Source organism: Acinetobacter equi (assembly GCF_001307195.1).
Lineage (GTDB): Bacteria > Pseudomonadota > Gammaproteobacteria > Pseudomonadales > Moraxellaceae > Acinetobacter > Acinetobacter equi.
Map to the genome: position 1 here is coordinate 115,344 of NZ_CP012808.1, position 57,671 is coordinate 173,014.

Below are 57,671 nucleotides of genomic sequence, written 5' to 3' on the forward strand. Positions count from 1 at the left end.
GACCCCTTACCCTTTTACTGCAGCAACAATTTTTTCTGCAGCATCAGCCAAGCCATTTGCAGAAATCAGTTTTAATCCAGATTCATCTAGTAATTTTGCACCTAATTCAGCATTGTTACCTTCTAAGCGAACAACGACTGGAACAGTCACATTTACTTCTTGAACCGCTGCAATAATTGCCTCAGCAATCATGTCACAACGCACAATACCACCAAAGATATTAATCAATACCCCTTGAACAGAATGATCTGCAAGAATAATTTTAAATGCTTCAATCACGCGGTCTTTCGTTGCACCACCACCAACGTCAAGGAAGTTTGCAGGTTGACCACCATATAATTTAATGATGTCCATCGTTGCCATTGCAAGACCAGCACCATTCACCATACAACCAATGTTACCTTCAAGTGCAACATAGTTAAGATCAAATTCAGAAGCTTTTAGCTCACGCTCATTTTCTTGAGATTTATCGCGTAATGCAGCAACCTCAGGTAAACGATAAAGTGCATTCGAGTCGATACCTACTTTGGCATCAACACATAAAATATCTCCATTCTCACGTACAGAAAGTGGATTAATTTCGAATAATGCAAAATCATTTTCTACAAATGCTTGATAAGCAGCAGTCATGATTTTTACAAATTTACCAATTTGCGTATCTTTTAGTTTTAAAGCAAAAGCTACTTCGCGTGCTTGAAATGGCTGTAAACCTACTAATGGATCTACTTCTACTTTAATAATTTTTTCAGGTGTTTCTTCTGCAACTTTTTCAATTTCCACACCACCTTCAGTCGAAGCCATAAAAGTAATTCGACGACTTGAACGATCTACAACAGCACCTAAATATAGCTCACGCTCAACAGGATATACATCTTCTGCAACTAAAATACTATTAACTGGTTGACCATCTGCATCTGTTTGATAAGTCACCAAACGTGTACCAAGAATACTATTTGCATAATCAGCAGCTTCCTGTGCTGATTTCACAACTTTTACACCGCCCGCTTTACCGCGACCACCTGCGTGAACTTGCGCCTTCATGACTGCAAACTTACCACCAAGCTGTTCAAAAGCTTTCACTGCTTCATCAGCAGTTGATGCTACGATACCCTCTTGTACTGGCATTCCGTATTTTTTTAATAAAGCTTTCGCTTGATACTCATGTAGATTCATTTATATACCTTCTACTACTTTTCAAGTTATTATTTCAGACAAAACTTAAACAACCGTCTCTATAAGCTTTGTATTTATTTAATTTATCATTTTATTATTAGATGACTTTTTAAATATTGTAAATCATCTAAATGAAAAAGAGCGGCCTAGACCGCTCTTTAAATTATTTACGTTTACGTTGAATCGCGTGAATTGCACGACCATCGACAGCAAGTGCTGCTTCATGCACAACTTCAGAGAAAGTTGGATGACCGAAAGTCATTAATTGAAGATCTTCAACCGAAGATACAAATTCAAGTGCAATCATACCTTGGTGTACGATATCAGACGCAGCAGGCCCAATTACATGCATACCTAGTAAGCGGTCAGTTTTTGCATCAGCAACAAACTTAACAAAACCTGCATTTTCACCAGCAGCCATTGCACGACCATTTGCAGCAAAACCAAATTGACCAGTCTTAACTTCGTGGCCTTTTTCTTTCGCTTGCTCTTCTGTTAAACCTACCCACGCAGCTTCTGGGTGTGTATAGATTACAGAAATGATTGTGTCATAGTTTACTTGTGCAGCATGACCGTGAATACGTTCAACAGCCATTACGCCTTCTTCCATTGCTTTATGTGCAAGCATTGGACCACGTACTAAGTCACCAATTGCATATACACCTTCAACAGAAGTTGCACACCAATCGTTTACTTCAACTAAACCACGTTCAGTTAATTTAATGCCTGAATCTTCAGCCAATAAACCTTCTGCATAAGCACGACGACCAACACAAACAATTAACTTATCAAAAGTTTGTTCTTTGTCTTCGCCACCTTGAGTGTACTTAACTGTAACTTCACGGCCTTTAACTTCAGTACCAGCAACTTTAGCGCCAACACGGATGTCTAAACCTTGTTTAGTTAATAGTTTTTGGTAGTCTTTTGCCAAAGCTTTATCAGCCATTGGTAAGAATGCATCCATTGCTTCAAATACAACAACTTCAGCACCAAGACGACGCCATACTGAACCAAGTTCTAAACCAATAACACCAGCACCAATAACACCTAAACGCTTAGGAACTTCTTGGAATTCTAATGCACCAGTTGAATCAACAATGATGTCTTGATCAACAGGAGCGACTGGAATATTTACAGGTACAGAACCAGATGCAAGAATTACATATTTAGGTTCTAAAATTTGAGTTTCACCTTCGTGAGAAACGAACTCAACTTTTTTACCAGCAAGTAATTTACCAGTACCTTTTAACCATTCAATGCCATTACCCTTTAAAAGACCATCGATACCCATAGTTAATTGGTTTACGATTTTATCTTTACGATCAAGTAATTTAGCAAGATCAAACTTCACTTCACCTGTTGTAATACCGTGATCAGCTAAGTGATGAACAGTATCTTCATAACGATGAGAAGAATCTAATAATGCTTTAGAAGGAATACAACCCACGTTTAAGCATGTACCACCTAAAGATGGCTTGCCTTTGTGAATACGTTTTTCAATACAAGCAACTTTAAAACCAAGTTGAGCTGCACGAATCGCAGCTTCATAACCACCAGGTCCGCCGCCAATAACAACAAGATCAAACTGTTGAGACATTCAGTATCTCCGAAAACGGGCTTAAAGGATCGCTTTAAGCCCGTATTTATTTTGAAATATTAAAGATCAAGGATAAGTCTAGCTGGCTCTTCTAACAATTCTTTAATTGTTACAAGGAAGCCTACAGCTTCTTTACCATCAATTAAACGATGGTCATAAGAAAGTGCTAAGTACATCATTGGTAAAATTTCAACTTGACCATTCACAGCCATAGGACGATCTTGGATTTTATGCATACCCAAGATTGCCGTTTGTGGCGTATTTAAGATTGGAGTTGAAAGTAATGAACCGAAAGTACCACCGTTAGTAATTGTGAAAGTACCACCAGTCATATCTTCAATAGCAAGTTTACCTTCACGCGCTTTACCAGCGTATGCACGGATGCCATTTTCAACTTCAGCATAGTTCATACGATCTGTGTCACGTAATACAGGTACTACAAGACCACGATCAGAAGATACAGCTACACCGATGTCATAGAAACCGTGATAAACGATATCATCGCCATCAATAGAAGCATTAACCGCTGGGTAGCGTTTAAGCGCTTCAGTTGCAGCTTTAACGAAGAATGACATAAAGCCAAGACGCGCACCATGACGTTTTTCAAACGCATCTTTATATTGGTTACGCATTTCCATGATTGGTTTCATGTTTACTTCGTTGAACGTAGTTAACATTGCTGTTTCTTGAGTAGCAGCAAGTAAACGTTCAGCAACACGCTTACGTAAACGAGTCATTGGAACACGTTTTTCAATACGTTCACCAACAGCAACACTTAAAGGTGCAACAGCTGGTTTAGTTTGATGGTTTGCAACATCTTCTTTAGTGATGCGACCACCACGTCCAGTACCAGCAACGTCAGATGCTGCAATACCAGATTCAGTTAATGCTTTGCGAACTGCAGGAGCTTGATCAGTAACAGCTTGAGCACGTTCAACAACTGGTGCAGCACCAGCTTGAGTTTGTGCAGCAGCTTGTTCTACTTTAGCTTCTGATTGAACTGCTTGAGTTTGAGCAGCGCCTGAAACAGCACCTTCTTCAAATTGAGCAATCACTTCAGCAGAAAGTACTGTATCACCTTCATTTTTGATGATAGATGCAATCGTACCATCAGCAGGAGCTACAACTTCCAAAACAACTTTGTCAGTTTCAATATCACAAATCACTTCATCACGTGAAACTGCTTCACCTGGTTGTTTGTGCCAAGTTGCAATTGTTCCGTCAGCAACTGACTCTGGGAACACCGGTGCTTTAATTTCGGTTGCCATTCTTAAGACTCTCCTGTTATTCAGCTACGATCGCTAAAGCATCATTTACGAGCTGAGCTTGTTGTTTTGCATGCAAATATGGTGAACCACATGCAGGTGCAGCTGACGCGTCACGACCTGCATAGCTAATACGTAATTGTTTATTCGCATTTTCAACTGTGTTGTAAAGTTGTGGTGCGATAAACAACCAAGCACCTTGGTTCTTAGGTTCTTCTTGAGCCCAAACGAGTTCTTTAACGTTTGGATAAGAAGCAAGAACTTCAACAAGGCGTTGTTCTGGGTATGGATACAATTGTTCAACACGAACGATTGCAGTGTTTTTCAAATCTTTTTCACGACGTTTTTCAAGTAAGTCGTAATAAACCTTACCACCACAAAGAACTAAACGAGTTACATCTGCAGGGTTAATGTTGTCAACTTCATTGATCACAGTTTGGAATGTACCAGTTGCAAGCTCATCTAATGTAGAAGTTGCAAGTTTGTGACGAAGTAAAGACTTCGGTGAAGTAACAATCAATGGCTTACGAATTGGGCGAATTGCTTGACGACGTAAAGCGTGATAAATCTGAGCTGGAGTAGTCGGTGTGATTACTTGCATGTTTTCTTCAGCACACAACTGTAAATAGCGCTCTAAACGTGCAGATGAGTGTTCAGGACCTTGACCTTCAAAGCCGTGTGGAAGAAGCATAGTTAAACCACAAACACGTTCCCACTTCGTTTCACCTGAAGCGATGAATTGGTCAATTACAACTTGCGCACAGTTAGAGAAGTCACCGAACTGAGCTTCCCAAATAATTAAACCGTGTGGAATTGTTGTTGCATAACCATATTCAAATGCAAGTACAGCCATTTCAGAAAGAAGTGAGTCATACAATGCAAAACGTGGTTGATTTTCTTTTACATGACAAAGTGGGATGTATGTTTCACCATCTACTTGGTTATGAAGTTTTGCATGACGATGTGAGAATGTACCACGACCAACATCTTCACCTGTAATACGTACAAGGTAACCTTCATCAAGTAATGTTGCATACGCTAAAGTTTCTGCAGCACCCCAGTTTAAAGGCATTTCACCTGTTTGCATTTTCAAGCGATCATCAATCACTTTAGATACTTGACGTTGCATTACGAAACCTTCAGGAAGTTTACGCATGCCTTCGCCTAATTCTTTTAAGCGTTCGATTGGGAAAGTGGTATCCCAGACATCTGTATATTCGTGACCAAGGTACGGAGTCCAGTCAACAAACATTTTTGTATTTGGTTCAAGTACAAGTGCATTCGCAACATGTTTACCCGCTTCTAAATCAGAGCGGTAATCTTCAACCATCGCATCTGCTGCTGCACGATCAAGAACACCTTCTTGAACCAATTTATCAGCATACAAAGTACGAGTTGTAGTTTTCTTGTTGATGACTTGGTACATCAATGGTTGAGTTGCAGCTGGCTCATCCGCTTCGTTATGACCACGACGACGATAACAGAACAAGTCAATTACAACGTCTTTACGGAATGTATGACGGAAGTCATGTGCCAATTGAGTAATGAAAATTACGGCTTCTGGATCATCGCCATTCACATGGAATACAGGCGCCTGAACCATTTTCGCGATATCTGTACAGTATTCTGTAGAACGCGCATCACGTGGATCAGAAGTTGTGAAACCAACTTGGTTGTTCACAACAATATGAACTGTACCACCTACTGTATAACCACGAGTTTGTGACATTTGGAAGGTTTCTTGGTTAACACCTTGACCAGCAAATGCAGCATCACCGTGAACAATAATTGGCAATACATCATCACCACCAATGTCTTTACGACGTACTTGGCGAGCACGTACAGAACCTTCAACCACAGGTCCAACGATTTCTAAGTGAGATGGGTTAAACGCCAATGCCAAGTGAACTTCACCACCTGCAGTCATTACGTTTGAAGAGAAACCTTGGTGATATTTAACGTCACCAGAGCCTTTTTTATGAAGTGATTTGCCTTCAAATTCACCAAATAAATCGGCTGGGTTTTTACCCATAATGTTTACAAGAAGGTTTAAACGGCCACGGTGAGGCATACCGATTACAACTTCTTTACAACCTACAGAACCTGCACGTTGAATGATTTCATTTACCATTGGGATAAATGATTCACCACCTTCAATACCGAAACGCTTAGCACCAACAAATTTATTACCAAGGTATTTTTCTAGGCCTTCAGCCGCAGTTAAACGCTCTAAGAAATGTTTCTTTTGATCTGCAGTGAACGTAAATTTACCACGAGCACCTTCTAGGCGTTGTTGAATCCAACGTTTTTCTTTGGTATCAACAATGTGCATGTATTCAGCACCAATTGATGAACAATAGATTGACTCCATTGCATCAACCATTTCACCTAAAGTTGCTTCAGTTTTACCAATCGCAAGATTACCAGCATTAAATACTGTATCTAAATCCGATTTAGTTAAACCATGTGCTGCAAGATCTAAATCTGGCACATCTTCACGCTTAGCCAAACCAAGTGGATCTAATTTTGCTTTTTGATGACCACGATTACGGTAAGCGGCGATTAGCTGTAATACACCAATTTGACGATGTTCATGCTCAGAACTTACTGCACTTTGAACTACAGATTGAACACGACTTGAATTACGTCCTAGTAATAGGAATTGCTCACGTACATTGCTGTGAGGTTGGTCCCCTTTAGGAAATTTATCAAAGTACTCGCGCCAATCATCCCCAACCGTCTCAGGAGCCGTCAAATACTGTTCATAAAGCTCTTCAATATACGCTGCACTATCAGCGGAAAGTTCAGTGTCAAGACGCAACGCGTCAGTAACTTCTTGCATTTGTGGACCCATTTCCTATTGCAAAAACATTTTTCAGGATGCTTTTTAAGCAAAACCCATGATTAGTAATGTCAAATTTGTAAGATGACATTATTCCCCATTAGGCATAACCTTGGGGCGTTATCCTTACATTAGGAAAACCCAATGTATAAAATGAATCATAACGCCCTCAGCGGCATCATCATTCATATATACCCGGTAAAACCGAGCAATTTTTTGCAAATCGACTTAAAAAAAATAATTTTTTCAACTTACCTTTTTTAAAGCAACTCATTCCGCTATTTACTCTAATTTGTAGTCATTTTACATACTTTAACCAACCACTATTTTTTAGATATAATAATCTTTCAAAGTTTAACATAAAGCTATCCCATCAACTGATTTTTTTCACACATACTCTCTATAAATTGGTTAAATATAACTTTTACAGCTATATTGCATATATGGAGACTAATTATAGAAATTTCTAGTACCCAAGCTAAATTTAATACAAAATTCTAAACCAATGAATTGAACTAAATACTAAATATGCATCACTATTCTAGTTAAAAATATTTAATTTAAAACTCAAACTAACACACACTAATCCACCATTATTAAAAACCATTACCATTTTAGCTTTTTTTTGCATACGATAAAACATCTCACTTACAACTCATCACACTGAAAATAAAAAAAGCACACCGAAGTGTGCTTTTTAGCAGTACAAAATGCACTTAGCCAGCCATATCTAAAAGCATGCCACGGATGTGACCAATCGCTTTAGTAGGATTCAAACCTTTAGGGCATACAGATACACAGTTCATAATGCCTTTACAACGGAAGAGTGAGAATGGGTCATCAAGACGAGCCAAACGATCTTGAGTCGCTGTATCACGTGAATCAATAATGAAACGGTATGCATTCAACAATGCAGATGGACCTAGGAACTTATCAGGATTCCACCAGAATGATGGGCATGAAGTTGAACAACATGCACAAAGGATACACTCATACAAACCATCTAAATGCTCACGCTCTTCTGGAGACTGTAAACGCTCTTTTGGTGGTGCAGGTTGATTGTTAATCAAGAATGGTTGAATCTTATCATACTGATCGTAGAACTGATTCATATCAACAACCAAGTCCTTAATTACAGGAAGACCTGGCAATGGACGAATTGTGATTTCATTAGGCAAATCATTTAGGTTCCAAAGACACGCTAAACCATTTTTACCATTAATGTTTACACCATCAGAACCACAGATACCTTCACGACAAGAACGACGGAAAGTTAAAGATTCATCTTGAACTTTTAAAGCCAAAAGTGCATCAAGCAACATGCGATGCTTATCAGTCAACTCAAGTTTAAAAGTTTGCATGTACGGTGCTTTATCCTTATCAGGATCATAGCGGTAGATATGAAATGTACGAGTACCTCTACTCATCTTTATTCTCCTGATTAGAATGTACGTGGTTTAGGTGGAATTGCATCAACCGATAATGGACGGTAACGCACTGGTTTGTACTCTAAACGATTGTCCGCAGAGAACCATAATGTGTGTTTCATCCACTCATCATCACGACGACCATATGGATAGTCAGCATGATCAGGCGGTAACTCAAAGTCCACAACTGTATGCGCACCACGACACTCTTTACGAGCAGCAGCTGAGATTAGAGTTGCTTTAGCAACTTCATATAAGTTTTCAACTTCCAAAGCTTCGATACGTGCTGTATTAAATACCTTAGATTTGTCTTTTAAATGAATATTGCGAACACGAGGCTCAATTGCAAGAATTTGTTTTACACCTTCTTCCAAAAGAGCAGATGTACGGAATACACCAGCATGATCTTGAACAATATCACGAATCGCATCAGCAACTTCTTGCGCATTCTCACCAGAAGTCGATTCATCAAGATGACGAATACGTTTCATTGTATTTTCAAGAACTGTTGTAGGAAGCGGTGCATATTCATCACCATGGTGTTTAGTCACATAATCAATAATGTGTTCACCAGCTGCTTTACCAAATACAACTAAATCAAGCAGTGAATTTGTACCTAAACGGTTTGCACCGTGTACAGATACACATGAACATTCACCAATTGCATAGAAACCTTTCACTGGTTTTGTGAAATTACGTTCTTCTACATTTATAGAATAAACATCAGTTTCTTTATTGTAGTTTGCAACAAGTTCTGTTGTTTCACGAGATTCAGGAACAACAACTTGTCCATGAATATTCGTAGGAATACCACCCATTTGGTAATGGATTGTTGGTACGACTGGAATTGGCTCTTTAGTGATATCAACGTTTGCAAACTTCTTACCAATCTCAAATACAGATGGAAGACGTTTCATAATCGTGTCAGCACCTAAGTGAGTCATATCAAGAAGGATATAATCACCTTTAGGACCACAACCACGACCTTCTTTAATTTCTTGGTCCATAGAACGTGATACGAAGTCACGTGGAGCCAAGTCTTTTAAAGTTGGTGCATAGCGTTCCATGAATGGTTCGCCGTCTTTGTTACGAAGGATTGCACCCTCACCACGACAACCTTCAGTTAATAATACGCCTGCGCCCGCAACACCCGTTGGGTGGAATTGCCAGAATTCCATGTCTTGTAATGGAATACCTGCACGAGCTGCCATACCAAGACCATCACCAGTGTTGATATAAGCATTAGTAGATGCACGATAAACACGACCAGCACCACCAGTAGCAAACAATGTTGCTTTACCTTGGAATACTGCAATTTTACCAGTTTCTTGGTCAATTGCCGTCACACCAAGTACATCACCATTTTCGTTACGAATTAGATCAAGTGCGATCCATTCTACGAAAAATTGTGTACCCATTTTCACGTTGCTTTGATAAAGCGTGTGAAGAAGCGCATGACCTGTACGGTCAGCAGCTGCACAAGCACGTGGAACTGCTTTTTCACCGTAATTTGCAGAGTGACCACCGAATGGACGTTGGTAAATAGTACCATCATCATTACGGTCAAAAGGCATACCAAGGTGTTCAAGTTCATAAACAACTTGAGGAGCTTCACGAGTCATGAACTCGATTGCATCTTGGTCACCTAACCAGTCAGAACCCTTAACTGTGTCATAGAAGTGGTAGTGCCAATTATCTTCTTGCATATTACCAAGAGATGCACCAATACCACCTTGTGCCGCAACTGTATGAGAACGTGTTGGAAATACTTTAGTTAACACCGCAACTTTTAAACCTGCTTGAGCAAGCTGGTAAGAAGCGCGCATACCAGAACCACCGCCACCAACGATAACTGCATCGAAAGTTTCATGTGGAATATTTGTGTAATCTTCTTTAGGGGTTATAGCGCCCATGATCTTTTCCTATCAATTTGCCCAAAAAATCTGGATAGCCCAGATTGCGTATGCAAATACAGCAATAATCACTGCTGAAGTCAGTACAAGGCGTAAACCTGTAGCAGATGGACCCATTGAACGGGTAGTCACATAGTCAGTGAATACTTGCCACATACCAATCCATGCATGTGCTACAAGAGATAAGACTGCCAATAAAGACATAATCTTCATTGGAGTTGTCATCATAAAGCCATACCATTGTTCAAAGCTGAATCCGCCATTACAAAGGATCCAACCAAATACAACTACTGTATAAACAGCTAAAACTACGGCACTTACACGTTGGATATACCAATCACGAGAACCTGAACCCGTTAAACCTGTAGCACTTTTCATTAGAGTACGATCCATACAAATGCTGCAATAATACCTATCGCAGACAAGATTAATGAAATAGTAGCTGCAATACGACCACTTTGAAGCTCTTCAGCTACACCCATGTCAGCAAGTAAATGCTTAACACCTGCAATGAAGTGGTAGATCAAGCCTGCTACAAATACCCATACGATGAAGCGCACAATAAAGCTATCAAAAATAGCCTGTACTTGAGCGAAACCTTCTGGAGAAGACAATGACTTATCTAAGATCCATAAAAGTACTGGTACGAGTAAAAATACGATGACACCAGAAAGACGGTGTAGAATTGATGCAATAGCCACAGGGGATTTTAAGTTTACATCTAAAACTTGACCCATGGACAAATTGACAGGTCTGTTGCTTTTCACAGCGGGCATCCTGTAAGTAAAAACTCCATCCGGAGTTTGTTGGAATTAATTCGGAGGAAAGCTGGCATTGTTAGGCAAGCCTATGCCTAAATTCAAAACGACACTGAATTATAAGGCGACAACTATCAAAATACAAACAACATCCCGCCTATTTTTCAATAAAAAAACCTTAAATAAGAATCATTAACATTAAAATCTCAATTCATAATTCATCCATTTGATTTACAAAAATAAACTAGGCTATTGTTTTAAAAACTAAATTTTATTTTAAATTTTTCATTACTTGAATTATAAGGTCTGTTTCTATTAAGACTAAAGCAGAACAAAAAATCTACCATTTCAGTCTATATTCGAATTTTTAATACTTTGCAATACAGTATTTTTTTAATAAATAGTGAGTATTTAATAAAACATCTTACATAAAATAAATACTTCTTAAATAAGTACTTAAATTCATATTAATTGATTAGCAGCACCCAATTAGCACAATTATTATTCACCAGAATATTAAAACAATACCCTTTTCTCTTTATCTGATAAAAACTAATCAATTTAAATGTGTTTTTTTTAGACAAACAAACATTTGAAAAAATGAGACATATTCTACATTTTTTCAATTTATTATTTTTTATTTTCCATCATAATTTTATGTAAGTTACGAGAATTATAATAATTTAGACCAAAATGCTAGGATTTAATATTGATCATTTTTAATTTTTTAAAATTCAAAAATAGTTACAATTCAGCACCAATTTAAAATTTTTTCTGCAACTCTAAGTTAATTTGACATATTATACCCTGCTGATACTGTGATTTTATTAAGATTTTATACTCAATATAATTGATTCGCTTTATTTTAAGCTGTCACTTTTTATCCATAAGTATAATTGACAAAATTTCAGTACTCACTAATCTTATAGCAATTTTTGAAACCTCCGATTGACGGATTAAAAGATAAAAACCCTAGATCGGATTTACATTCACCAGGACAGGAGATCTATTGAATGTCTGAAGCAACTGGCAAAAAAGCCGTTTTACAGCTTGATGGCAAAGAAATTGAATTACCAATTTACAGCGGTACATTGGGCCCAGATGTAATCGACGTTAAGGATGTATTGGCCTCTGGTCACTTTACTTTTGATCCTGGTTTTATGGCGACTGCCTCTTGTGAATCAAAGATCACTTTCATTGATGGCGGTAAAGGGATTCTTTTACACCGTGGTTATCCAATTGACCAATTAGCAACTAAAGCAGATTACTTAGAAACTTGCTACTTGTTGTTAAATGGTGAATTACCAACTCCTGAACAAAAAGCTGACTTCGACTCTAAAGTTCGTAACCACACTATGGTTCATGACCAAGTTAGCCGTTTCTATAATGGTTTCCGTCGTGATGCTCATCCTATGGCAATCATGGTTGGTGTTGTTGGTGCATTATCTGCGTTCTATCACAACAACTTGGATATCGAAAACGTTGATCACCGTGAAATCACAGCGATCCGTTTAATTGCGAAAATTCCTACGCTTGCTGCGTGGAGCTACAAGTATACTGTTGGTCAACCATTCGTTTACCCACGTAATGACTTAAGCTACGCTGAAAACTTCTTGTACATGATGTTTGCTACTCCAGCAGATCGTGATTACAAAGTTGACCCTATTCTTGCTAAAGCAATGGACCGTATTTTTACGCTTCATGCTGACCACGAACAAAACGCATCTACTTCTACAGTACGTTTAGCTGGTTCTACTGGCGCTAACCCGTATGCATGTATCGCTGCTGGTATCTCTGCACTTTGGGGTCCTGCTCACGGTGGTGCAAACGAAGCTGTTCTTAAGATGCTTGATGAAATCGGCACTGTAGAAAACGTTGCTGGCTTCATGGAAAAAGTAAAAACTAAAGAAGTTAAACTTATGGGCTTCGGTCACCGAGTTTACAAAAACTTCGATCCACGTGCAAAAGTAATGAAAGAGACTTGTGACGAAGTGCTTAGCGCGCTTGGTATCAACGATCCACAACTTGCTCTTGCAATGGAACTTGAACGTATTGCACTTTCTGATGAATACTTCATCAAACGTAACTTATACCCTAACGTAGACTTCTACTCAGGTATCATCCTTAAAGCGATTGGTATCCCAACAGAAATGTTTACTGTAATTTTCGCTCTTGCACGTACAGTTGGTTGGATCAGCCACTGGTTAGAAATGCACAGCGGTCCTTACAAGATCGGTCGTCCTCGTCAGCTTTATACTGGCGCGACTCAACGCGATATCAACCGTTAATTCGGTCTGCGTTGTTAGACAACAAAACCACCCTTTTGGGTGGTTTTTTACATTTAAAACAACATACATTATATTAATTTACAAAATAATATACTGACTTTAAAAACTCATACAAAGTATTACCATACCTCATTAGCATACAAATTTATAACTCATATATTTTCTATAAAGCAACAATAAAAACGAAAAAACACAAGGAAGTATATGATGAAAAACTCACATGAGCAGGACAATACTGCATTTTTTGGACATCCAAAACCATTAAAAGATTTATTTTTTACTGAATTTTGGGAACGATTTTCCTACTATGGCATACGCCCTCTTCTCATTTTATATATGTCCGCATTAAGCATTAATGGTGGCTTAGGATTAGACCGACCAACAGCAGCGGCTATTGTTGGATTATTTGCAGGCTCTATATACTTAATTACAATTTTTGGTGGCTGGATTGCAGACAATTGGCTTGGGCAAGCCCGATCCGTTTGGTATGGTTCAATCTTAATGGCTTTAGGGCATTTATCTATTGCTCTTAATGCTTGGTTTGACCAATTCTTTTTTTACTTTGGACTTGTGTTAATTGTTCTAGGCAGTGGTCTCTTTAAAACCTGTATTACTGTTATTGTTGGTACCCTCTATAACGCGCAAGATACACGGCGTGATGCTGGCTTTTCAATTTTTTATATGGGAATAAACTTAGGCGCATTTATTGCCCCATTATTTACAGGTTTATTCATTGAGAATAATGGTTGGCATATTGGCTTTGGTATTGGTGGTATTGGAATGCTGATTGCCCTAATTTTTTTCCGATTCACTTGTACGCCACAATTAGTCAAATTTAATGAAAATCAAGCGACTGAATCTGCATGGAATAAACCTGTTACCCCAAAGAAATCTGCACCTAAAATAGTCTTTGCATTTATCCTATTCTGCACAATAATCATCAGCTTAGTCACACTCAATATCATTACCATTAATCCAATTATATTAAGCAAATATCTAACAGCATCCATTTGTATAGTATTACTAATCTATTTTATTTATTTAATCTTTTTAGCAAACTCAACACCGAATGAAAAAAAGCAAATCATGATGTGTTTTCTTTTAATCATTATTGCTGTTTTCTTTTGGTCTAGTCTTGAGCAACAACCAACCTCATTTAATTTGTTCGCTCAAGATTTTACGCAACGTTACGTAGGTGGATACGAAATACCAACGGTTTGGTTTCAATCTCTTAATCCTATTTTTATGGTTCTTTTCGCCCCAGTTTTGGCATGGTTATGGACTAAATTAGGTAAATCAAATTTAAATCCAAGCTATATTACTAAATTTATAATTTCTATAGCTTTAGCTGGCTGTAGTTTTATTATTATGTATTTTGCCAGTCAAAGAATTATTTTAAATGGTGGTGCACTCGTATCACCTCTATGGCTAGTGTTTAGTTTATTATTCTTAACATTAGGAGAACTTTGTCTAAGCCCAATTGGTCTTTCGGCAATGACAAAATTAGCTCCAACTCAGCTTCGTGGTCAAATTATGGGGCTATGGATGACATCAATCGCTCTTGGAAGCTTAATTGCAGGATTAATTGGTGGGCATGTTTCCGCAGAGTCTTTACAAGAATTACCAATGCTCTTTATACAATGTGCAATAATCTTATTTGCTGGTGCCATTATCTTATTTATATTTAAAAAACCAATTCTGAAATTTTTAACCACCTCAAATAACTAAAATACTCTTTATTAGGGAGCAAAAGCTCCCTATTTTTAAATTCTTGAATTATTTTTTGATTTTTAAATAAGTTAAAACTATTACACTTCCCATGTATAAAAAACACACTATTAAGTAAAAATACAAAATTATTACTGAATATATATTTTATCTACACTTTATTACACTCACAACATATGTCTACATTCCGAAACTCCATATATTAAAAATGAAAATTTAGAAACAAAAACAACAAGGAATGTTTGTTATGGATAATAAATTTAAACAATGTGATAAAGAATTTTTTGGGCATCCCAAACCTTTACAAGGTCTCTTTTATGTAGAACTTTGGGAGCGCTTTTCTTACTACGGTATTCTTCCTTTACTTATTTTATATATGGCAGCAATCACAACCAGTGGAGGAATGGGTTTAGACCGCCCAACATCTTCGGCTATTTTAGGTATATTCTCTGGATCTCTTTATCTTATTACTATTTTTGGCGGTTGGATTGCCGACCGTTGCATAGGACAAGCTCGCTCTATTTGGTATGGTTCTGTCATTATTGCATTAGGACATTTAAGCATTGCATTAGATGCCATTTTTGGGCATTTCTTTTTTTATCTTGGCTTAGTTTTTATTGTTTTAGGTAGTGGCTTATTTAAAACTTGTATATCAACAATTGTAGGTACTTTATACTCACCAAAAGATTCACGTCGTGATGCTGGATTTTCAATTTTTTATATGGGCATCAATATCGGTGGGTTAATTTCACCTTTAGTTACAGGAATATTGGCTGAAAATTACGGCTGGCACATTGGTTTTGGTGCTGGTGGTATTGGCATGTTATTGGCATTACTAATTTTTAGATTTGTTTCTATTCCCCAGCTTAAATATTTTAATGCTTTAAGAGAATCTGAAAATTGATGTGTGCTGAAAAAAACGGAGACTTTAACTTGGTAAACTACACATACTCATCAGGAGTTTACCATGAGCAAAAAACAAAAGATTTATACAGCAGAATTCAAAGCTGAAGCAATCAAAGCTATTGATTCAAACAATGGCAATGTTTCAGAAACAGCACGACTGCTTGGCATTTCAATGCAAACCCTTTCAAATTGGTACAATAAAGCAAAAGCTGGAAAATTAGTAGGCACACAACAATATTCACCTGATCTCGTTGCTCTTCTCGAGGAAAATAAAAAACTGAAGCAGCAACTTAAAACCGCTGAAATGGAAAGAGAATTTCTAAAAAAAGCAGCAGCGTACTTTGCCAAAGAAAGTCAGTAAAGTACGTACATATGAAACAGCAAAAACATGCATACTCAGTCACTATGATGGCTCGGTTACTCCACGTTTCAGTTTCTGGATTTTATGAATGGTTAAAATATGGCTTAAGTAAGCGGGTTATTCAGAGAAATCATCAAACAATATTGGTTAAAATTGCTCACCAAGAAACCAATGAAAGCTATGGTTATATTCGTTTAACCAAGTACTTACAGGCACAAGGAATAGAAATTAGCGAGTATGCAGTTCGTTGTATTAAAAAACTTAATCAGCTGTATTGTAAGCGGCATAGGCGTTTCAAAAAAACAACTCATAGCGACCATCAACGTACGGTTTACAATAATTTGTTAGAGCAAAATTTTACAGTGACTGCTCCAAACATTGCATGGGTAAGTGACATTACATACGTGTGGACAGCTGAAGGATGGCTGTATTTAGCGGCTTTAAAAGATCTTTGCAGCAAACAAGTAGTTGGGTATAGCTTGAGTGAACGGATGACGTCACAGCTCGTTTGCAATGCACTGAGCATGGCGATTCGAAATCATAAACCCTCTCAAGACTTGATTATTCACTCTGACAGGGGCAGCCAATACTGTAGTCATGAATATCGAAAGATACTTGAAAAATATGGATTTCAGGGATCAATGAGTAAACGCGGTGATTGCTTCGATAATGCTCCTATTGAGAGCTTCTGGGGAATATTAAAAAATGAATTGGTTCATCATCGCAATTATAAAACAAGGGAAGAAGCTAAAGCAGATATTACAAAATACATAGAGCTATTTTATAATCAGCAGAGAATTCAGAAAGGATTGGACTTTAAGACACCAAATCAAATGGCAGAAGACTTTTACAGGATGGCTGCCTAGAATTTCCCAAGTAGAAGTGTCCTGTTATTTCAGCACACATCAAATAATTGGAATCGTGCTGTTAACTACAATCCAAATGCATCTAAATATATCTATATATTTTTAATTTGTCTCACCACTATCATTACTTTAATCACTTTTAAAATCATTCCATTTAATCCCGTTATTGTTCTGTCATACCTCGCAATCATGACATTTTCAATTTTAATTTTATATTTTGTTTATTTAATCTTTATTGCAAAAACAACATCACAAGAAAAGAAACAGCTCGTCGTATGCTTTATTCTTATTATTGCCGCTGCTATCTTTTGGTCTGCATCTGACCAAACCTATACATCAATTACATTATTTACAGAAGATTTTACCAATCGTTCCGTATTAGGTTTTATGATTCCAACAGCATGGTTTCAAGCAATTAACCCTATCTTCATTATTATCTTTTCACCAATCTTAGCTTTTATTTGGGTCAAACTTGGGCGTAAAAACCAAGATCTTAGCTATATTTCAAAGTTTGGTTTAGCTCTATTTCTAGGTTCAATTAGTTTTATTATTTTATATTTTGCTAGTCACCAATTGGTTCAAGCAAATGGAATGGCTATTTCCTCTCTTTGGATTATTGCATTTTACTTATTTCTTACTATTGGAGAGTTGTGTTTTAGTCCAATTGGTTTATCGTGTATGACAGTCCTTGCGCCACAAAGGATGCAAGGGCAAATAATGGGATTATGGTTTATCTCTTCTGCTTTAGGTGGCATGATTGCTGGTCTTGTAGGTGGTGAAGTTTCCGCCGAAAACATTAATGAACTTCCTTCTATGTTTAAGCAATGTGCCGTAATACTCATCGTTAGTGCAGCCATATTATTCATTCTAAATAAGCCGTTTTCAAAACTCATTCATTCCTCACCTAAAAAAGTGGATTCTTCTTATGAATAAGCATGATATTTCCAAAAGACTGACATTATTAAGAGAACAAATGTCTTTATTGCAAATTGATGTTTTCATTGCAATGAGTGCAGATCCACATATGTCTGAATATCTACCTGACTTTTGGAAAATTCGGGAATGGCTAACAGGTTTTACAGGCTCAGTTGGTACTGTTGTTGTGACACAGCATTTTGCAGGGCTTTGGGTAGATGGACGTTATTGGGTTCAAGCAGAACATCAGCTTCAGAATACTGGCTTTACCTTACAGAAACTCACCAATGATGAAAGTACAAATCATTGGTCATGGCTAGCAGAACATTTAAATGAAAATGCTCAAATTTCTGTAAATACACAAACCATATCAGTTCAACAATTTGCTATTTTGAAACACATAGCGCAACAGAAAAATTTTCAAATTATTGAAGATATAGACCTTATTGCTAAAATTTGGAACAACCGCCCTGCATTACCGCAACATCCTATTTATGCAATGAAAGATGGGATTAATGCACTTTCTCGCTTAGAAAAGATTGAAAAAATTCGTGAGCATTTAATAGAACGTCAAATCAATGGACATTTTATTTCTGCATTAGATGATATTGCTTGGATTCTAAATTGTCGTGGTGCAGATGTAGAATATAATCCAATCTTTCTTTCACATTTATATATTAATCAACAACAAATCGTTTTATTTATCGACTCTTCAAAAATAGATACGACACTAAAAACACAACTTGAAGCAGATCAAATTCAAATTCTTGAATATCATCAAACTCAAGAATTTCTTTCTCAGCTTCGTGATAAACAAATTCTTATCGATCCTGCAAAAATATCTTATTTTCACCAACAAGCCTTTAGTGCTGAAACAAAAGTTATTGAAGATATTAATCCAAGTACATTATTTAAAGCTCAAAAACATACTTCAGAAATTGAACACATTAAAACTGCCATGCAAAAAGATGGCATTGCTTTATGTCATTTTTTCCACTGGCTTGAATCTGCTTTAAAAAATAATGAATCCATTAATGAATTAACAATTGATGAGAAAATTACAGCATTTCGTGCACAACAAGAAGGATTCATTGGTCTAAGCTTTTCAACAATTGCAGGATTTAATGAAAATGGAGCACTTCCCCATTATCGTGCAACGCCCGAAAGTTATAGCGAAATACACGGTAATGGTCTATTGCTTATAGATTCAGGTAGTCAATATGAAGAAGGTACAACAGACATTACACGCGTTGTCCCGATTGGTATCCTATCTGCTGAACAAAAACGTGACTATACATTAGTTTTAAAATGTCATATTGCTTTGGCTCAAATGGTATTTCCTAAAGGTCTTGCAGCACCTCTATTAGATTCGATTGCACGTCAACATTTATGGAAATATCAATTGGATTATCGCCATGGCACAGGTCATGGCGTCGGTTTTGCACTGAATGTTCATGAAGGACCACAGGTACTGTCTTATTACGCTCCAATTCATGCATATTCAAAATTACGTGAAGGGATGATTACATCAAATGAACCTGGGCTTTACCATGAAGGTAAGTATGGTATTCGTATTGAAAACCTTGTTGTAAATCGTTTAAAAGAAAATTCTCAAACGATTTATGGGGATTTTTTAGAATTCGAAACACTGACTTTATGTCCAATTCATTTGGACTGTATAGAACGTTCACTGCTCACAGAAAATGAGCGCGAATGGTTAAATCAATATCATGAAAATGTTCAAGCAAAACTTTCACCTTTTTTACAGGGTGAGGTTTTAGCATGGTTAAACCATAATACACGTGCTATTTAATTCACTGTTTTAGTAATCAATACAATAAAAATATCATCACTATTTCATTTAATTTTAACTTTTGAAATAGTGATGATCATATTAATTTAATTGCACAACCTTTCTTGTATTAGATTGATAAATCCATTGATGATCAAATAGCTGCTCATCTAAATGATCAAATCTAAAATTTCCAATCGCAACAGCATAAAAACCATGTCCATGTGATTTATTTTGTTGAATTTTTTCAATTAAGTCCGTATTAAAATTCCCCATAATAAAATCAGAAATGACAACAATATCTGCCCGATCAAAGTCTGGCTGTTTTAACATTTCTGTTGCATGTTCTAATGCAGGAATAATATCTGTTCCACCATGAAATGATTGACTTAGAAAATGAATAACATCATCAAAAGAATGATCTTTCTGTAAATCCAATGTGATTATATTTGTTGAAAAATTGATGATATACATTGCTCGTTTAGCTTTAAATGCTTGGATAGACAAATATAAACAAATCGCTTTTGCAATTAATTCAGGCTGTCCATGCATTGACCCACTCGTATCTAAACATACTACCATCGGTCCTTTTTGCCCAACCCGTTTTTTACGTTTTGTCGTGTCTTCAATGACTCTATTTGCATCATTTCCTTGTGTATTAAAACTCATTAAATTTGATTCTAAATACTTTAAATCAAATAAAATTTGTAAATCTGGATCAACCAATAATGCAAGCTCACTTGGTAATGCCAAATGTAATTCTTGAGAGAATTTAATACCTGAAAACTCTTCTTGTGCACAAACCGTTTCCATCTCTACTTCTGGCTGTTGATCTTGCTGGATATTTAACATTTTTCTATGCATTGAAGTCGGTTGTGCAGAACCAATTAAACGACACAAATGCATGAGCTCTTGATCTTTTTCTAAATAATTTGCCCATTCTTCAAAATTATGTAGGTCTTGAGCAGAAAGTTGACCTTTGGAATAATCAATCAAAATTCCTGTTTCCATGCCTAAACTTTCTTTATGTTTCGCCATTCTTTGCAATGTTGCTAAGAAATCCTTTATTTCATCTAAAAAAGCGTCTCGTTGTAAGGCAAGTTGTTCAAACTCCCAATGTGCAATTGCTTCTGTTAATTGCCTCTGCCACTTTTCTTCTATTAACTGTGCTTGTAATTGTATGACTGAGTTTTGCTTCACTTGATGATGCGTACTTTGCCAAAATTCCGTGAAATCAGGAAAGCCTAAACCTTCAGCAAAATCACGATATTGTTGCAGCATTTCACTCAACTGTAGCTGATCTATATTTTCTAGATTCATCTAATATTCTAATTGCTGTTGTACAAGTAAATAAGGATGCTGTTGGTCTAAATTAGATTTTGCTTGAAATGCCCACTCTCTAACTTTCTGATCTAAATGCTTTTCAACTTTACGATCTTCCAACCAATGTTTTAACGTAGACTGACGCAACTCATCATAAAGTTGATCTGTAACACGTGATAAAGCTTGTTGTGATTTTTGACGATCTATTTTTAGTGATGACATAGCTGTTCCAAGCGTTCACAATCTTGAATTTGCAATTGATAACGAGACAATTGCTTTTCTACAGCATTCACTAAATTTTCAGTGTCTTGAATATCTATAAACATAGAATAAAAATGTTGTTTTTTCTGCTCAAAATATTGCTTTAATTGCTGTTCAGCTGTCTTTAATTTCTCTGTCAAAATTTTCAATTATTGTTCTAATTCTTGTTTTTTCTGTATTGAAATTTCACGTCTTTGTGTTCCCTTTGCATACTTAATATAAGGTGTAACCACTTCTTCCAACCCATAATATCCTCCTCTTAAGGTACAAACACGTGCACCATTAAAATTACAGACAATTCCTCTTATTTCTTCACCTGTTGCATCTATAGCAAAGAAATCTGTTTTACTGTCCATTTTATTCAGTTCTAAATAAAGTGTTTTATCTTGGTAATGATGATCTAAATTTGTAGTCGCACGAACATATTCTTTATTTTGAATAAGATAACTTTCATATACGTCATCTGTATAATAAAAACACATCAAAATACGCTGTTCTAATTGTTCTTTTTCAATAATCAACGTATCTAAATCAAACTCATCATTTAAGCCCAATTCTAAAATCACTTCATCAATAATTTTAGCAACAAATGTAATATCTTCTTCTTGATTCCATAAACAATATTTTAGGATAAATAAATCGCTCGCTAGAACTTCCGTGCGATCATTTAAAAAGGCACTCGCTTTTACTAAATAAGCTACACGTTGCCAACGACGGTCTGAAACATAAACCTGATGATCTTCAAAGTTTTCTAATAATCGATGTTTGATTTCATCAAATAGTTTTAATACAAAATTTGTTAATTCAACATCATAAATAGACTCACGCCAGTTTACTAATTCTGCTTTAGTAATTTTTAAGCCATCACTCAATTCAACTTTATGCTGACTTGGTTTCGCTTGTAATAAGGCATGAAAATTTTGCGTTTCATGAATTGGATGTACCACTAATCTAACAATAAAACGATCATATAATGCATCTAGCCCCTGATTGGGTTCAGGTATTTCATTCGATGCACTCATTAATACATTTAATGGAACACTTTGGATTAAATCTCCATTTTTAAATATTTTTTCATTCACTAAGGTTAGTAATGTATTTAAAATGGCTGGACTTGCCTTCCAAATTTCATCCAAAAAAGCAAAATCTGCTCGTGCTAAATAATGTTCTGTTTTTCGTAAATATTGATCTTCTTTTAATGCTTTAATTGATACTGGACCAAAAATTTCTTCTGGTGTACTAAATCGATTCATTAAATATTCAAAATATGAATGTATTTCAAATGCTGCAGCTATTCTGCGTGAAATTAAACTTTTTGCCGTTCCTGGTTGTCCAAATAGAAATGTATTCTGCCCCGCTATACCAGCCAACAAACTGAGTGCAATAATATTTTCACGCTCATACATGTTTTTGCTCATTTCTACAATCAAGGCATTAATACGTGTTTTCATAAATTTAGAACTAGAAACAAAATGAAGTACTAAATTGTAACTTGCTTCTTCGTTATGCATAGAAAAAAATCAACAGTAGAACAAAATTTCTCTTTTTGCTGGAAAGCACTTCGAGTATATTATGCGTAAAAATAATACTGCTTTAAACTTGAATGTGGATTTTCACCTTAAAACTACCTCAACTACTGAGATTAAAAAAATTTCAATACAGAATGTTGACGCAAGGTGAAATTGAAATGTGTAGAACTGTATTTGGTTCATTAATTCAGTATCAAAAAGTAAAAATTGTAAATCAGCCTTATTTACCTTGGCAGCCAAATAATATGTTTATGGCACCTGAAGGTTATATTCATATTCGCGATTTGCATTTTAAGAAAGACTACTCAAAAGAAAATATAATTTATAGAGGAATTTTTATTCATGAAATGACACATATTTTACAATATCAAAAAAATATCAATGTCTTATTACAAGGTGCTCTTTTACAATTTGCTCATTATTTCAGCTTCGGCTTATATAATCCTTATAAGTATATTTTTACGAAAGGTAAACGTTTTTCTAGCTATAACATTGAGCAACAAGGGGACATTGCACGAGATATTTATTTAAAAAAAATTCCCAATATTATTTTATATGACTAATATCACGAACAAAGACAGGTTTTTTGAGGTTTTAAAAATATTGATACAAGATTTGCAACACTTAATAACTAGAAATATTAATTAAATATGCATATAACATGAATTAATATCAATATGCTCTAGCATCTCTTTTAAATTAAGCTAAAATAGTTTGCGCTAACTTTTTTACGCTGACAAATTTCATAATTTTCAGTGAAATAAATAAGGTTCTTTTTTGATATTTGCCATATTGGCATTAATTTTTACGAAAACATACGTACTCCGCATAAATAATGAAAACGAACTGGAGCATGTATGTTTTAACCTATAGGAATAGGATTAAATTTAAATGAAATCTTTTAAAATTGCCCTAGCACAATTCTCTCCACATGTCGGCAATATTGAAATAAATGTTCAACGAATGATTGAACAAACAAATGAAGCAAAAAAGCAACATGCGGATATTATTGTTTTTCCAGAACTTTCAATGATCGGTTATCCTGCGGAAGATTTACTTCTTCGTCCTAGCTTAACAAAACGCAGCGAACTAGCATTTAAACAGCTCAGCAAAGTGAAAGATATTGTGATGGTCTTCGGTTTCGTAAATCAAACTGAAGATGGTCAACGTTATAATTCTGCTGCCGTCATGAAAGATGGTCAAATTTTAGGAATCTACAATAAGCAAAATCTACCAAATTATAGTGTTTTTGATGAAAAACGCTATTTTAGTGAAGGTCACCAACATCTTGTATTTGAATACTTAGGGCATAAATTTGGTGTTTTAATTTGTGAAGATACATGGTCACTCAAAACTGTACAGCAACTTTCTCAATTAAATGTTGAAACTGTACTTGTCCTAAATTCATCACCTTATGAAGTAGGTAAGCCTCAGCATCGTGTTATAACGATGAGCGAGCTTGCAAAACAACTAAACATTAATTTAGTTTATGTTAACCAAGTTGGTGGACAGGATGACTTAATTTTTGATGGTACAAGTTTCGTTGTTAATCAAGATGGTAGTATTGCTCTTCAAGCACCAAGCTATAAAGAAATGGTGTTTTTTGCAGAATACGATGTTACTCAAAAAGCCTTTAAAATTGGTGAAGTGACACCTGCTCTTGATACCATGGCTGAAATTTACCAAGGCCTAGTCATGGCAACGCGTGATTATATTAATCGTTCTGGTTTTCCGGGTGTAATTTTAGGTCTATCTGGTGGTATTGATTCAGCATTAACACTTGCAATTGCTGTAGATGCAATTGGTCCAGAAAAAGTTCAAGCTGTCATGATGCCATATACCTATACAGCTCAAATCAGTGTAGAAGATGCTGCTGAACAAGCAAAAAATTTAGGTGTTGTATTTGGTATTGCTGAAATTAACAATATTGTAAATAGCTTTATGCAAACTCTTTTCCCATTCTTTGGCAATTCACCTGCGGATACAACTGAAGAAAATCTTCAAGCGCGTTCACGTGGTACGCTTCTTATGGGACTATCAAATAAATTCGGAAACCTTGTCTTATCTACAGGGAATAAATCTGAATTAGCGGTAGGTTACTGTACATTATATGGTGATATGGTTGGTGGCTATGCCGTGCTTAAAGACGTATATAAAACCATTGTTTTTGAATTAGCAAAATACCGTAATAGCATTTCTGAAACACCTGTAATTCCTGAGCGTGTGATTACACGCCCACCTTCTGCGGAACTTCGCCCAGATCAAAAAGACCAAGACTCTTTACCTGCATATGAAGTCCTTGATGCCATCCTTTATGCTTATATAGAAGAAGATTTAAGCCAAGATGACATTATTGCTAAGGGCTTTGAAAAAGATGTTGTTGAAAAAGTCATTCAATTGGTTGATCGTAATGAATACAAACGTCGCCAAGGTGCAATTGGTCCTCGCATTACATCACGTGCGTTTAGCCGTGAACGTCGCTATCCAATCGTAAATGGTTGGAAACCTGGCGTTTAATTAGCATTATAAATAAAAAAGCCCAAATTAATATTTGGGCTTTTTTTATATTTTAAAATTACATTTGAGATTGAATATAATTTTGTAAACCAATTAACTCAATTAAACGAATTTGTTTTTCTAACCAATATGTATGGTCTTCTTCAGTATCAGCCATTTGTTGACGAAGAATATCACGAGTAATGTAATCGCCTTTCTCTTCAGCTAATTTTACACCTTGTGCAAGTTTTTCACGCACATGATATTCAAGTTTAAGATCTGCTTTTAAACATGAAACAACATCTGTGCCGACATCAATATCTTCACGATTCATGTTTGGCGTGCCTTCTAAAAATAACACACGACGAATTAGCGCATCAGCATGTTGTGCTTCTTCTTGCATTTCATGATCGATACGCTCAAAAATTTTAGTTAATCCCCAATCTTCATACATGCGAGAATGAATAAGGTACTGATCACGAGCTGCCAGTTCGCCACCAATCAACATATTTAGATAATCTACGACTTCTGGATTGCCACGCATTTTAATTCTCCATACATTTTCCAACATTATGGAGAAACAGCGTTGTTATTGCAACGCCACAAACAACTAAGTTTATGATTTTAATACAAAATAAATGATAAGCATACGCATTTTCAATTTCAATCTGCAATTTTATACATATAAAATAAGCCCTTGCAGGTCACAATAAAATGAATCGCTTATTTATTATTAGACAATCTATAGAGAGAAAATTGTAAATATTAAAAATGAGTCTTATTTATTCTAAAAATCATTCCATGCTGTATTCGAAATTATGTACTTTAAAATAAAAAAGCCTAACAACAATGTTATTAGGCTTCTTTAAAAGAATAAATGTTAAGCTGAATAAACACCATATTCTTTCATTAAGTCTAAAAATGCTTGTTCTGTAAGGACTTGAACACCAAGCTTTTCAGCTTTCTCTAGTTTAGAACCTGCTTTTTCACCAGCCACTAAACATTTTGTTTTACTTGAGACACTACCACTTACACGTGCACCTAACGCTTGTAGCATTTGAGTAGCTTCATCACGTCCCATTTGGCTTAAGGTTCCCGTAATCACCCAACTTTCACCATTTAAAGGCTGACGTGTTGGTGCAATTGGTGCATCCCAATGAATTCCTGCGGCAATTAAACGATCAACCACTTCTAAATTATGAGATGCACGGAAGAAATCAATAATCCATTCCGCAGTAATATCACCTACATCTGGTGTTTTCTTTAAAGCATCTAAATCTGCTTCACGTAAAGCATCTAGTGTTTGGAATGTATTTGCTAGCATACGTGCTGTAGTTTCACCTACACCACGAATTCCCAAAGCATAAATAAATGATGCCAATGTCGTTTTCTTACTATTTTCAATCGAATCAATCAGGTTTTGAACTGACTTTTCACCCATTTTTTCAATCGTCAGTAATTTTTCACGATGCTCATGCAAATGGTAAATATCAGCAACATCTTTCAATAAATCTAAATGTAATAAAGATTCTGCCCAACGATCACCTAAACCTTCAATATCCATTGCTTTACGTGAAACAAAATGACGAATTGCTTCAATACGTTGCGCAGCACAGTATAAGCCACCAGAACAACGTGCTAAAGCTTCACCTTCAGGCATAACTACGGGTGATGAACATACTGGGCATTGCTCTGGAAGATGAACTTCGACAGCATCTACAGGGCGAAATTCAGGCCAAACCTTTTCAACCTTCGGAATTACATCACCACTACGATACACACTGACTGTATCGCCAATACGAACATCTAAACGATGAATTTCACCAATATTATGTAAAGTTACATTTGAAACTGTTACACCACCTACAGCAACTGGATTTAAACGTGCTACAGGTGTTAACGTTCCTGTACGCCCAACTTGCCAATCAATATTTTCAACTGCAGTCAATGCAGCAACTGCGGGGAATTTATAGGCTGTTGCCCAACGTGGTTCACGACTTAAAAAACCTAATTGTTGCTGTTGTTTAAGATCATTAACCTTAATCACCATACCATCAATTTCTACACTTAAGTTTGGACGTTCTTGATTGATTTGTTCATATGCTTTTTGGACGTCTTGAATGGACTGACAAACAAATTGACGCTCACCAACTGCAAATCCAAATTGAGTTAACCACTGCAAACTTGCCGACATGGTTGTTTGATTATGATGTGGCTGGCACTGTGCAATTCCATAAGCATAAAAAGCCAAAGGACGAGATGCTGCAATATTTGGATCAAGCTGACGTAAACTACCTGCGGCTGCATTTCGCGGATTAGCAAAGGTTTTTTCACCTTTAGCTTCATTTTCAGCATTCAGCTTTTCAAAACCTGCTTTCGGCATTAACACTTCGCCACGAACTTCTAAAAGTTCTGGAATTTGACCTGATTCTGAAGTAAGTACTTTAGGCAAATTACGAATGGTTTTCACATTTTGAGTAATGTCTTCTCCAGTTTCACCATCTCCACGTGTTACTCCACGAACAAGAATGCCATTTTCATACCATAATGAAATTGCGAGACCATCAAATTTTAATTCAACATCATATTCAATTTGTTGATTAGGTAAACGCTCTTCTGCACGTCGTGCAAAAGCAAAAAGATCTTCCTGATTAAATACATTACCCAATGACAACATTGGAACAACGTGTGTCACATTATCAAATTTAGATAAAGGCCGCCCACCCACTTTATTGGTCGGAGTATCTGCTTGTAATAAATCTGGATATTGCTCTTCTAATGCTTTTAATTGGTGAAATAATTGGTCATATTCACTGTCCTCAATAGTAGGTTGATCCATCACATAATAAGCATGATTATGCTTTGCAAGCATCTGAATCAATTGACGCATTTGCGCTACGACAGTTGAATTTTGAGTCATAATTTCACCATAAAAAAGGGCGGTTTCCCGCCCTGAAATTTCAAATATAAGATTATTATAAAAAGCCCTGCTTCGGCTTTCAATCTACTTAAGCACGAATATTTTTTTGCGACTTATAGTCAATCGCTTGATGACGCCAATATTCACGTAATTGTGGTGTTAACTCATAATTTTCTTGATCCAATACAACACCATCAATTTCACGAGCAATAAGCCCTGCAATACTGACCATAGTATCAAAAGCATTTTGAACATCACCATGCGGTAAAGCTAAGAAACATGCCAAACCTTTAACTTCTTCAGTAGATAAAGTTTCTAAGTCAAAACCTTCTGTTCCTTCTTCTGTCAGCTTTAAAACAGAGAATAGTAACTTTGAACCATCATCATTATAACGATGGAAACACTTCATTTCGCCAAAACGTAAACCATATTTTAAAAGAACTTTTAAGGTTTTCTCACCCGATAAAATACGTCCTTTAGAAATAATATTTAAGGCAATAAATGACTCAGCTGTTACCAAGGCACATTCATCATCTACTCTATTTTGCTCATGTAAATGTGCATCTAAGATTGAGCTTTCATCATTAAAATCTGCAATTTCTGCTTTATCAATTTGCTGACTAATATTAAAACTTTGCACTTCTGTTTTTAAATCTGGCAATTTTTCAGATACAACTGTATCTGTTATTTCAGATTGATTTTTAACTTCAGTTACTTCAACTTTAACAGATTCTTCTTGTAATGAAATTGATTCTGTTGTCGTATCAGGCTTTTCTTTTTCTTCAACAACAGTATTTTCAGCTAATGTTGGTTCTACACGATCAGCATCTTCAACTTTTAATTGATCTCTGACGTGACGAGGAATAATCGGTTGTTGTGATTCATCATTGATATGCAAGGTACTTTCTAACGATGGCGCTGCATCACGGGGTTTTCTGAACATTAAACATAGTCCAACCACCATAATAATAACCGCAATCACAATCCCCACGATTGTCGTGATTTCCATTTTACGCCTCCGCAACTAAACCATATTCAGCAGCTTCTTCTAAATTTACTGAAACTAATTTTGATGTTCCTGGTTCAGGCATGGTCACACCAAGTAAATCGGTTGCCATAGTCATTGCCAGCTTATTATGTGTGATGTAAATAAATTGAACCTGTTCTGAAAGCTCTTCTACAAGATTACAAAAACGGCCAACATTTGCATCATCTAATGGTGCATCAACTTCATCTAAAACACAAAATGGTGCAGGATTTAAACGGAAAATTGCGAAAACCAACGCAAGTGCAGTTAATGCCTTTTCTCCACCTGAAAGTAATGCCAAAGAGCTATTACGCTTACCTGGTGGGCGTGCCATTAACTTAACGCCAGACTGCCAATCATCCTCAAGGCTTAAACTCGCCTCTCCCCCATTAAATACTTTAGGAAATAAAACTTGTAACTCTGCATTGACTTGATCAAAAGTCCCCATAAATAATTTACGAGTTTCTTGATCAATACTTTTCATTGCAGATTGTAATTGATCTACCGTTTTTTTTAAATCATCAATTTGATGACTTAACTCTTCATAACGTTTTGAAACTTCTTCATATTCATCTGAAGCAGCCAAATTGACTGCTCCAAGCTTTTCAAATTTTTTCTGTGCAGATTCAAGTTTCTCTTGATGAGCTACCAAATCAATAATTAAACCTTTTAATACATCACTATTCATTTCTTTTAACTGATCTGAATAATGCTGTAAATCAGATTTTGCTGACTGCCAAGCCAAACGTTTTTCTTCAAGCGCTGTACGAAGCTTCTCATCTTGTTGTTGATGCTGATGTCGCTTTTCAGTTACAGACTGTTGCTTTTCTTGAATATTATTTAATTCAACTTGCCACTCATTCCACGTTTTTTGTAACTTTTCAGTGGTTTCAGCTTGTTCAGCATATTGTGTTTGTAAGGCTGGCAATTCTAATTGTACAGGATCTACAAACTTTTTAGATTGTTCCATTTGCACCATAATTTGCTGATATTGTGCTTTTAAAAATGAAACATCCTTTTCTAACAATTCCAGTTGTTGATTAGTTTGAGTAGATTGACGTCTTACCAATTCCACTTCTTGCTGCGTATGTGACAACAAGGTTTGTGAGTTTTCAAGCTGCTCCGTCAATTCATCTAATTGAAATTGGAGCGTCTTATAATTTGGAAGTGCCTGTTCCAACTTTAATGTAAGTGAATGCAAATCAATTTCTAAATCATCTTTTTGCATTGCATCTTCTTCAAGTTGCTCATCTAACTGTTGAAGTTGATTATGCAATTGTTGTTTTTGCAGTGTAAATGCTTGTGCTGTACTTTGAATTTTTGCCAAATTCACATCTAAAGTTTGTAATGCTTTTTGCTGTAATTTCAACTGCTCTTGATGCGTTTGAATATCACCTTGAGTTTTCTGTACTTGCTCTAGAATTAAAGGAAGTTGAGCTTCTGCTTCATCATATTTAGGCAATAACTCATTTAACTGAACTTCAATTTCATCCAAACGAATTCGATGACTTAATGCACCTTGTCCTGCTTGTGATGATTCATCATACATCAGACCAATCACCCAATCAGACCCGACATGATAGCCATCTAAACTAAGAAAACTCTGACCTGTTTGTAGTTGTGATTGCAACTGCAATGCTTGTCCAAGTGTTTGTGTAATTGCCACATGCTGCCATAAAGAATGAATAGGTTCCTCAATCCACTCTGCTAAACAAACTAAACCTGCAATATTATTTTTAACCAAATTCGTTGATGCTTTTAATTGACGAGCAATACTTTCTTGAAAGTTTTCAGATGCATCAATGACATTGGCAGATAACCATTTAGCAATAAATTTTTCAATTAAATGTGCATATGGTTTTGCTGAAGTACTTAACTTCAACACATCCATCAATTGAGTAGACTGTTGATTTTTCTGTGGGCTAATTTTAGCCATCAATTGATTTAAATTTTTCTGCTCAGACTGAAGAACTTGAATCTCAGATTTAAGGTTTGCACATAATTGTTTCTGTTGAGTTTGCTGTTCTTGAATCTGATTTAATAATTCACGTTCAGCCTGTAAAACCGTCTCAATCTCCTCTATTTGTAGAGTAATTTGCACTTTTTCTTGTGCATATTGATCAATTTCATTTTGCTGATACTGATTCTGAATTTGCTGTACTTGTTGCTGCAAAGTTTCTTTTTGCTGCTCAATACGCGTAATATTTTTAGTTAACTGCTCACTCTGTGCAAGCATTTGCATTTTTTGCTGTTGTTGCTTTTCAACTTGCTGCTTTACTTGCTCAAATTGTTGTGCAACCTGTTGATGCTGTGCTTTAAGTGCATTTAAATCTTGTAAACGATCAGCGCTTTGTCCTTCTTGAACTTTTAACTGTTCCGTTTGGTCTTCTTGCTGCTGCGCTAAAGTTTCAATTTGTAGCTCAATTAACTGTAATCGTTCTTTGGTCTGAACTTTTTGCTCTTCAAGCTGAGTTAAAGTCGTTGTATTTTGTTGAAGTAAACTTTGCTTTTGCTCCAACGTCATTTTTAACTCTGCAAGTTTTTTTTCTGCTTGTTGCCATTCATTTTGCAAAGGTGTCGATTGTTGAATTAAGCGCTGAAATAACTCACTAGTAGATGATAAATCATGTTCAAGTGTTGTTAGTTCCGAACGAACAAGTTTAAATTGTTCGCCTAAATCATTCATTTGAACTGTATATTCTTCTTGCAATCGCAGACTTTGTTCACATTGAAATGAAAGTACTTCTATCTTAATTGTACGGATCTGCTGTTCTAATTCTTTATATTGAATGGCTGTTTCAGATTGACGTTTAAGCGTTTTAAGTTGCGAGCGTAATTCTGTTGCAATATCTTCAATACGAGATAAATTTTGATTCGTATGCTCAAGATGCAACATAGTTTCACGACGACGTGCTTGATAACGAGAAACTCCAGCAGCTTCTTCAATAAAAACACGCATTTCTTCAGGTTTGGCATCAACTAAACGGTTAATCATTCCTTGTTCAATAATTGCGTATGAACGAGGTCCTAAACCTGTACCTAAAAAGATATCGGTAATGTCACGGCGACGGCATTTTGTTCCATTGAGAAAATATTCAGATTTCCCATCTCTATTGACTTGTCGACGAACAGCTAATTCATTATATGCGTTATAAGCACCACCTAACTTCCCATAGGTATTATCAAAACGTAATTCTACACTTGCTACTCCAATAGGTTTACGCTTTGCCGTTCCTGTAAAAATAACATCTTGCATGCTTCCACCACGTAATTGGCGTGCACTAGACTCACCCATTACCCAACGAATCGCATCGATTACATTTGATTTACCGCAGCCATTTGGCCCCACAACGGCGGTACGGTTGGCTTTAAAGTTTAATGTCGTACTGTCGGCAAAAGACTTAAAGCCTGAAAGTTTTAAACTGCTTAAACGCATAATATCCTAGTTTTTTCGTCGTGAACGTCTTGCCCACGCCAATTCGATCTGTTTCATTCGTGTCAGAGACTCCAACACTAAGTCACATAAGTGTCGGCAAAAATCTTCCATAAATAAAGTGGCTTGTTGTGATTTTCGGGTTAAAATAGCATCGATCACGAGTTTAAATAATTCTAATGATTCTTGTAGCTCTCTGCGCGATGTATTTAAGACTAAAAAGTAGCTCCTTCTCAATGAAGGCAACAACTCTTGATAGAATCTTATCACATAAATATTACCAATAAATTCTTCTTCTTGAGCAAATAGTTGAAAAATTAAATCATAAAATTGATTAATATTCCCTGCCTGACATGCTTCTACTAGCTGTTCTAAAAGATCTCTTATTTTTATCATGTCGTTCAAATGCCAAGTCTCTGCAATTCGATATACCACCGTACCTAATAATAAGCTTGTGACATTAAATAAATCTGTGACTTTTTGGGTTGACATTTCTGAAACGACAGCACCTCGTCGCGGATAAATTTCAATTAAATGGGTACGCTCTAATAGTAATAATGCTTCTCTTACAGATCCTCGACTAACATCTAATTCCTGAGTAATACTTAGCTCAGGAATTCGTTCACCTTCAACTAAATCACCAACAATAATTTTATCACTAATATGTTGAGCAATTTTTTCAGATAGGCTATCCATATATTGTTTTTGCATATCACCCCTGTCTTTTTTTTATTCACTGTGATCATGGATTTCAAATTTAGAGCACCTTATAAAGGATTTTCTCTACAAAAGAATATGACACTGTTAGACAGTTTCATGTCAGCAAAGACAATTGGTATAAAATAGGTTTCAAATCAATAAAATGAATTTATTCCTTTCGTCAAAAAGTAGATTCCAACGACTGTAAGTAACCCTGCGAAACATTTTTTCAACATTGCTGGTGATAATAAATGAGCAACTTTGGCACCTTGTTTTGCTGTAAAAAAACTCATGACGCTAATTCCAAAGAAGGCATAAATTTGTATGTAGCCAATGGTATTTGGAAGATTTTGTGTTGCTTGTTGACCGAACCACATAAAACCTAAAGCACCCGCAATTGCAATCGGTAAACCACAGGCAGCAGATGTCCCTACCGCTTTTTGCATCACAATTCCGCATTTATTTAAAAAAGGAACAGTTAAGCTGCCACCACCAATACCAAAAATTGCTGAAGCAATGCCAATACCACCACCGGCAAGAATTTGTATACTTTTTGCTGGAAGTTTTTTACTTGGATCAACCACAGCTTTTGATCCTTTAAACATTCTCCAACCTACCCAAATTGCAAAGACACCTAATAAACATTGCAACCATTGACCTGGTAGTAAATCGGCAATCCCTGCACCAAAAAATGAACCTAATACTAATCCTGGTGCTAAATTTCTAACGACTGACCAAATCACAGCACCATTTTTTTGATGTGCTAGTAAAGAACTAATCGAAGTCACGATAATCGTTGCTAAAGAGGTTCCCAATGCCATATGCATCACAGCAGATGGATCATAATTTAAATATGTAAAAACAACATACAAAATTGGCACAATAATTAATCCACCACCTACTCCAAATAGGCCAGCAGAAAATCCTGCAATTGCACCAATCAACAAATATATGATTAACTCCATCTATCTTGTTCCTTAATTCTTTATTCAAATGGACTTAGAAACCCGTCAACTTCAAAAATATCTTGCAGATGCGCAGGAACTTCCAGCAGTCTTAATCCTTAAACCAGTAACAACATCAACAAATGATGATGTTAAAGAAATTGCGCTCAAAGGTGTCCAAAGCATTTTAATTTGCAGCGAAAAACAAACTCAAGGTCGAGGACAGCAACAACGCAAATGGTTATCTCCGGAAGGGAATATCTATTTAAGCACATTACTGAATGTGCAAACACCTGTTGATGGGCGTTTATCATTAGAAATTGCACTTAATATTTTACAAACCACAAGCTTTAAAGATTTAAATTTGCAAGTAAAATGGCCAAATGACCTTTATTATAACAATAGAAAATTAGGTGGAATTCTCATTGAACCCATTTCCCCTTATCAGGTTGTAGTTGGTATTGGCATCAATCTTTTACCAATTCCTACGGAGAATATAGATCAATCAGCCTGTTCACTAACAGAAATTGGCTTATTATCACCTAATCGTACTCAATTAATAGCAGAGCTATATCTAGCTGTTCAACAGGCTGGACAGTGGTTTAACTATAATTGTTATAATTTAGCGGCAAGATTTAATCATCATGCAGCATTTATGCATGAGCTTGTCTGTTTTGATCATGCTCAAGGGCAAACACAAGGTCAATTCATTGGTATTGAAGATGATGGCGCTGTTCTCATTCAACAAGATGATCAAATCATGCGTTTTTATCAAGGTCGCTTGAAACGTTTATAAACTCCCAATAGAGCATCAAACATGAAAAACTTATGGTTAGATATAGGCAATACTCGCCTAAAATATTGGGTCACAGAAAATGAAGAGACCATCGAACATGCAGCTGAGTTACATTTACAGTCTCCAGCAGATTTACTATTAGGATTGATCCAACATTTTAAAACACTTCAAGTACAGCGAGTTGGCGTTTCCTCAGTTCAAGATATTAAAAATAATGATCGTATTCATAAAATTTTAGAACTTTTAGATGTCCCAGTTATTTTCGCCAAAGTTCATGCAGAGTTCTCAGGGCTTAAATGTGGATATGACAATGTACAACAGCTAGGTATTGATCGTTGGTTACAAGTTCTTGCTGTTATTGATGATCCTCAGGATAATTATTGTGTTATTAGCTGCGGAACTGCTTTAACAATTGATTTAACAGAAGGCTTACAGCACTTAGGGGGATATATTCTTCCGAATCTTTATTTACAAAGAGATTCACTCATTCAAAATACCAAAGGTATTAAAATTCCAGATGCTGCATTTAATGAACTCACACCAGGTCGAAATACAATAGATGCCGTACATCATGGTATTTTATTAGGCTTACTCAGTACAATTGAGAAAGTTCTTGAGCAACATCCCCGCAAATTAATATTAACTGGCGGAGATGCTCCCCTATTTGCTCAATATTTAACAAAATATAATCCAGTAATTAAGGAAAATTTATTACTTCAAGGTTTACAAAAGTATATTCAGTGCCATTAAATGGTACTGAATATAAAAAAATATTGAATGTTTAACAAAAATATTACAAAATGAGAAAAAATAAACATTTTCACAACTAAAATAGTTAATCAGAGATAATTATGAATATTCAATCATTTATACGTTCAGCTATTCTAGCTACGTTTTTTATATTTTCTAATCAAACATTTGCAAATAATACAACAAGCTCCTCAGCATCTATTATTAAACAACCTATTGTTGCCTTTTTTGGCTACGATCCTGACTATTGTACTTGCTCTGATGATGAAAATGACATTATATACTCCCCAACTCCTATTGCTGAAGGCTTTTATCGTATTCTTTTAGGACGTAATGATAAAGGTTATTATTTTGTACAAGACTTTTATCAAGAAAATAATCAAGCTCAGTCTTCACCATTTTGGATTCCTGAGACACACTCGCTTTTTTCATTTGAACCAAGCTATTATGAAGGCTCTACAACCTTATTCAGAAAAAATGGTGATATTGCTGAAAACTTTACATTAGAAGAAGGTATATTAATTTTTGGTGAACAATTTTATAAAAATAATAAAAAAGCTGTTGTATATAAATTCAACAAAAATAATCAATACCAAATTACAATGTGGTATGACTCAGGCAAAAAAGCTGCCGAATACACAGTTGATGAATATTTTGAATTTATCAAAGGTAAAGCCTGGGATCAAAATGGCAAGTCTATATCTGATGTTAAAAGTGTAATAAGTCAAATTAATTCTGATTTAATTGATATTTTTTAATCACCCTCAAAGCAAAATTCTAAATAAAAAAGGCGCCTAAGCGCCTTTTTTATTGATTCCAAATTATTTTTTCGAATCATTATTTCCAAAGAGTGGTCCCATACCACCACCGCCACCGAATTGCTTTTGCAAGCCACCCAATGAACGCATCATTTTTGCCATACCTGATGGATTAGCAAATTTTTTCATCATCTTCGCCATTTGCGCATGTTGTTTAATCAGTTTATTGACTTCAACAACATCCATACCACAACCTGCGGCAATACGCTTTTTACGGCTCGGATTCATTAAGTCTGGATTACGACGCTCTTTGATCGTCATTGACTGAATAATTGCTTGCATCTTTTTCACTTGCTTTTCAGGGTTTGCCTGAGCAAGTGCATCTTGAATACCTGAGTTACTCATGCCAGGTAACTTATCCAAGAAGCCCATCATGCCGCCCATTTTATTCATTTGTTCAAACTGCATAAGCATATCTTCAAAGTTGAAGTTACCGCCTTTTTGCAGCTTTTTCGCCATTTTTTCAGCTTTTTCTTTGTCAACTTTACGTTCAAGCTCTTCGACTAAAGAAAGTACATCACCCATACCTAAGATACGTTGTGCAATACGCTCAGGATGGAATGGCTCTAAGGCATCAAGTTTTTCACCCATACCTAAGAATTTGATTGGCTTACCTGTAATGGCACGAACAGATAACGCTGCACCACCACGTGCATCACCATCAGTTTTCGTTAAAATAACACCAGTTAATGGTAAAGCATCATTAAAGGCTTTTGCTGTATTTGCCGCATCTTGACCTGTCATCGCATCGACAACAAATAAAGTTTCTGTCGGATTAATTGCAGCATGAAGCTCTTTAATTTCGTCCATCATGTCATCATCGACATGTAAACGACCAGCTGTATCGACAATTAAAACATCAGCAAATTGAATTTTAGCTTGTTCGATTGCACGCTTCGCAATATCAATTGGTTTTTCATTGGCATCCGATTCAAAGAAAATCGCACCAACTTCACCAGCAACAGTTTGTAACTGTTTAATCGCTGCAGGACGATAAACGTCAGCAGAGACCATTGCCACTTTCTTTTTCTGACGTTCTTGTAAGAATCGTGCTAATTTTGCAGCAGTTGTGGTTTTACCAGCACCTTGCAAACCTGCAAGAAGTACAACCACTGGTGGTTTTGCTGCAAGGTCAAGGCTTTCATTCGCCTCACCCATCATTTTCGTTAGTTCAGTATGAACAATTTTAACGAAAGCTTGCCCAGGAGATAACTGACTCATCACCTCTTGGCCCAATGCCTCTTCCTTAACTTTCGCGATGAATTCACGAGTTACAGGTAATGCAACATCGGCTTCAAGAAGTGCCATACGCACTTCACGTAACGTATCTTTAATATTGTCTTCGGTTAGCTGCCCTGAGCCAGTAACATTTCTTAAACTCTGCGTGAGTCGTTCTGTTAAGGTATCAAACATTGCAAAATCCGCGTAAAATAGCCAATAGCAAAAAAATCTTTCTTAATTTAGAAAATTTATGCTCAAGATGCTATAGGATACTTTAGTTCGAGTAGAATTTATATAAATGAATTTTCATCATCCTTAAAAAAGGTTTGACATGATTAGCCTTCCACTGGTTTATACAGTCTTAGCATTAGTCGCTTATACCACAGGCTTTTGGTATTTGTTCCTACGTTTAATGTCTAAAAGTGAAATTAATCACTGGTTAATTGGACTCATTCTTAGTGTTGGTCTAATTCTGCATGGGACTGTTCTGTATTACGACATTATTACTCCCCTTGGCGTAAATTATGATGTCTTTAATTTAATTTCCTTTACTTCAGGCTTAATGCTACTTCTAAGCATACTATTTAGTACTTATCGCCCTGTAATGACCATGAATTTAATTGGCATTCCAGTGGCAGCGATAGGGTTAATTTTGGGCTTTGCATTTAGCCAACATAATATTTTAATTGAACGTCATTCAGTTGGGCTAGATGCACATATCATCCTATCCTTAGCCGCTTATGTTGTTTTACTCATGGCGACAATTCAAGCTATAATTCTATGGTTTCAAAATCGAGAACTTAAAAATAAACAAAAGCGTCGAATTTGGGTCAATCTTCTTCCTTCCTATCAAGCCATGGAATCACTATTGTTCGACATGCTCATTGTTGGCTTTGGTTTATTAACCATCGCCTTATGTTTGGGCTTCTTTACGATTGATGACTTCTTTGCTCAACATTTGGCACATAAAACAGCCTTTAGCATTATTTCTTGGTTTATTTATGGCTCTCTTTTAATCGGTCATTATAAATTCGGCTGGCGTGGTCAAAAGGCAATTCGCTTCACCATTTTAGGTTTCTTCTTATTAGCATTGGGTTTTATTGGTTCTAAATTTGTTTTAGAAATGATTTTAACTCACTAAACATCATATACAAAAATATTCACATAAATGCCTTTTTTATATAATAAAAGGTATTTATGTTTTTAATAAACAAAATATTATACATAGCCCGAATCGCGGATAAGGATTCTGTTTTAAAGCAAGTAATAAAAGTAATTTTATGCATATTTTGTGATTTTTTTAAAACAAAATATAAGCTTTCTATAACTCACGATGATAAAAATTCCTCAAGATTATATTTCCTTAAGCAGGATTCGGGTTATAAATAGATTAAACACTCTATTTTTAGCATTTCCATCCTCCTATCTTAATTTAAAAATAAATAAAAAAATTATCGATTTAACAATATAAAAAATTTTAAACTTAATTTTAAAAATCAATTAAAAAATACAAAAGCATAACACTCTAGAATCTATTTAATTGACTTGCATCACATATTAAAAAAAATAAAGCTGATAAAATTACGAGATAAAAAACAGGGTACAAAATATGAAGTTATCTAAATGCCTTTATCTTACATCAAGTATTTTTCTTAGCCAGTCTGTATTTGCAAACAGTTTTTTAGATACCTTTGAAGGTGCTCCAAAAATCAATGCAAATATATATGTATTTGCTGCAGATGTAGATGGAACATTAAGTGAAAAAAACATTAAATATAATGTAGATCAGCCTTTCAGTGATACCGTTAAACATCTTGACCGAGTATTTATGAGTTATCTTGATTTCCGTAAAGGTGATTGGGGCATTTACATTGATAAACAACTCGTTAAAACATCAGAAGATGAACAAGTATTCCAAGTTCCTGTTGCAATCAGCACAAAACTCGACCAAACCAGTTACGGTGCTTATTATCAAGCATATAAATCACCTGAACTCAATTATAATAAACAACATAAACTTCTTGTAGAACCGACAATTGGTGTTCATCACACAGAAGCAAAAGCCACATTAGCAGCTTTAAATATTACCAAACAAGCAAAATTAAATTGGAATGAATTCTTCTGGGGAGCTCGAATTCGTTATAATTTTGATTCTCCTTGGAATTTAGCATCTGAAATCACATTCGGTGCAGAAAACACCATCTCAGCTCATGCCTATGTTGGCTACAACATTCCTGTTTTTGATCGTTTAGTCAATCTAAGAGCGGGTTATCGCTACTTCAAACAAGATTATCAAGCGAATGACTTCCACTGGGATATCCGTCAAAGAGGTCCTGTAATTGGCATCAACTTACCTATTTTTTAAAGGATAGAGCAACATGAAACATAAATTCAAAAAAGCACTTTGCGCGGTTGCTATTCTTCTCGCTGGAGAAGCAGCAATGGCTTGTACTCGAGTCGTCTATCTCGGCGAAAATAACAATATTATGACTGCCCGCTCTATGGACTGGAAATCTGATGTTGGTACAAACATGTGGATTTTACCAAACAAGGTAAAGCGTACAGGTATGGCAGGTCCTCGATCTATTGAATGGACTTCAAAATATGGTAGCGTTGTTGCAACAGGTTATGATATTGCAACCACTGATGGTGTTAATGAGAAAGGTTTAAATGCTAACCTACTTTGGTTAGTTGAATCTGAATATCCAAATGCAAAAGACAGTAAAAAACCACTTTTAAGTCTTTCACTTTGGGCACAGTATATTTTAGATAACTTTGCAACAGTTGATGAAGCTGTTAAAGCTTTAGAAAAACAACCATTTGATGTCGTTACTGATTCTGTTCCAGGGCAAGATCGTCTTGCTGCACTTCATTTATCAATTTCTGATGCAACTGGCGATAGCGCGATTGTTGAATATGTTGATGGAAAACAAGTTATTCACCATAGCCGTAAATATCAAGTAATGACAAACTCACCAACGTTTGATCAACAGCTTGCATTAAATGCTTATTGGCAACAAATTGGTGGAACAGTAATGTTGCCTGGAACAAACCGTGCATCTGACCGTTTTGCTCGTGCATCATTCTACATCAATGCTATTCCACAAAATGGAACAACGAAAGATAGCCTTGCAAGCGTATTTAGTGTAATTCGTAATGCCTCTGTTCCATTTGGTATCAATACAGAAGCGGAACCAAACATTTCTTCTACTCGCTGGCGTACAGTTGTAGATCACAAAAATAGCTTATATTTCTTTGATTCTGCTGTTTCACCAAATGTATTTTGGATTGATTTAAAAGAGATTGATTTCAATAATGGTAAAACTCAAAAGCTTGACTTAGGTCCAGACCAAGCAATTACTTATTCAGGTAAAGCAAATGCATCATTTAAAGATGCAAAACCTTTCCCATTCTTAGCTGCTAAAATTTAATTATTTAAGCACAGGATGAATTAAGAATATCTTGGTTCATCCTCATTCATTTTCCAAACAATACTTCATCTACCTTCCTATTATTTTTATAAATTATATTCAAATTTAGCTAATAAACAGATTTTCAATATCACTAGACAATACACTATAATTTGCGTATAACACCGTTTTTTATTGTTCAGGTATAACACATTGAAACTTGTACTGGCACCGATGGAAGGCTTAACAGATCCAATTATGCGAGATGTTCTTACATCCGTAGGAAGCTTCGATTGGTGTGTTACTGAGTTTATTCGTGTCACAGATACTGTTCTACCTGATCATGTGTATCATACATATTGTCCTGAATTAAAAACCAATGGTAAAACTGCAGCAGGTACACCTGTACATGTACAATTTTTAGGAAATAATCCTGAAATGTTAGCAGCAAATGCTGTTCGTGCTGTTGAATTAGGTGCTCCAGCCATTGATATGAATTTTGGTTGCCCTGCAAAAACAGTGAATAGACATCGTGGTGGTTCTGTCTTACTTGATGAACCCGATGTTGTTTATGAATTAGTAAAAGCAGTACGCGCTGCTGTTCCTGTACATATTCCCGTTTCTGCGAAAATGCGTTTAGGTTATTTAGACCGAAATTTCACACTAGAAAATGCACATGCAATTGAAGATGCTGGCGCAGCTTGGGTGACGGTTCATGCGCGAACTAAAGCAGATGGTTATACTCCGCCTGCATTTTGGGATTTACTCCAACCCATTCGTGAAGCGATTAAAATTAATGTTATTGCCAATGGGGAAATTTGGACGAATTCAGATGCCAAACAATGCCAATTAGAATCAGGCTGTGAAGATCTAATGATTGGTCGTGGTGCAGTCACGACACCTGATTTAACTCAATGCATTCGTCAAAACACAAATGAACCTTTATTGATGTGGAATGATTTACTTGGACTACAAATTCGCTTCTTAAATGGCTCATACAAAAAAGAAATGAATATGGTCGGTCGCTATAAACAATGGTTAGGCATGATGTCAAAACACTACCCTGAAGCAAAACAACTTTGGGATGAAGTGAAACGTGTTAAACCATTAGATGAAATTATTGAAAAGTTAAAAGCACAAATTTAATGAAGAGCTAAAAATATAGAAGAATAGAAAACTCTATTCTTCTTCTGCCAAATGAATCAAACGCTCACTAATACTATCTGCACGTAAAAATGCTAAATCATAACTAGCTATAGCCAAAGCTAACACACGTCGTTCAAACTCTTGCCAAATAGGTTTTACCTGTTGTGATTGAATACCTAAACCACTTTCATTTGCAAAATTTTTATTTTTTTCACAAATCTTTAATGCTTGATATAATTTTCTGCCTCTACTCGCATCATCACGTAAACGCACACGCTTAGATAATACAAAGCCTTCTACATGTTTTAAATCTGCAAATGGCAACATAGGCACTAAAATTTGGTCTAACTGAGCATCTAATCGTTTCCATATAGTCGTTTGCTGTTCAGGTGTAAAAGTATTCCAACGAATCACTTCATGATTAAAACGTCGACACCCACGACAAACTGAATCACCAAACACCGTAGAGCATCGCCCTGCACATGGGGTTAATGAGGCAATTCGACGATCATTACTCAAAACATACTCCTCATTTATTCGGATAAAATCATCATAAATAACTGTGCAAGAATATACACGCTCTATACATTGAATAGAAGCCATTTAATTCAGAGTGAATCACTCGCTTATTCAGTCAATTCAAGTTAAAATGTCGCCCTTTTAAAAATTCATACATACATTTGGAGTATTCCATGAACGCTACTGTAGAACAGCTTGCACCTGTAGAACAGCAAGCGACGGCTGGTTGGGTTGTTGCAGCGCTTTATCAATTTAAAGAAGTTCAAGATCCTGCTGATCTTCAACAACGCCTTTTAGATTTGGTAAAAACAATCAACCTTTGTGGAACTTTAATTGTTGCTGGTGAAGGCATTAACGGCACTGTTGCAGGTGATCGTGCTGCAATTGATAAGATTCATCAATTTCTTCTCAATGAAGGTTTTACATCAATGGAATATAAAGAGTCTCATAGCTCTGATAAACCATTCCGTAAAATGAAAATCAAACTAAAAAAAGAAATTGTAACACTCGGTGTTGAAGTTAAACCTCGTGATTTAGTGGGTCACTATTTAGATCCTAAAGAATGGAATGATCTTATCGCTCGTGATGATGTCATCTTAATTGACACACGTAATGACTACGAATATAAAGCGGGTACTTTTAAGGGTGCACTTGACCCAAAAACAGAAACTTTCCGTGAGTTTCCAGAGTATGTGAAAAAGAACTTAGAACAGCATAAAGATAAAAAAATCGCTATGTTCTGTACAGGTGGGATTCGCTGTGAAAAATCAACTTCTCTTCTTTTACAAGAAGGCTTTAATGAGGTTTATCACCTTAAAGGCGGTATCTTAAAATATTTAGAAGAAACACCACCTGAAGAAAGCATGTGGGAAGGTGAATGCTTTGTGTTCGATGGACGCACAGCTGTAACTCTAGGCATGGAAGAAGGTCAAAATACAAAATGTCACGCTTGTGGCTGGCCGTTACTTCCTGAAGAGGTTTCATTACCTAGCTATGAACATGGTGTTTCATGTAAATACTGCATTGATAAAACAACAGAGAAACAAAAAGAAGGTTTCCGTATGCGCCAGTCACAAATTGTTGCAGCTAAACGTAAACGTCTTTAATTATCTCTAAAAAATAAAAACCCTCTTTATGAGGGTTTTTTACTGAATGATTACGTAAGATATAAAATAATAAAAAAGATTAACCAAGTTTAAATACACCAATATTCTATTCATTTTAAAATCATATTCAGCCAACTTTTCTGCTCATCAAAGCAATGGAGTAGATTATGCAAAAACAAATATGGTATTCATCATCACACCGTCACGCAAATTCGAATAAATTATCCCATCATCCATCGAAAATCCTTCATGATCATATTTGTTTAAAGCCTCGATTATGTGACCGTATCTGTATTACATGTTTAGGACTTACAATTGGTTTTATTTTCGCACTTTTTATTGCTTATCACATTCACTTTAATGCCATAAGTTATCCTATTCTATTTTTAATACCACTCATGATGGGTTTTTTTTTATATCGGGTTTATATATATACGATATGCATATAAAGTTTAAATAAATATTATAAAAATGACATAAATATGACATAAATAAAAATTATGATAATTAGTTAATTTGAAAAATGAATGAATGTCATGAATTTACAAGACTGGATTCTATCTATAATGGAGCAATTAGGTTATCTAGGAATTGCTTTTCTGATGTTCCTAGATAACATTTTCCCTCCTATCCCATCTGAAATTATCATGCCATCTGCAGGTTATTCAGCTTCGTTAGGACAACATACCCTTCTTGGAGTAATTATTGCAGGATGCATTGGTTCACTCCTTGCTGCAGCAGTTCTTTATTGGGTTGGATATAAGTTTAAACATGAAACAATTTTTCGCTTTACCGATCAATATGGAAAATATTTTTTTACTACAACAGATGATGTAAAAAAAGCATTAATTTGGTTTGAAAAACACGGACACCGTATTGTTTTTTTTGGACGAATGATTCCAGCCATGCGTTCCATTATTAGTATTCCAGCAGGTATGAGTCATATGCCTTTTTGGAAATTTATGCTTTTTAGTTCTTTAGGTACAATTATTTGGACAACATTTTTAGCCTGTGTAGGCTTTTTCTTTGGTGAAAACCAAGCCTTGATGACCGAAATATTTAGCCAAGCTAATTATATCATTCTTGTAATTGTTCTTGTAGTTTTAATGTTTATTCTATACCGTAAATACCAACAAAAACGGATAGTTAAATAAACAACTGGAATATCTAAAATGCAAAAATATCTGAAAAGTTTTGCACTGTTTTACAGTATTACACTCATTATTATTTGCTTGCTTCTCATTTTCGTTATTCACCTAGGTACCGTCACATTTATTCCTATTTTTATTTTTTCTGCCTTATTTACAGTCTCTCGCTTTGTAAAAACTGAAAAACGTCTACCTACAAAAGAAGAAAAGCATATCCTAGTTTGGGGAAATACAGCACTGGCACTTATTATTGAATGCTTTATTATTTTCTTTTTAGTGATGCTAAATCCTAATGCAGAAAAAATTATTCAGGCAGCAGAAAACATAGGCATATTATTATATGCCGTCATTATGCTTTTCTTTGTCGCCATTCATTCTGCTGTGTTTTTTATGGCTTACAGATGGTTTGCACCTTTCATTTTGAAACGTCAACTCACATCATAAAGTAATCTTACTGATATAAAAAAGCACCGATATCGGTGCTTTTTTAATTAATTTGGTGTGTGATACATCAAATATAATTCGTTTAGATTTTCTGGAATTTCTTCAGCAAGCTCATCCATCAATTGACCATTACGACGGAATGTTTCCATTTGTGGATCTTCTTCATCAACACCACTGAATACCATAATTGGCAGTGTCAAATCTACAAGTTGCTCTTCAAATTCTGGAGTAAACCAAGCTTCTTCGTTTAAGAACATTGCATCGACAAAGCCAACACTCCAATCGCCTAAACTTGATTCAACATCAGCTTCTTCAATTTCAAAAGGAAATTCAATTCCTTCTTCATTTGCTAAGCTTTGACGAATTGCATCTAACCACGCTTTAATCTGCGCAATGATTTCAGCTGGAACTTTCTTCTGATTTCCTTCAAATAGTTCATCTAACCATTTGTCGAATTTCGGACCAACAGCAATTGCACATAAAAAGCCATGAGTCGCCGCAAAATCTAGACCGAACTCGTTTTGGTCACCATCTAGAAATTCACTTAACTGGTCTAAATCTAAAGCACTCATTTAAAATCCAAACTTAGATACTAAAAATACAAGCATAACATTATGCCATGCTTTCGTGGCTTTTTAGTTAATCTTCGTCATCAAAATCATCATCGTCAAAATCGTAGTCAAAATCTTTGAGTTCGCGCTCCAAACGACGTTGTGCTAATAAATCATCAATGAGGCGTCGCTTTTCTAATGATTCTTTTGCACTAATCTTACTTGATGCTTCATCGAAATTAACATCATCATCACCGTAGTTATCATCTAGTTCAAAATCTGTCGAAGACACTAAAACTACCTCAGAATGAAAAAATGTGAATGGTCTAGGGCGTATTTATCTAGGATTACAAATATTGTCAAGTTTTATTTTTAATTTTACATTTTATTTTTAATTTTTTGCATTTTTTTAACAAAAAGTGCTTAAATATATCCTCAAAAATTTATTATTTAGTCAGTTATAATATTTAAACATAATGCTAGGATGAAATTGAATATTTTTATAACAAGCAAAATGCATGAACTTGTTTTTTTCAACTTCGTCCCAATATAGATAATCATTCAAACAAATAAGATTTTATTTTCACGTTTGACTGATCAATTCAAAAGCTATTTAAGGTAAATTGTGCTATCATGCACGGTTTTTCACTGCCACAGATTCAACGAAGAGTAAGCAAAGATGAGCGATATGACTTCCCCTACTTCTCAAGTAGCGGCTCTGATTAGCCGAGGCAAAGAGCAAGGTTACTTAACTTACGCTGAGGTTAACGATCATCTCCCAGACTCGATCACAGAAAGCGAACAAATTGAAGACATTATTCAAATGCTTCAAGACGTTGGTATTCCTGTGCATGAACGTGCGCCTGAATCTGATGATGCAATGTTTGAAGACACTGCTGAAGCTGCTGACGAAGTTGCAGAAGAAGAAGCGGCAGCTGTACTTGCATCTGTTGAAAATGAACCAGGTCGTACGACTGACCCTGTACGTATGTATATGCGTGAAATGGGGACAGTTGAACTCTTAACTCGTGAAGGCGAAATTAGTATTGCAAAACGTATTGAAGAAGGGATTCGAGATGTCCTTCATTCAATCGCATACTGGCCGAACGCAGTTGAAGTTGTATTAAAAGAATACCAAGATTATGAAACTGGCGAGCGTCGCCTTGCCGATATTCTTTCAGGTTACTTAGATCCTGAAACTGACGAAGAGATTCCTGAAGTATTAGAAGAAGAAGCTGAACTTGATGAAGATGAAGTCCCTTCTACAAAATCGACTAAAGACGTAAAATTAGACGATGACGAAGAAGATGAAGAATCTGAAAGTGATGATGATTCTGAAGGCGAGTCAGGTCCAGATCCTGAAATTGCTAAAGTACGTTTTACTGAGCTTTCTGTTGCTTGGGAAAATACTAAAACTGTGCTTGCAAAACATGGTCGCAATAGCAAAGAAGGCGAAGCCGCTTTAGAAGCTTTAGCAACTGTGTTTATGATGTTTAAATTCACGCCTCGTTTATTTGACATCATTTCAGAAATGATTCGTGGTACTCACGAACAAATTCGTTTATCTGAACGTGAAGTAATGCGTTATGCAGTACGTCGTGGTCGTATGGATCGCACCCAATTCCGTACAACATTCCCGGGACAAGAATCTAACCCTGCTTGGTTAGATGAACAACTTGCTAAAACACCAGCAGATATGCGCGGTTATTTAGAAAAAGTTCGTCCAGATGTTTTAGCATTCCAACAAAAAATTGCAGATATTGAAACTGATCTCAATTTAAGCGTAAAAGAAATTAAAGAAATTTCTAAGCGTATGGCTGTTGGTGAAGCAAAAGCACGTCGTGCGAAGAAAGAAATGGTTGAAGCAAACTTACGTTTGGTAATTTCGATTGCGAAAAAATATACCAACCGTGGTTTACAATTCCTTGATCTTATCCAAGAAGGTAACATCGGCTTGATGAAAGCTGTAGATAAGTTTGAATATCGTCGTGGTTACAAATTCTCTACTTATGCAACTTGGTGGATTCGTCAAGCAATTACACGTTCAATTGCCGACCAAGCACGTACTATTCGTATTCCAGTACATATGATCGAGACAATTAACAAGATCAACCGTGTATCTCGCCAACTTCTTCAAGAAATGGGACGTGAGCCTACTCCTGAAGAATTAGGTGAACGTTTAGAAATGGACGAAGTTAAAGTTCGTAAAGTACTTAAAATTGCCAAAGAGCCGATTTCTATGGAAACGCCAATTGGTGATGATGAAGATTCGCATCTTGGTGACTTCATTGAAGATGGTAACATCACTTCTCCAATTGATGCTGCAACTTCAGAAGGCTTAAAAGAAGCAACTCGTGAAGTACTTGAAAACTTAACTGAACGTGAAGCGAAAGTTCTAAAAATGCGTTTTGGTATTGATATGCCAACTGACCATACTTTAGAAGAAGTAGGTAAACAATTTGATGTTACACGTGAACGTATTCGTCAGATTGAAGCGAAAGCATTACGTAAATTACGTCACCCTTCTCGCTCTGAACACTTACGCTCTTTCTTAGAAAATGATTAATTCATTTTCAAATAAATAGAAACTTGAATTTTTACGTTCAGTCTCCATTTATTAACTAAGACAGATATTAACGCCTGCATCTATGCAGGCGTTTTGATAAAGGTATTTCAATGACAGACCGTACACCATCTCGTGAACTTCAAGAACATCTATGGGTCTTCCCTATGGATTATCCTATTAAGCTGATTGGTCTTGCTGGCGATGACTTACGTAATGCTGTAGCCGATATTTTTGTAAAACATTTTCCAGAATTTAATGCCGAAACATTAGTGATTACGCCATCACGTACTGGAAAATACCACTCAATTACAGCACAGCTTCGCTTTGATGAACTCGAACAAGTTCATGCAGTATATGCAGATTTAGCAGCTTGCCCATTGATTAAAACAGCACTTTAATCAAAAATAAAAAACACGCTATAAAGCGTGTTTTTTATATCTATATATTAAACGATCTTTACATCAATCCATCTTGATACTTAACCGATGCATGTGCTCCATTACAAAATGGCTTATTCGATGATTTACCACAACGACATAAAGCTTGTCTATTTCTAACCTCATAAGACTCACCTGTCGCACTTTCTACTCGAATCCCACCTCGAACCATCAAAGGTCCACTACACCCAATGGCTGAATCTTCTATAGGATAAATTCCTGCATCTTCTGCTGATTCTATCGGTTGCATCGTTTTCTTATCTAGCAGCAATAACCGCCCTGCACTACATTGATTCACCATAAACTCAGTCAGTTTTTCATGTTCCTCACCCGATAATTGAACTTCATTCCAAATTCTTTCACCATTGTCACAAAAGCGTGAAAAGGCACAATATTTTTCATTATCCGTTAAAATTTGTGTTGGGCCCTCAATCGCCATAGAATTGTTTAAAAGCGGTTCAAAACTTGCTTGTTCTTCTAAATTTTCTCCAGCATTTACATGAGAACCATCGCAAAATGGTGCATTTTTACTATGTCCACAACGGCATAAATACATCTCATCAGAAGTTTCAAATGTCTTTGCTTCCTCATAATATCCAGATTGTCTAGATTCATTTTGACGAATATATACTTGAATAAGCTTCGGCTCACCTAATACCTTATAGGGACCATTTTTGATTACTTGAATGTAAATATTATCTGCAGCAGGTGTTGTTCCAATTTGGATAAGGTTTTGTGATTTTTTATTCATCTAAGCACCTATTTTATGTGACTTTTATTACATTAATACACCAATAATAATATTTATTCGACTTATTTTTCTAACTAAGTGTTACTTGATAATTCTTAAATCTTATCGGATCTTTAAATAAAAATATTCTAAATACCCCCTGAATGCATGGAATTTACTATAATCAACCATTGCTGATTTAAATAACGTAAAGGTTTATTTTCATTGAATACTCATTTAAAGCCAAAGTTAAATATTCGTGTTTATCATGATCTAACCGCATATGAAGATCGTTTTCTTGAAATGAAACAATTAACAGAACAGCGTGATGAAAATACAGCAGATGAACTTTGGATTTTGCAGCACCATGATGTGCTCACTCAAGGTCAAGCAGGTAAACCTGAACACATTTTAATGCCTTCTAATATCCCTGTGGTTCAAACAGATCGTGGTGGTCAAGTAACATGGCATGGGCCTGGTCAATTGGTCGCATATTTTATGTTTGACCTAAATCGCTTAGGTTGGAATGTTCGCACTCTCGTTTCCTATGCTGAAAATTTAATGATTGAGTTACTCAAAAAATACAATATTGATGCTTATGCCAAACCAGATGCACCAGGTGTTTATGTCAATGAGCGTAAAATTGGCTCTTTAGGATTTAAAATTCGTAAAGGTCGTAGTTATCATGGTTTAGCTTTGAATATTGATTGTGATTTATTTGGTTTCCACACAATTAATCCTTGTGGATATGCAGGATTAGAAATGGTTCGTGTCATGGATTTAGTTACCGACTATCCTAACTTTGATCGATTAAGTAAAGATATGATTGAAACTTTAGAACAGAGTGGTTACTTTAGTGAAGTCACGACTCAACCCTATCGTGCATAAGTACTTTACTTATGCTAGAAAAACAAATAGAGTAATTGCTCTAAAATAAAACAATTAACCGAAAGGATGAATGTGTGTGATTACGACTAAATCCGTAAAACCTACATTACAACTCGCTTATGTAAAACTCATGATGGATGTCATTGGTCGCGGCTTAGTGATGGCAAGTCAAGTTGATGAAGAAGTAAAGCAGGAAGTCACAAAATTTCCTGCAAACTTTGTACTTTCAATGAATGTTTTTCCTAATGGCCCTGCCTTCATTGCTCAAATTACAGAAGATCATCAACTTAAATTACTTTCTCAAGTTGAAAAAAAACCTGATTTAACCATTACATTTAAGCATCTTCATCATGCATTTCTTGTATTTTCATTTCAAGAAAGTACTGCACAAGCTTTTGCAAATGACAGAATGATTGCAGATGGTGATCTTTCCTATGCAATTCGTTTGGTTCGTTGTTTAAATAAAATGGAATCATTAATTTTACCAAAACTAGTTGCTGAACTTGCAGTTAAAGAATATCCAGAAACACTTACATTAAAGGAAAAACTCGTAGGTGCTTCAAATATCTATTTAAAAATTGCTCAATCATATTTCAAAAGGAGCGTATAACATGGCTAAGCCTTATTATGAATTTTTCTGTCCTGTAAAAGTCATTGCTGGTCATGCTGCGCTGGAACATATTCCATTTGAGCTTTCAACATTGGGTGCAACTCGCCCAATGATTATTACAGATAAAGGGGTTCGTAGTAATAATCTACTCGCTCCTATTGAAGTAGCATTTGAATCTACAGATGCTGTTATTGGCTATATTTTTGATGATGTGCCACCTGACTCAAGCTTAGAAACAGTAAGAAAAGCTGCTCAATTTTATCGTGAGCATCAATGTGATGCCATTATTGCTGTTGGCGGTGGTTCGGTTATTGATACCTCTAAAGCAACCAACATTTTGGTGTCTGAAGGTGGCGATGATCTTTTAAAATATTCAGGTGCACATAATTTACCAAAACCCTTAAAACCATTTTTTGTCATTCCAACAACATCTGGTACTGGCTCTGAAGTTACTATGGTTGCTGTTGTTTCAGATCCTATTAAAAATATGAAATTAGCATTTGCATCTTATTATTTAATGCCGCACGCTGCTATTTTAGATCCGCGTATGACACAGACATTGCCTCCACATTTAACCGCAATGACTGCAATGGATGCAATGACACATGCAATTGAAGCCTATTCATGTATGGCAGCAAATCCTATTTCAGATGCCTATGCAACCGCTGCAATTCAAAAAATTGCCAATAATCTATTCAATGTTCTAGACAATCCATCAGATGCACAAGGTCGTTTAGAACTCGCTCAAGCTTCAACAATGGCAGGCATTGCTTTTTCTAACTCTATGGTTGGCTTAGTTCATTCACTTGGTCATGCACTTGGTGCAGTTGCCCACTTGCCTCATGGCTTATGCATGAACCTATTCTTACCGTATATATTGGAATATAACAAAGAAGCTAATGGAGATAAAATAGCAGATCTTCTACTACCACTTGCTGGTGCTGATATTTTTGCTCAAACGCCTGCTCATCTTCGTACAGAAAAGACAATTTCAACTATTTTGGCAATTCGTGACCGTTTATTTGCCTTAACCAAATTGCCTCGTACATTAAGTGAAACAGGTAAAGTGACAGAAGCTCAATTAGATGAAATTGCTGAAAAAGCTTTAAATGATGGTTCGATTATCTATAATCCCAAAGAAGCCAACTTAGATGATCTAAAAACTATCTTAAAAAAAGCTTGGTAATTTAGAAAAAATGGGCGAATATAGCCCCAAATTCAGCCTGATGTTTTTTTAAACATTGGGCTTTTATGTTGCAGATCACAAAGTCATGCCCTAAAAAGGAAAATGGCACATTTTCTGCTAAAAAAATCTTGGAAAACTACTTACAAAAGGCGATATTTTAGGATAGATTGGCGCTCTTTTGTTTGAAAGCACAGGGGGGATCGTTCGTCTCAAACGATCCTGAATACATATGACTGATCCTTGATCAACGATTAAGAGGATAACGCCGTTGACTAATACTTCTGGGACTCAATCGGCAGCTAAACTGCAAAAAACGCTGGGACTCTGGCACATCATTATTATTGGTTTAGCTTATATTCAACCAATGACATTATTTGATACATTTGGTTTAGTATCTGAGCAAAGTCATTTACATGTACCTACCTCATATATTATTGCACTTATTGCAATTTTATTTACCTCTATTAGCTATGGTCATATGATCCGTCGTTATCCATCTTCTGGATCGGCTTATACCTATGCACAAAAATCTCTCCATCCAAATATTGGATTTATGGTGGGTTGGTCATCTTGGTTAGACTATTTATTGTCGCCAATGGTGAATATTATCCTTGCTGTAATTTACTTAGAAGCACTCTTCCCTTCGGTTAACCACTGGGTTTGGGTTGTTGTATTAACAGCATTTATGACAGGTATTAACCTTCGTGGTGCTCGCTTTGTTGCAAACTTCAACAGCTTAATTGTTTTAGTCCAATTACTCGTCATCGCAATCTTTACTTGGATGGTTTATACAAAACTCCAAGCAGGATTTAATGCAAATGGACCAATTACAGCAGAAGAACGTTACCAGCTTTGGAGTTTAGAACCTTTCTGGAATTCAATTACTTCAGTTGGTGCACTAATTACAGGTGCAACTCTACTGTGCTTCTCTTTTACTGGTTTTGACTCACTAAGCTCACTTGCTGAAGAAACAAAAGATACTGAAAAAACACTACCTAAAGCAATTTTCTTAACAGCATTAATTGCAGGTATTATTTTCATTATCAGCACATACTTTATGCAACTGTATTTCCCAAGCGAACCTGGTAAATACTTCAAAAATATTGCTGAAACTCAACCAGAAATTTTAATGCTTGTTGGTGGTTCATTATTCCAATCTTACGTCTTAACCTTTGCGATTGTTACAGTAATGGCATCAGGTATTTCTGCTCATGCAGGTGTATCGCGCCTAATGTTTGTAATGGGTCGTGATGGTGTTATTAATAAGAAAATTTTTGGACATATTAGCCCTAAAAATTACACACCTTCATACAACATTATGATTGTTGGTGCTGTGGCTTTAACAGCAGGCTTTATGGACTTAGACATTGTAATTTCAATGATTAGTTTCGGTGCATTAACAGCATTTACTTTTGTAAATTTATCAGTGATTTCTCGTTATGCATTACGAGATGGTCGAACTAAAACAGCAAAAGAAATTTTCAATTATGTCATTATTCCATTACTAGGCTTCATCAGTATTTTTGCCATGTGGCTAGAAATTGAAGAAACCGCATTGAAATATGGTTTATGGTGGGCAATGATCGGGATTATGTATCTTGGTTATAAAACTAAAGGATTCAAACAACCTGCTCCACAACATAATGAGTTTGATGACTCAATCAAGTAATCAAACATTAGAAAAGGCGCTTCAGGCGCCTTTTTTATTTGAATCTATTATTTAATAATGCAATCAAATCCCATTTGTGTTGGAATCGTATTATCTTTAATACCCAATTGCTTAATAAATGCTTGTCTACTCTCAATATTTTTTTGATCAATGGGGCTTAACGATGCTTGATTTTGACGTAGTAATTTATATGTATCATTAATAACACTTTGAAAGATATTACAGATTTCAACTCTTTTAGGTTGCTTTAGCATACGTCCACGCCAAGTCCACTCAAAGTCATCACGCGTCAAATGGCTCCCCCATTCCTCAATACTCGTATTTAGGCGTAATTTCATTAATTCTAGCTTTTGTTTTACATCTTCTTGAACCAAAGATGGAAATGCCTGCTCTACAGTAGAAATCTGCTCTTCTGAATCTGCTGCATACACGTACCCCACACTAGAAAACAAAAATAAAATCCCTGCAAAACAACCCTGTAATGGTTTCAATAATTGTTGTTTAAGCATTAAACACATACCTTTATGTTTTTCACGAGTGTAACCCAATTTTCATACCAAAAAGTGTGAAATAAATAACATAATAATTCAAATCAAGTTTTTATTCTAATGTGATTAGAAACAATTTAATAAAGTTTTTAGTTTTATTTTTAAAGCAAATTTCATCTTATCTTAAGGCATTATTATTGCTTAACCTTTTGTTTATATACTCAATAAGGTCAATTTCGCATGAAAAAAATGTTCCCTCTTGGTTGTGCTGGGCTTGGTATTCAAGCATCTTCATTTGAATATCCAGTTTCTTTAAATGAACCAAGCATTGGTGAAAAATTTGCATTACTTAAAGATGCAGAAGTTTGGGACTTTCTCGACCATATTCCAATTCATGCCAATTTAATTGATGATTATATTCATGCAAGTCAAAACTCTAACATTCCAATTCTTTCAGGCTATGGATGCTATGTTTGGGGTAATCATGAAACTGAGTTTAAAACCAATATCGATTTAACAGCTGCTGTTGGGGCGAAATATCATAATATTATGATGGCAGCAAAAGACATTAATAAAAACTATTTAAGTAATGAAGAGATTGCCCAAGCATATCTTTATTTTTATGAATATGCACTTAAAAAAGGGATTAACATTAGCTTTGAAAATCATGTCGATAATTGGTCTGAAGATTACCGCAGAGTCATACAAGTTGCTGAACTTGTTCAAAAAGAAGGTGTACCATTTCAATTAGCTATGGATTACAGTCATTGTATTTTTAAAATAGAAAATAACATCGAAACACATATTTCTTTTCAAGGAGATACAGAGGCTATTCGTAAATTAGATCCTTTTAATTCCGATAGTTATGCTGATGACTGGCTACAAAAAAATCTAGTACATTGGGGGCAAATTCGCCCTGCTATACCGAATGGTCCTAGAAATATATGGGCAAGTGAAAGTAGTCCTTGGGAAGGTTTTGGTATTGATCGACCTGGGCGCGGTATCCAATATCCATTTCAACAACCTCAAAAGGGTGAATGCCCACATGATGATTGGCATGCACATAAACTAGCTTGTACCAAGGAAGTAATACGTAAATTAATTGATAGTTATTTATATAATGAAGATTCCAATTTCAAAATTATGACTGTAGACAATATTAACTTATGGTCTTATGGTTTAGGCTGGAAATATAACATGTACCAAGATAGTTGCTCTGTTGCAAAATATATTCGTGAAATTTATGCTGAAAGAAGTGCAATTTATGAAGCAAAACAAAAACTAAATGCCAATCATGAACAGTTTGTACAGCAATATCGTTTTAATGCATTCGAAATAAATGGTTAACATCTTATAAATAAAGCACTCAAATGAGTGCTTTATTTTCATTCATTCAGTTTTAAGCTACTGCATTTTCTTCAGCTTTTTTATATGAGCGACTATACATTTCTTCTAAATGCTCCCCAACTGTACAAGGTTCAAATTTAGGCTGTTCACCTTCTTTTAATGTACCAGGAACTGGAGAAATAACCGCGTGATAATCTGGTTCATAAAAAAATGGAATCGAATAACGATATTCACCATGAGAAAAACTATTTTTAACTCGATGTGGATTAGAGTGATATAAACCATTCGTCCATTTTGGAATCATATCTCCCAAATTCACCACAAATGTTCCCTCAATAGGTGGTGCTGCAACCCAAGTCCCATCTGGCATACAAACCTCTAATCCACCTATTTGATCTTGCGCTAAAATAGTCACAGATCCCCAATCTGTATGTGCACCAACACCATATGTTTCATCATCATCTTTAGGTGTAGGTGGATAACGTATCATGCGTAATGTACCCATTGGATCTTGACTTGATGCATCAAAATAATTCGCAGGTAAAGAAAGGGTTAATGCCAATAATTGCATTAACTGATTTGCCAATTTATACATTTCAGCAATATATTCTTGGCAAATTTTCTCACATTCAGGTAACTCTTCTGGCCATTGATTTGGACCATAATTTTGGTATTTAGCAATTGCAAAAGGATGATCTTCTGGATAATTTTTTCCACAATAAAAACCCTCTTTATAATCAGGCTTTCCATATGGATCTAATTGCTGACCATTTAATTTATCAAAACCTCTAAAACCAAAATAGTTACGAACATCATATTTTTGTTTCACATCATCTGACAATGCTAAAAGCTTTTTAGACAATTCAAATTGTCTTTGCATCATATTCAAAGGCACACTATGATTTTTGACATAGAAAAATCCTGAGTGCATTGCTGCCTTTCTTAATTCATCTACAACTCTCTTTGTTGCTTCACTTTCTGGATTATTGATATCTGCACCAGATAAATCTATTACTGGAATACTCATTATTCATCCCCAATGTATTTGAATTCTTTGTATTGAGCCCACAACAATATTTGGCTTATGCTTTTTCAGCCGAGACATTCACATCTAACGTCTTTTTAAGCTTTTTCTTACGATTAAAAATTTGATTTAAAATAATGCCTGCAAATGTAGCAGTGGTAATTCCCCCTAAATCTAAACTTCCAATATAAATTGAATAATTTCCAGCCCCCATAATCACAGTAACAGAGACGACAATAATGTTTCCGTTGTGCGTAAAATCAACTTTATTTTCAATCCAAATTTTTGCACCTGCAATCACGATTAGGCCAAATACAATCATTGATGTACCTGTTAAAATCGCGACAGGTAAAG

The 57,671-nt window shown here is 35.7% G+C and carries 50 protein-coding genes and 1 pseudogene (1 of these 51 only partly in view); 25 read left to right on the forward strand and 26 right to left on the reverse strand.

The window, feature by feature from the left end:
* Nucleotides 1-6: 6 nt before the first annotated feature.
* The 8 genes from sucC to sdhC form a co-directional block, all read right to left on the reverse strand.
* Nucleotides 7-1,173 carry an ADP-forming succinate--CoA ligase subunit beta gene (gene sucC, locus AOY20_RS00555; protein ID WP_054580067.1) on the reverse strand — a complete coding sequence of 389 codons (1,167 nt, stop codon included), beginning with the start codon at nt 1,171-1,173 and terminating at the stop codon, nt 7-9.
* A gap of 163 nt (nt 1,174-1,336) precedes the next feature.
* Nucleotides 1,337-2,770 (reverse strand): dihydrolipoyl dehydrogenase, encoded by a 1,434-nt coding sequence (lpdA, locus tag AOY20_RS00560; RefSeq protein ID WP_054580068.1) that lies wholly within the window; start codon nt 2,768-2,770, stop codon nt 1,337-1,339.
* A 59-nt stretch (nt 2,771-2,829) separates the two neighbouring features.
* Nucleotides 2,830-4,038 (reverse strand): 2-oxoglutarate dehydrogenase complex dihydrolipoyllysine-residue succinyltransferase, encoded by a 1,209-nt coding sequence (gene odhB / locus AOY20_RS00565; RefSeq protein WP_054580069.1) that lies wholly within the window; start codon nt 4,036-4,038, stop codon nt 2,830-2,832.
* Nucleotides 4,039-4,054: 16 nt separating this feature from the next.
* Nucleotides 4,055-6,877: a 2-oxoglutarate dehydrogenase E1 component gene (locus AOY20_RS00570; protein ID WP_054582504.1), complete on the reverse strand. Its 2,823-nt coding sequence runs from the start codon at nt 6,875-6,877 to the stop codon at nt 4,055-4,057.
* Between the two features lie 716 nt (nt 6,878-7,593).
* A complete protein-coding gene (locus AOY20_RS00575) occupies nt 7,594-8,304 on the reverse strand; it encodes a succinate dehydrogenase iron-sulfur subunit (protein ID WP_054580070.1) in 711 nt (236 codons plus the stop codon).
* A gap of 14 nt (nt 8,305-8,318) precedes the next feature.
* The gene (locus tag AOY20_RS00580; protein WP_054580071.1) at nt 8,319-10,217 is read right to left on the reverse strand and encodes an FAD-binding protein; all 1,899 of its coding nucleotides are present in this window, start codon (nt 10,215-10,217) and stop codon (nt 8,319-8,321) included.
* Between the two features lie 12 nt (nt 10,218-10,229).
* Nucleotides 10,230-10,595, reverse strand: coding sequence for a succinate dehydrogenase, hydrophobic membrane anchor protein (gene sdhD / locus AOY20_RS00585; protein ID WP_054580072.1), 366 nt, complete (start codon nt 10,593-10,595; stop codon nt 10,230-10,232).
* Entirely contained in the window at nt 10,595-10,993 is a 399-nt protein-coding gene (gene sdhC, locus AOY20_RS00590; protein WP_054580073.1) for a succinate dehydrogenase, cytochrome b556 subunit, read from the reverse strand. Before sdhC ends, sdhD begins: the two co-directional genes overlap by 1 nt.
* Before the next feature lie 995 nt (nt 10,994-11,988).
* On the opposite strand from sdhC, the gene gltA reads away from it, so the two are divergent.
* The 6 genes and pseudogenes from gltA (at nt 11,989) to AOY20_RS00625 (ending at nt 19,852) form a co-directional block, all read left to right on the forward strand.
* Nucleotides 11,989-13,263: a citrate synthase gene (gene gltA / locus AOY20_RS00595; protein ID WP_054580074.1), complete on the forward strand. Its 1,275-nt coding sequence runs from the start codon at nt 11,989-11,991 to the stop codon at nt 13,261-13,263.
* 207 nt (nt 13,264-13,470) lie between these two features.
* A complete protein-coding gene (locus AOY20_RS00600) occupies nt 13,471-14,991 on the forward strand; it encodes a peptide MFS transporter (RefSeq protein WP_054580075.1) in 1,521 nt (506 codons plus the stop codon).
* 247 nt (nt 14,992-15,238) lie between these two features.
* Nucleotides 15,239-15,892 (forward strand): annotated as a pseudogene (locus AOY20_RS00605) (peptide MFS transporter); the annotation flags it as partial.
* A 66-nt stretch (nt 15,893-15,958) separates the two neighbouring features.
* A protein-coding gene (locus AOY20_RS00615; RefSeq protein WP_144424744.1) for an IS3 family transposase occupies nt 15,959-17,124 on the forward strand; the annotation gives its coding sequence in 2 pieces (ribosomal slippage) (nt 15,959-16,226 and nt 16,226-17,124; 1,167 coding nt in all).
* A 105-nt stretch (nt 17,125-17,229) separates the two neighbouring features.
* Entirely contained in the window at nt 17,230-18,057 is an 828-nt protein-coding gene (locus tag AOY20_RS00620) for an oligopeptide:H+ symporter (protein ID WP_227510410.1), read from the forward strand.
* Nucleotides 18,050-19,852 carry an aminopeptidase P family protein gene (locus tag AOY20_RS00625; RefSeq protein WP_054580077.1) on the forward strand — a complete coding sequence of 601 codons (1,803 nt, stop codon included), beginning with the start codon at nt 18,050-18,052 and terminating at the stop codon, nt 19,850-19,852. Before AOY20_RS00620 ends, AOY20_RS00625 begins: the two co-directional genes overlap by 8 nt.
* Nucleotides 19,853-19,933: 81 nt before the next feature.
* On the opposite strand, the gene AOY20_RS00630 is transcribed toward AOY20_RS00625, so the two are convergent.
* The 4 genes from AOY20_RS00630 to AOY20_RS00635 are packed head-to-tail and all read right to left on the reverse strand — an operon-like array spanning nt 19,934 to nt 22,926.
* Nucleotides 19,934-21,151, reverse strand: coding sequence for a VWA domain-containing protein (locus AOY20_RS00630; protein WP_227510349.1), 1,218 nt, complete (start codon nt 21,149-21,151; stop codon nt 19,934-19,936).
* Nucleotides 21,152-21,376: a hypothetical protein gene (locus AOY20_RS14885; protein WP_227510350.1), complete on the reverse strand. Its 225-nt coding sequence runs from the start codon at nt 21,374-21,376 to the stop codon at nt 21,152-21,154.
* Nucleotides 21,364-21,564: a hypothetical protein gene (locus AOY20_RS14890; protein ID WP_227510351.1), complete on the reverse strand. Its 201-nt coding sequence runs from the start codon at nt 21,562-21,564 to the stop codon at nt 21,364-21,366. Before AOY20_RS14890 ends, AOY20_RS14885 begins: the two co-directional genes overlap by 13 nt.
* Nucleotides 21,565-22,926 carry an AAA family ATPase gene (locus tag AOY20_RS00635; protein ID WP_227510352.1) on the reverse strand — a complete coding sequence of 454 codons (1,362 nt, stop codon included), beginning with the start codon at nt 22,924-22,926 and terminating at the stop codon, nt 21,565-21,567.
* Nucleotides 22,927-23,018: 92 nt separating this feature from the next.
* On the opposite strand from AOY20_RS00635, the gene AOY20_RS00640 reads away from it, so the two are divergent.
* Nucleotides 23,019-23,507 carry a hypothetical protein gene (locus AOY20_RS00640; protein ID WP_054580078.1) on the forward strand — a complete coding sequence of 163 codons (489 nt, stop codon included), beginning with the start codon at nt 23,019-23,021 and terminating at the stop codon, nt 23,505-23,507.
* Nucleotides 23,508-23,835: 328 nt separating this feature from the next.
* Complete coding sequence (locus AOY20_RS00645; protein WP_054580079.1) at nt 23,836-25,461, forward strand: NAD+ synthase; 1,626 nt, start codon at nt 23,836-23,838, stop codon at nt 25,459-25,461.
* 58 nt (nt 25,462-25,519) lie between these two features.
* Here AOY20_RS00645 and ftn read toward each other — a convergent pair whose 3' ends face one another.
* The 6 genes from ftn to AOY20_RS00675 form a co-directional block, all read right to left on the reverse strand.
* Complete coding sequence (ftn, locus tag AOY20_RS00650; protein ID WP_054580080.1) at nt 25,520-25,984, reverse strand: heteropolymeric bacterioferritin subunit Ftn; 465 nt, start codon at nt 25,982-25,984, stop codon at nt 25,520-25,522.
* A 336-nt stretch (nt 25,985-26,320) separates the two neighbouring features.
* On the reverse strand, nt 26,321-28,360 hold the full coding sequence (gene ligA / locus AOY20_RS00655) for an NAD-dependent DNA ligase LigA (RefSeq protein WP_054580081.1): 2,040 nt from the start codon (nt 28,358-28,360) through the stop codon (nt 26,321-26,323).
* An 88-nt stretch (nt 28,361-28,448) separates the two neighbouring features.
* Nucleotides 28,449-29,369 (reverse strand): cell division protein ZipA C-terminal FtsZ-binding domain-containing protein, encoded by a 921-nt coding sequence (locus tag AOY20_RS00660; protein ID WP_054580082.1) that lies wholly within the window; start codon nt 29,367-29,369, stop codon nt 28,449-28,451.
* A gap of 1 nt (nt 29,370) precedes the next feature.
* Nucleotides 29,371-32,823, reverse strand: a complete 3,453-nt coding sequence (smc, locus tag AOY20_RS00665; RefSeq protein ID WP_054580083.1) for a chromosome segregation protein SMC — start codon at nt 32,821-32,823, stop codon at nt 29,371-29,373.
* A 6-nt stretch (nt 32,824-32,829) separates the two neighbouring features.
* Nucleotides 32,830-33,531 (reverse strand): GntR family transcriptional regulator, encoded by a 702-nt coding sequence (locus AOY20_RS00670; RefSeq protein WP_054580084.1) that lies wholly within the window; start codon nt 33,529-33,531, stop codon nt 32,830-32,832.
* A 143-nt stretch (nt 33,532-33,674) separates the two neighbouring features.
* Nucleotides 33,675-34,484, reverse strand: coding sequence for a sulfite exporter TauE/SafE family protein (locus AOY20_RS00675; protein ID WP_054580085.1), 810 nt, complete (start codon nt 34,482-34,484; stop codon nt 33,675-33,677).
* A 28-nt stretch (nt 34,485-34,512) separates the two neighbouring features.
* Between AOY20_RS00675 and AOY20_RS00680 the strand changes: the two genes are divergently transcribed.
* The 3 genes from AOY20_RS00680 to AOY20_RS00690 all read left to right on the forward strand — a co-directional run bounded on the left by AOY20_RS00680 (nt 34,513) and on the right by AOY20_RS00690 (nt 36,767).
* Nucleotides 34,513-35,259: a biotin--[acetyl-CoA-carboxylase] ligase gene (locus tag AOY20_RS00680; protein WP_054580086.1), complete on the forward strand. Its 747-nt coding sequence runs from the start codon at nt 34,513-34,515 to the stop codon at nt 35,257-35,259.
* A 21-nt stretch (nt 35,260-35,280) separates the two neighbouring features.
* Nucleotides 35,281-36,009 (forward strand): type III pantothenate kinase, encoded by a 729-nt coding sequence (locus AOY20_RS00685; protein WP_054580087.1) that lies wholly within the window; start codon nt 35,281-35,283, stop codon nt 36,007-36,009.
* A gap of 101 nt (nt 36,010-36,110) precedes the next feature.
* Entirely contained in the window at nt 36,111-36,767 is a 657-nt protein-coding gene (locus AOY20_RS00690; RefSeq protein ID WP_054580088.1) for a hypothetical protein, read from the forward strand.
* Between the two features lie 63 nt (nt 36,768-36,830).
* Here the strand turns inward: AOY20_RS00690 and ffh are convergent, their stop codons facing one another.
* A complete protein-coding gene (ffh, locus tag AOY20_RS00695; protein ID WP_054580089.1) occupies nt 36,831-38,240 on the reverse strand; it encodes a signal recognition particle protein in 1,410 nt (469 codons plus the stop codon).
* A gap of 139 nt (nt 38,241-38,379) precedes the next feature.
* On the opposite strand from ffh, the gene AOY20_RS00700 reads away from it, so the two are divergent.
* From AOY20_RS00700 to AOY20_RS00715, 4 genes are all read left to right on the forward strand, one after another.
* On the forward strand, nt 38,380-39,189 hold the full coding sequence (locus AOY20_RS00700) for a cytochrome C assembly family protein (protein WP_054580090.1): 810 nt from the start codon (nt 38,380-38,382) through the stop codon (nt 39,187-39,189).
* A gap of 468 nt (nt 39,190-39,657) precedes the next feature.
* Complete coding sequence (locus AOY20_RS00705) at nt 39,658-40,413, forward strand: hypothetical protein (RefSeq protein WP_054580091.1); 756 nt, start codon at nt 39,658-39,660, stop codon at nt 40,411-40,413.
* A 13-nt stretch (nt 40,414-40,426) separates the two neighbouring features.
* Entirely contained in the window at nt 40,427-41,479 is a 1,053-nt protein-coding gene (locus AOY20_RS00710; protein ID WP_054580092.1) for a linear amide C-N hydrolase, read from the forward strand.
* A 192-nt stretch (nt 41,480-41,671) separates the two neighbouring features.
* Nucleotides 41,672-42,604: a tRNA dihydrouridine synthase gene (locus tag AOY20_RS00715; RefSeq protein ID WP_179944818.1), complete on the forward strand. Its 933-nt coding sequence runs from the start codon at nt 41,672-41,674 to the stop codon at nt 42,602-42,604.
* Between the two features lie 33 nt (nt 42,605-42,637).
* On the opposite strand, the gene AOY20_RS00720 is transcribed toward AOY20_RS00715, so the two are convergent.
* The gene (locus AOY20_RS00720; protein WP_054580094.1) at nt 42,638-43,123 is read right to left on the reverse strand and encodes a DUF1289 domain-containing protein; all 486 of its coding nucleotides are present in this window, start codon (nt 43,121-43,123) and stop codon (nt 42,638-42,640) included.
* Nucleotides 43,124-43,296: 173 nt separating this feature from the next.
* On the opposite strand from AOY20_RS00720, the gene trhO reads away from it, so the two are divergent.
* From trhO to AOY20_RS00735, 3 genes are all read left to right on the forward strand, one after another.
* Complete coding sequence (trhO, locus tag AOY20_RS00725) at nt 43,297-44,229, forward strand: oxygen-dependent tRNA uridine(34) hydroxylase TrhO (protein WP_054580095.1); 933 nt, start codon at nt 43,297-43,299, stop codon at nt 44,227-44,229.
* A gap of 536 nt (nt 44,230-44,765) precedes the next feature.
* On the forward strand, nt 44,766-45,383 hold the full coding sequence (locus tag AOY20_RS00730; protein ID WP_054582505.1) for a DedA family protein: 618 nt from the start codon (nt 44,766-44,768) through the stop codon (nt 45,381-45,383).
* An 18-nt stretch (nt 45,384-45,401) separates the two neighbouring features.
* Nucleotides 45,402-45,821: an ABZJ_00895 family protein gene (locus tag AOY20_RS00735; RefSeq protein ID WP_054580096.1), complete on the forward strand. Its 420-nt coding sequence runs from the start codon at nt 45,402-45,404 to the stop codon at nt 45,819-45,821.
* A gap of 47 nt (nt 45,822-45,868) precedes the next feature.
* Here the strand turns inward: AOY20_RS00735 and AOY20_RS00740 are convergent, their stop codons facing one another.
* Nucleotides 45,869-46,393: a YecA/YgfB family protein gene (locus tag AOY20_RS00740; protein WP_054580097.1), complete on the reverse strand. Its 525-nt coding sequence runs from the start codon at nt 46,391-46,393 to the stop codon at nt 45,869-45,871.
* Between the two features lie 67 nt (nt 46,394-46,460).
* Nucleotides 46,461-46,664 carry a PA3496 family putative envelope integrity protein gene (locus AOY20_RS00745; RefSeq protein ID WP_054580098.1) on the reverse strand — a complete coding sequence of 68 codons (204 nt, stop codon included), beginning with the start codon at nt 46,662-46,664 and terminating at the stop codon, nt 46,461-46,463.
* Nucleotides 46,665-47,051: 387 nt separating this feature from the next.
* Here AOY20_RS00745 and rpoD point away from each other — a divergent pair, with 387 nt between their 5' ends.
* Both rpoD and AOY20_RS00755 read left to right on the forward strand, forming a co-directional pair.
* Nucleotides 47,052-48,938 carry an RNA polymerase sigma factor RpoD gene (gene rpoD, locus AOY20_RS00750; RefSeq protein ID WP_054580099.1) on the forward strand — a complete coding sequence of 629 codons (1,887 nt, stop codon included), beginning with the start codon at nt 47,052-47,054 and terminating at the stop codon, nt 48,936-48,938.
* A 110-nt stretch (nt 48,939-49,048) separates the two neighbouring features.
* Nucleotides 49,049-49,336 (forward strand): YbeD family protein, encoded by a 288-nt coding sequence (locus AOY20_RS00755; RefSeq protein WP_054580100.1) that lies wholly within the window; start codon nt 49,049-49,051, stop codon nt 49,334-49,336.
* Between the two features lie 58 nt (nt 49,337-49,394).
* Here AOY20_RS00755 and AOY20_RS00760 read toward each other — a convergent pair whose 3' ends face one another.
* Nucleotides 49,395-50,126 carry a CDGSH iron-sulfur domain-containing protein gene (locus AOY20_RS00760; protein WP_054580101.1) on the reverse strand — a complete coding sequence of 244 codons (732 nt, stop codon included), beginning with the start codon at nt 50,124-50,126 and terminating at the stop codon, nt 49,395-49,397.
* 204 nt (nt 50,127-50,330) lie between these two features.
* On the opposite strand from AOY20_RS00760, the gene lipB reads away from it, so the two are divergent.
* From lipB to AOY20_RS00780, 4 genes are all read left to right on the forward strand, one after another.
* Nucleotides 50,331-50,993, forward strand: a complete 663-nt coding sequence (gene lipB / locus AOY20_RS00765; protein WP_054580102.1) for a lipoyl(octanoyl) transferase LipB — start codon at nt 50,331-50,333, stop codon at nt 50,991-50,993.
* A 76-nt stretch (nt 50,994-51,069) separates the two neighbouring features.
* Nucleotides 51,070-51,603, forward strand: a complete 534-nt coding sequence (locus AOY20_RS00770) for a hypothetical protein (protein WP_054580103.1) — start codon at nt 51,070-51,072, stop codon at nt 51,601-51,603.
* Between the two features lies 1 nt (nt 51,604).
* Nucleotides 51,605-52,789, forward strand: coding sequence for an iron-containing alcohol dehydrogenase (locus AOY20_RS00775; protein ID WP_054580104.1), 1,185 nt, complete (start codon nt 51,605-51,607; stop codon nt 52,787-52,789).
* A gap of 268 nt (nt 52,790-53,057) precedes the next feature.
* On the forward strand, nt 53,058-54,458 hold the full coding sequence (locus AOY20_RS00780) for an APC family permease (RefSeq protein ID WP_054580105.1): 1,401 nt from the start codon (nt 53,058-53,060) through the stop codon (nt 54,456-54,458).
* A 47-nt stretch (nt 54,459-54,505) separates the two neighbouring features.
* Here the strand turns inward: AOY20_RS00780 and AOY20_RS00785 are convergent, their stop codons facing one another.
* Complete coding sequence (locus tag AOY20_RS00785; RefSeq protein ID WP_227510353.1) at nt 54,506-55,006, reverse strand: hypothetical protein; 501 nt, start codon at nt 55,004-55,006, stop codon at nt 54,506-54,508.
* 180 nt (nt 55,007-55,186) lie between these two features.
* Between AOY20_RS00785 and AOY20_RS00790 the strand changes: the two genes are divergently transcribed.
* On the forward strand, nt 55,187-56,293 hold the full coding sequence (locus AOY20_RS00790) for a hypothetical protein (protein ID WP_054580106.1): 1,107 nt from the start codon (nt 55,187-55,189) through the stop codon (nt 56,291-56,293).
* A 52-nt stretch (nt 56,294-56,345) separates the two neighbouring features.
* Here AOY20_RS00790 and AOY20_RS00795 read toward each other — a convergent pair whose 3' ends face one another.
* Both AOY20_RS00795 and AOY20_RS00800 read right to left on the reverse strand, forming a co-directional pair.
* Nucleotides 56,346-57,320: an isopenicillin N synthase family dioxygenase gene (locus AOY20_RS00795; protein WP_054580107.1), complete on the reverse strand. Its 975-nt coding sequence runs from the start codon at nt 57,318-57,320 to the stop codon at nt 56,346-56,348.
* A gap of 55 nt (nt 57,321-57,375) precedes the next feature.
* Nucleotides 57,376-57,671: the 3' end of a solute carrier family 23 protein gene (locus AOY20_RS00800; protein WP_054580108.1), read on the reverse strand. It continues 1,039 nt past the right edge of the window; the window shows 296 of its 1,335 coding nt (coding positions 1,040-1,335); its start codon lies off the right edge, out of view — the gene reads right to left on this strand; the stop codon is at nt 57,376-57,378.

Coding starts and splice junctions, on each gene's coding strand:
- sucC (WP_054580067.1), bottom strand. CDS start 1,173: ATGAATCTACATGAGTATCAAGCGAAAGCTTTATTAAAAAAATACGGA.
- lpdA (WP_054580068.1), bottom strand. CDS start 2,770: ATGTCTCAACAGTTTGATCTTGTTGTTATTGGCGGCGGACCTGGTGGT.
- odhB (WP_054580069.1), bottom strand. CDS start 4,038: ATGGCAACCGAAATTAAAGCACCGGTGTTCCCAGAGTCAGTTGCTGAC.
- AOY20_RS00570 (WP_054582504.1), bottom strand. CDS start 6,877: ATGCAAGAAGTTACTGACGCGTTGCGTCTTGACACTGAACTTTCCGCT.
- AOY20_RS00575 (WP_054580070.1), bottom strand. CDS start 8,304: ATGAGTAGAGGTACTCGTACATTTCATATCTACCGCTATGATCCTGAT.
- AOY20_RS00580 (WP_054580071.1), bottom strand. CDS start 10,217: ATGGGCGCTATAACCCCTAAAGAAGATTACACAAATATTCCACATGAA.
- sdhD (WP_054580072.1), bottom strand. CDS start 10,595: ATGAAAAGTGCTACAGGTTTAACGGGTTCAGGTTCTCGTGATTGGTAT.
- sdhC (WP_054580073.1), bottom strand. CDS start 10,993: ATGCCCGCTGTGAAAAGCAACAGACCTGTCAATTTGTCCATGGGTCAA.
- gltA (WP_054580074.1), top strand. CDS start 11,989: ATGTCTGAAGCAACTGGCAAAAAAGCCGTTTTACAGCTTGATGGCAAA.
- AOY20_RS00600 (WP_054580075.1), top strand. CDS start 13,471: ATGAAAAACTCACATGAGCAGGACAATACTGCATTTTTTGGACATCCA.
- AOY20_RS00625 (WP_054580077.1), top strand. CDS start 18,050: ATGAATAAGCATGATATTTCCAAAAGACTGACATTATTAAGAGAACAA.
- AOY20_RS00630 (WP_227510349.1), bottom strand. CDS start 21,151: ATGAATCTAGAAAATATAGATCAGCTACAGTTGAGTGAAATGCTGCAA.
- AOY20_RS14885 (WP_227510350.1), bottom strand. CDS start 21,376: ATGTCATCACTAAAAATAGATCGTCAAAAATCACAACAAGCTTTATCA.
- AOY20_RS00635 (WP_227510352.1), bottom strand. CDS start 22,926: ATGCATAACGAAGAAGCAAGTTACAATTTAGTACTTCATTTTGTTTCT.
- AOY20_RS00640 (WP_054580078.1), top strand. CDS start 23,019: ATGTGGATTTTCACCTTAAAACTACCTCAACTACTGAGATTAAAAAAA.
- AOY20_RS00645 (WP_054580079.1), top strand. CDS start 23,836: ATGAAATCTTTTAAAATTGCCCTAGCACAATTCTCTCCACATGTCGGC.
- ftn (WP_054580080.1), bottom strand. CDS start 25,984: ATGCGTGGCAATCCAGAAGTCGTAGATTATCTAAATATGTTGATTGGT.
- ligA (WP_054580081.1), bottom strand. CDS start 28,360: ATGACTCAAAATTCAACTGTCGTAGCGCAAATGCGTCAATTGATTCAG.
- AOY20_RS00660 (WP_054580082.1), bottom strand. CDS start 29,369: ATGGAAATCACGACAATCGTGGGGATTGTGATTGCGGTTATTATTATG.
- smc (WP_054580083.1), bottom strand. CDS start 32,823: ATGCGTTTAAGCAGTTTAAAACTTTCAGGCTTTAAGTCTTTTGCCGAC.
- AOY20_RS00670 (WP_054580084.1), bottom strand. CDS start 33,531: ATGCAAAAACAATATATGGATAGCCTATCTGAAAAAATTGCTCAACAT.
- AOY20_RS00675 (WP_054580085.1), bottom strand. CDS start 34,484: ATGGAGTTAATCATATATTTGTTGATTGGTGCAATTGCAGGATTTTCT.
- AOY20_RS00680 (WP_054580086.1), top strand. CDS start 34,513: ATGGACTTAGAAACCCGTCAACTTCAAAAATATCTTGCAGATGCGCAG.
- AOY20_RS00685 (WP_054580087.1), top strand. CDS start 35,281: ATGAAAAACTTATGGTTAGATATAGGCAATACTCGCCTAAAATATTGG.
- AOY20_RS00690 (WP_054580088.1), top strand. CDS start 36,111: ATGAATATTCAATCATTTATACGTTCAGCTATTCTAGCTACGTTTTTT.
- ffh (WP_054580089.1), bottom strand. CDS start 38,240: ATGTTTGATACCTTAACAGAACGACTCACGCAGAGTTTAAGAAATGTT.
- AOY20_RS00700 (WP_054580090.1), top strand. CDS start 38,380: ATGATTAGCCTTCCACTGGTTTATACAGTCTTAGCATTAGTCGCTTAT.
- AOY20_RS00705 (WP_054580091.1), top strand. CDS start 39,658: ATGAAGTTATCTAAATGCCTTTATCTTACATCAAGTATTTTTCTTAGC.
- AOY20_RS00710 (WP_054580092.1), top strand. CDS start 40,427: ATGAAACATAAATTCAAAAAAGCACTTTGCGCGGTTGCTATTCTTCTC.
- trhO (WP_054580095.1), top strand. CDS start 43,297: ATGAACGCTACTGTAGAACAGCTTGCACCTGTAGAACAGCAAGCGACG.
- AOY20_RS00730 (WP_054582505.1), top strand. CDS start 44,766: ATGAATTTACAAGACTGGATTCTATCTATAATGGAGCAATTAGGTTAT.
- AOY20_RS00735 (WP_054580096.1), top strand. CDS start 45,402: ATGCAAAAATATCTGAAAAGTTTTGCACTGTTTTACAGTATTACACTC.
- AOY20_RS00740 (WP_054580097.1), bottom strand. CDS start 46,393: ATGAGTGCTTTAGATTTAGACCAGTTAAGTGAATTTCTAGATGGTGAC.
- rpoD (WP_054580099.1), top strand. CDS start 47,052: ATGAGCGATATGACTTCCCCTACTTCTCAAGTAGCGGCTCTGATTAGC.
- AOY20_RS00755 (WP_054580100.1), top strand. CDS start 49,049: ATGACAGACCGTACACCATCTCGTGAACTTCAAGAACATCTATGGGTC.
- AOY20_RS00760 (WP_054580101.1), bottom strand. CDS start 50,126: ATGAATAAAAAATCACAAAACCTTATCCAAATTGGAACAACACCTGCT.
- AOY20_RS00775 (WP_054580104.1), top strand. CDS start 51,605: ATGGCTAAGCCTTATTATGAATTTTTCTGTCCTGTAAAAGTCATTGCT.
- AOY20_RS00790 (WP_054580106.1), top strand. CDS start 55,187: ATGAAAAAAATGTTCCCTCTTGGTTGTGCTGGGCTTGGTATTCAAGCA.
- AOY20_RS00795 (WP_054580107.1), bottom strand. CDS start 57,320: ATGAGTATTCCAGTAATAGATTTATCTGGTGCAGATATCAATAATCCA.